At 49.4% G+C, this 57,671-nt stretch carries 46 protein-coding genes (1 of these 46 running past the window's edge); 13 read left to right on the forward strand and 33 right to left on the reverse strand.

What is annotated here, in order from left to right; translation table 11 throughout:
* Positions 1 to 63: 63 nt before the first annotated feature.
* From H8S75_RS20565 to H8S75_RS20575, 3 genes are read right to left on the reverse strand one after another with little or no spacing between them, the layout of a single operon-like run.
* Positions 64 to 393, reverse strand: a complete 330-nt coding sequence (locus H8S75_RS20565) for a nitrogenase molybdenum-iron protein subunit beta (protein WP_243270376.1) — start codon at positions 391 to 393, stop codon at positions 64 to 66.
* The gene (locus H8S75_RS20570; RefSeq protein WP_055649942.1) at positions 390 to 605 is read right to left on the reverse strand and encodes a hypothetical protein; all 216 of its coding nucleotides are present in this window, start codon (positions 603 to 605) and stop codon (positions 390 to 392) included. The genes H8S75_RS20565 and H8S75_RS20570 overlap by 4 nt, the downstream gene beginning before the upstream one ends.
* Before the next feature lie 14 nt (positions 606 to 619).
* On the reverse strand, positions 620 to 775 hold the full coding sequence (locus H8S75_RS20575; RefSeq protein WP_187023189.1) for a hypothetical protein: 156 nt from the start codon (positions 773 to 775) through the stop codon (positions 620 to 622).
* Positions 776 to 1,181: 406 nt separating this feature from the next.
* Between H8S75_RS20575 and H8S75_RS20580 the strand changes: the two genes are divergently transcribed.
* Positions 1,182 to 1,703, forward strand: coding sequence for a hypothetical protein (locus tag H8S75_RS20580; RefSeq protein WP_187023190.1), 522 nt, complete (start codon positions 1,182 to 1,184; stop codon positions 1,701 to 1,703).
* Positions 1,704 to 1,721: 18 nt separating this feature from the next.
* A complete protein-coding gene (locus tag H8S75_RS20585; RefSeq protein WP_187023191.1) occupies positions 1,722 to 2,108 on the forward strand; it encodes a hypothetical protein in 387 nt (128 codons plus the stop codon).
* Here the strand turns inward: H8S75_RS20585 and H8S75_RS20590 are convergent.
* Together H8S75_RS20590 and H8S75_RS20595 are read right to left on the reverse strand one after the other, a co-directional pair.
* Complete coding sequence (locus H8S75_RS20590) at positions 2,105 to 2,257, reverse strand: hypothetical protein (RefSeq protein ID WP_187023192.1); 153 nt, start codon at positions 2,255 to 2,257, stop codon at positions 2,105 to 2,107. The genes H8S75_RS20585 and H8S75_RS20590 overlap by 4 nt on opposite strands.
* 77 nt (positions 2,258 to 2,334) lie before the next feature.
* A complete protein-coding gene (locus H8S75_RS20595) occupies positions 2,335 to 2,550 on the reverse strand; it encodes a hypothetical protein (protein WP_002602953.1) in 216 nt (71 codons plus the stop codon).
* Between the two features lie 196 nt (positions 2,551 to 2,746).
* On the opposite strand from H8S75_RS20595, the gene H8S75_RS20600 reads away from it, so the two are divergent.
* The 4 genes from H8S75_RS20600 to H8S75_RS20615 all read left to right on the forward strand — a co-directional run bounded on the left by H8S75_RS20600 (position 2,747) and on the right by H8S75_RS20615 (position 5,987).
* On the forward strand, positions 2,747 to 3,076 hold the full coding sequence (locus tag H8S75_RS20600; RefSeq protein WP_002602952.1) for a helix-turn-helix domain-containing protein: 330 nt from the start codon (positions 2,747 to 2,749) through the stop codon (positions 3,074 to 3,076).
* Between the two features lie 14 nt (positions 3,077 to 3,090).
* Positions 3,091 to 3,777, forward strand: coding sequence for an ImmA/IrrE family metallo-endopeptidase (locus H8S75_RS20605; protein ID WP_187023193.1), 687 nt, complete (start codon positions 3,091 to 3,093; stop codon positions 3,775 to 3,777).
* 39 nt (positions 3,778 to 3,816) lie between these two features.
* Positions 3,817 to 4,371 carry a hypothetical protein gene (locus H8S75_RS20610; protein ID WP_156832500.1) on the forward strand — a complete coding sequence of 185 codons (555 nt, stop codon included), beginning with the start codon at positions 3,817 to 3,819 and terminating at the stop codon, positions 4,369 to 4,371.
* Between the two features lie 215 nt (positions 4,372 to 4,586).
* A complete protein-coding gene (locus H8S75_RS20615) occupies positions 4,587 to 5,987 on the forward strand; it encodes a recombinase family protein (RefSeq protein ID WP_187023194.1) in 1,401 nt (466 codons plus the stop codon).
* A 1-nt stretch (position 5,988) separates the two neighbouring features.
* Here H8S75_RS20615 and H8S75_RS20620 read toward each other — a convergent pair whose 3' ends face one another.
* A complete protein-coding gene (locus H8S75_RS20620; RefSeq protein ID WP_243270378.1) occupies positions 5,989 to 7,704 on the reverse strand; it encodes a FeoB small GTPase domain-containing protein in 1,716 nt (571 codons plus the stop codon).
* Positions 7,695 to 8,051, reverse strand: coding sequence for a FeoA family protein (locus H8S75_RS20625; RefSeq protein WP_110323873.1), 357 nt, complete (start codon positions 8,049 to 8,051; stop codon positions 7,695 to 7,697). Before H8S75_RS20625 ends, H8S75_RS20620 begins: the two co-directional genes overlap by 10 nt.
* Before the next feature lie 367 nt (positions 8,052 to 8,418).
* On the opposite strand from H8S75_RS20625, the gene H8S75_RS20630 reads away from it, so the two are divergent.
* From H8S75_RS20630 to H8S75_RS20645, 4 genes are all read left to right on the forward strand, one after another.
* A complete protein-coding gene (locus H8S75_RS20630) occupies positions 8,419 to 8,838 on the forward strand; it encodes a metal-dependent transcriptional regulator (RefSeq protein WP_002601302.1) in 420 nt (139 codons plus the stop codon).
* A gap of 231 nt (positions 8,839 to 9,069) precedes the next feature.
* On the forward strand, positions 9,070 to 10,266 hold the full coding sequence (locus tag H8S75_RS20635) for an NADP-dependent isocitrate dehydrogenase (protein WP_187023195.1): 1,197 nt from the start codon (positions 9,070 to 9,072) through the stop codon (positions 10,264 to 10,266).
* Between the two features lie 168 nt (positions 10,267 to 10,434).
* Complete coding sequence (locus H8S75_RS20640) at positions 10,435 to 10,983, forward strand: GNAT family N-acetyltransferase (protein WP_187023196.1); 549 nt, start codon at positions 10,435 to 10,437, stop codon at positions 10,981 to 10,983.
* 174 nt (positions 10,984 to 11,157) lie between these two features.
* Complete coding sequence (locus H8S75_RS20645) at positions 11,158 to 12,036, forward strand: LysR family transcriptional regulator (protein WP_187023197.1); 879 nt, start codon at positions 11,158 to 11,160, stop codon at positions 12,034 to 12,036.
* Between the two features lie 54 nt (positions 12,037 to 12,090).
* Here H8S75_RS20645 and H8S75_RS20650 read toward each other — a convergent pair whose 3' ends face one another.
* From H8S75_RS20650 to H8S75_RS20670, 5 genes are read right to left on the reverse strand one after another with little or no spacing between them, the layout of a single operon-like run.
* On the reverse strand, positions 12,091 to 13,248 hold the full coding sequence (locus H8S75_RS20650; protein WP_187023198.1) for a glycoside hydrolase family 88 protein: 1,158 nt from the start codon (positions 13,246 to 13,248) through the stop codon (positions 12,091 to 12,093).
* Between the two features lie 16 nt (positions 13,249 to 13,264).
* Positions 13,265 to 14,158, reverse strand: a complete 894-nt coding sequence (locus tag H8S75_RS20655; protein WP_055658963.1) for a carbohydrate ABC transporter permease — start codon at positions 14,156 to 14,158, stop codon at positions 13,265 to 13,267.
* An 11-nt stretch (positions 14,159 to 14,169) separates the two neighbouring features.
* Positions 14,170 to 15,120, reverse strand: coding sequence for an ABC transporter permease (locus H8S75_RS20660; protein WP_187023199.1), 951 nt, complete (start codon positions 15,118 to 15,120; stop codon positions 14,170 to 14,172).
* Positions 15,121 to 15,143: 23 nt separating this feature from the next.
* Positions 15,144 to 16,859 (reverse strand): type 2 periplasmic-binding domain-containing protein, encoded by a 1,716-nt coding sequence (locus tag H8S75_RS20665; protein WP_187023200.1) that lies wholly within the window; start codon positions 16,857 to 16,859, stop codon positions 15,144 to 15,146.
* Complete coding sequence (locus tag H8S75_RS20670; RefSeq protein ID WP_187023201.1) at positions 16,856 to 18,934, reverse strand: alginate lyase family protein; 2,079 nt, start codon at positions 18,932 to 18,934, stop codon at positions 16,856 to 16,858. The genes H8S75_RS20665 and H8S75_RS20670 overlap by 4 nt, the downstream gene beginning before the upstream one ends.
* Positions 18,935 to 19,157: 223 nt before the next feature.
* Between H8S75_RS20670 and H8S75_RS20675 the strand changes: the two genes are divergently transcribed.
* Entirely contained in the window at positions 19,158 to 19,892 is a 735-nt protein-coding gene (locus tag H8S75_RS20675) for a Fic family protein (protein ID WP_187023202.1), read from the forward strand.
* 132 nt (positions 19,893 to 20,024) lie between these two features.
* On the opposite strand, the gene H8S75_RS20680 is transcribed toward H8S75_RS20675, so the two are convergent.
* The 6 genes from H8S75_RS20680 to aspS form a co-directional block, all read right to left on the reverse strand.
* On the reverse strand, positions 20,025 to 22,298 hold the full coding sequence (locus tag H8S75_RS20680; RefSeq protein WP_187023203.1) for a helix-turn-helix transcriptional regulator: 2,274 nt from the start codon (positions 22,296 to 22,298) through the stop codon (positions 20,025 to 20,027).
* A gap of 207 nt (positions 22,299 to 22,505) precedes the next feature.
* The gene (locus H8S75_RS20685; RefSeq protein WP_187023310.1) at positions 22,506 to 23,795 is read right to left on the reverse strand and encodes an aspartate aminotransferase type Ic; all 1,290 of its coding nucleotides are present in this window, start codon (positions 23,793 to 23,795) and stop codon (positions 22,506 to 22,508) included.
* A 77-nt stretch (positions 23,796 to 23,872) separates the two neighbouring features.
* Positions 23,873 to 25,303, reverse strand: coding sequence for an Asp-tRNA(Asn)/Glu-tRNA(Gln) amidotransferase subunit GatB (gatB, locus tag H8S75_RS20690; RefSeq protein WP_187023204.1), 1,431 nt, complete (start codon positions 25,301 to 25,303; stop codon positions 23,873 to 23,875).
* A complete protein-coding gene (gatA, locus tag H8S75_RS20695; RefSeq protein ID WP_187023205.1) occupies positions 25,300 to 26,769 on the reverse strand; it encodes an Asp-tRNA(Asn)/Glu-tRNA(Gln) amidotransferase subunit GatA in 1,470 nt (489 codons plus the stop codon). Before gatA ends, gatB begins: the two co-directional genes overlap by 4 nt.
* 12 nt (positions 26,770 to 26,781) lie before the next feature.
* On the reverse strand, positions 26,782 to 27,156 hold the full coding sequence (gatC, locus tag H8S75_RS20700) for an Asp-tRNA(Asn)/Glu-tRNA(Gln) amidotransferase subunit GatC (RefSeq protein ID WP_187023206.1): 375 nt from the start codon (positions 27,154 to 27,156) through the stop codon (positions 26,782 to 26,784).
* A 17-nt stretch (positions 27,157 to 27,173) separates the two neighbouring features.
* Positions 27,174 to 28,514, reverse strand: a complete 1,341-nt coding sequence (gene aspS / locus H8S75_RS20705; RefSeq protein ID WP_187023207.1) for an aspartate--tRNA(Asn) ligase — start codon at positions 28,512 to 28,514, stop codon at positions 27,174 to 27,176.
* A gap of 629 nt (positions 28,515 to 29,143) precedes the next feature.
* On the opposite strand from aspS, the gene H8S75_RS20710 reads away from it, so the two are divergent.
* Positions 29,144 to 30,514: an MATE family efflux transporter gene (locus H8S75_RS20710; RefSeq protein WP_187023208.1), complete on the forward strand. Its 1,371-nt coding sequence runs from the start codon at positions 29,144 to 29,146 to the stop codon at positions 30,512 to 30,514.
* Between the two features lie 36 nt (positions 30,515 to 30,550).
* Here H8S75_RS20710 and H8S75_RS20715 read toward each other — a convergent pair whose 3' ends face one another.
* On the reverse strand, positions 30,551 to 31,384 hold the full coding sequence (locus tag H8S75_RS20715) for a helix-turn-helix domain-containing protein (RefSeq protein WP_002601319.1): 834 nt from the start codon (positions 31,382 to 31,384) through the stop codon (positions 30,551 to 30,553).
* Positions 31,385 to 31,653: 269 nt separating this feature from the next.
* Here H8S75_RS20715 and H8S75_RS20720 point away from each other — a divergent pair, with 269 nt between their 5' ends.
* Positions 31,654 to 32,892 carry an MFS transporter gene (locus tag H8S75_RS20720; protein ID WP_243270379.1) on the forward strand — a complete coding sequence of 413 codons (1,239 nt, stop codon included), beginning with the start codon at positions 31,654 to 31,656 and terminating at the stop codon, positions 32,890 to 32,892.
* Between the two features lie 62 nt (positions 32,893 to 32,954).
* Here the strand turns inward: H8S75_RS20720 and H8S75_RS20725 are convergent, their stop codons facing one another.
* The 14 genes from H8S75_RS20725 to H8S75_RS20790 form a co-directional block, all read right to left on the reverse strand.
* Positions 32,955 to 33,989: a hypothetical protein gene (locus H8S75_RS20725; protein WP_243270380.1), complete on the reverse strand. Its 1,035-nt coding sequence runs from the start codon at positions 33,987 to 33,989 to the stop codon at positions 32,955 to 32,957.
* A gap of 84 nt (positions 33,990 to 34,073) precedes the next feature.
* Positions 34,074 to 40,139, reverse strand: a complete 6,066-nt coding sequence (locus tag H8S75_RS20730) for a polysaccharide lyase family 8 super-sandwich domain-containing protein (protein ID WP_187023211.1) — start codon at positions 40,137 to 40,139, stop codon at positions 34,074 to 34,076.
* A 12-nt stretch (positions 40,140 to 40,151) separates the two neighbouring features.
* Positions 40,152 to 44,867, reverse strand: a complete 4,716-nt coding sequence (locus H8S75_RS20735; protein WP_187023212.1) for an Ig-like domain-containing protein — start codon at positions 44,865 to 44,867, stop codon at positions 40,152 to 40,154.
* Positions 44,868 to 45,503: 636 nt separating this feature from the next.
* On the reverse strand, positions 45,504 to 46,679 hold the full coding sequence (locus H8S75_RS20740; RefSeq protein ID WP_187023213.1) for a GntR family transcriptional regulator: 1,176 nt from the start codon (positions 46,677 to 46,679) through the stop codon (positions 45,504 to 45,506).
* Positions 46,666 to 47,355 (reverse strand): L-ribulose-5-phosphate 4-epimerase, encoded by a 690-nt coding sequence (locus H8S75_RS20745; protein WP_187023214.1) that lies wholly within the window; start codon positions 47,353 to 47,355, stop codon positions 46,666 to 46,668. The genes H8S75_RS20740 and H8S75_RS20745 overlap by 14 nt, the downstream gene beginning before the upstream one ends.
* Positions 47,356 to 47,414: 59 nt before the next feature.
* Positions 47,415 to 48,977 (reverse strand): xylulokinase, encoded by a 1,563-nt coding sequence (locus H8S75_RS20750; RefSeq protein ID WP_187023311.1) that lies wholly within the window; start codon positions 48,975 to 48,977, stop codon positions 47,415 to 47,417.
* Positions 48,978 to 49,076: 99 nt separating this feature from the next.
* Positions 49,077 to 50,570 (reverse strand): L-arabinose isomerase, encoded by a 1,494-nt coding sequence (gene araA, locus H8S75_RS20755; protein WP_187023215.1) that lies wholly within the window; start codon positions 50,568 to 50,570, stop codon positions 49,077 to 49,079.
* Between the two features lie 248 nt (positions 50,571 to 50,818).
* Positions 50,819 to 51,889, reverse strand: coding sequence for a hypothetical protein (locus tag H8S75_RS20760; RefSeq protein ID WP_187023216.1), 1,071 nt, complete (start codon positions 51,887 to 51,889; stop codon positions 50,819 to 50,821).
* The gene (locus H8S75_RS20765; protein ID WP_187023217.1) at positions 51,879 to 52,742 is read right to left on the reverse strand and encodes an L-ribulose-5-phosphate 3-epimerase; all 864 of its coding nucleotides are present in this window, start codon (positions 52,740 to 52,742) and stop codon (positions 51,879 to 51,881) included. The genes H8S75_RS20760 and H8S75_RS20765 overlap by 11 nt, the downstream gene beginning before the upstream one ends.
* Positions 52,743 to 52,763: 21 nt before the next feature.
* Entirely contained in the window at positions 52,764 to 53,822 is a 1,059-nt protein-coding gene (gene ulaG / locus H8S75_RS20770) for an L-ascorbate 6-phosphate lactonase (protein ID WP_002601332.1), read from the reverse strand.
* A gap of 68 nt (positions 53,823 to 53,890) precedes the next feature.
* Positions 53,891 to 55,036: a glycoside hydrolase family 88 protein gene (locus H8S75_RS20775; RefSeq protein WP_187023218.1), complete on the reverse strand. Its 1,146-nt coding sequence runs from the start codon at positions 55,034 to 55,036 to the stop codon at positions 53,891 to 53,893.
* Between the two features lie 31 nt (positions 55,037 to 55,067).
* Positions 55,068 to 56,780 carry a glycoside hydrolase family 3 protein gene (locus H8S75_RS20780; protein ID WP_187023219.1) on the reverse strand — a complete coding sequence of 571 codons (1,713 nt, stop codon included), beginning with the start codon at positions 56,778 to 56,780 and terminating at the stop codon, positions 55,068 to 55,070.
* Between the two features lie 16 nt (positions 56,781 to 56,796).
* Complete coding sequence (locus H8S75_RS20785; protein WP_002601335.1) at positions 56,797 to 57,642, reverse strand: carbohydrate ABC transporter permease; 846 nt, start codon at positions 57,640 to 57,642, stop codon at positions 56,797 to 56,799.
* A gap of 12 nt (positions 57,643 to 57,654) precedes the next feature.
* Positions 57,655 to 57,671, reverse strand: the 3' portion of a protein-coding gene (locus H8S75_RS20790; RefSeq protein ID WP_002601336.1) for a carbohydrate ABC transporter permease. It continues 880 nt past the right edge of the window; 17 of the gene's 897 nt are visible here — the last part of the coding sequence; its start codon lies off the right edge, out of view; it ends in the stop codon at positions 57,655 to 57,657.

Genomic DNA, 57,671 nt, shown 5'->3' on the forward strand with positions numbered 1-57,671 from the left:
TTTTTTACCATCTTGCACTCCGTTTCTCCCCATGGTACAATGGGGCTGTAGAATAATTAGTAGTTACCTTGAATCCCTGGGAGTTGCAGCTCCTGGGGATTCTGCTTTTAGTGTATTTAGGCGGCGTACTACATCTGTAAGCCTTCCGAGACTGTATGTATCCGCATACATATTTACATCTGGATAATCTTCGGTACTCCAACCATCGGAATGTACCTGTATCTCTGCCCAGCCCGTATGTCCAGAAAAATAAAAAAATGCTGTCGGAAGGCTCCCTGTAATAGCCTGTTTTCTGGGTTCCAGTCCGTTGATATCCAGCGCCAAATCAAGCAATCTGTGGATCTGTTCACGCTTCCGCTTCTCCATCTTCTTCTCTAATCGTTTCTTCATCATCCTTCACCTTCTCCTTCCAGTTCCCTTGCATGGGTATTCATAAAATAGACAGTCATGTGGTTGATCTGTGCAAACTCCTCCCGCGTTATTGCTTCCAGCTGACGCGCCATACAAGCTTGTCCATATGTCTGATAAAGCAGGTCGCGCGACAGGGAGCGCTGCGCATACCGCGCTTGTTTTTCCAACTGTTTCATAATTGTTTCCTTCTGCATCTGATTCCCTCCTCTCAAATCAATCTCACCAACAGCAGATACCCTATGTACCCGCAGGCCCCTGCTCCGGCCAGATCAAAGATCCCAACCAGCAGCCATACCACCCAGTCGATCAGCGGCGGCCGACTGTCGTCCTCGAAGTCGTCGAGGTAGTCAATGTACTTCTGCATTCTGTATCACCTCCTGCTTGTCCATCAGTACCGGCATTAGCCGGTTTCCTCCTCTTGTATCTCGTTTTTTGGCTTGTAGCTTTCCAGAATGCGATAAAATTCCGGGAAATCATTTCTGGCTATTTTAACTTGCCTCGGATCCGTGTACACGTTTCCGTCCGGCGCGGTAATTATAACCGTAACAGCCATATCACCACCCCTCTCTGATAGATTGTATGTATGACTGGTTGTACTTGTTTCCGCCTTTTTAGGCGCATAGTCCTTACATGGATACCGCCTGCTCTGCTCCAAGCAGCGATTGCGGTATCGGCAGGTGTTACATGTTATCACTACCTTTGCAGATATCATATTCCTTACTTCGTCTTGTTTTATCTTGCCACCTATGGTAGAATTTAGGCGAAAGGTGGTGAAATTTGTTGTGAATATAAAAAATTATTTTAAAGATTATAGTAATATTTGTTCATTTGGAATAGGGTTAATTCCAGCCATTTTACTCTATATTTTTCCTTCAACAACAGCGGTACCATTTTTTGTATTCATAATATTACTTTTTTTACTTCTCCTTAGCTTATGGTTATGTATGAAATTATTTTTAGATTTAAAAGAACTAAAAATTATCAATAACCATCAAATATCATCACCTACTTTACCTATAATAGAATGTCATCATAATGTCTGCATTTGTAGGCCGAACAATTTAATAGCTAACAATTCATTAGTAACCTTTTATGAAAAAATACGAGGCTATGAACAACAAATTGGTTACGGATATGTTGAAAACATAAACAGCGCCGGATTAGCTCAAATAAAAGTTTATTCTACCTCCGAAGACATACCAGATTTAATAGCCCACATAAATGATAATATGGAAGCAATCATTCTTCGCCCAACTATTACCCTTGATACTATAAATAGTATCCAATTGTAAAATAAAGGAGTTAATTATATGTCAAAAAAAATTTGTGTTGTGTATATTCATGATGACTACAAACTATCTCTTAATGTAGGAAAAAACGATGGTATAAACTTGAATAATCGTTTTCTGATTTACACTCTTTCTGATCACGAGATTATCGATCCCGTAACCAAAGAATCCCTCGGTTACCTAGAATTGGTAAAAGGTACCGGAAAAGTAATACATGTACAAGATAACATGTGCACTATTGAATCTGATAAATATGAAAACTCGCTTCCCAGAAAAACCATACGAAAACATTCACCATCTTTTATAATTAATCCATTGAATGATGGGCCTGTTGAAGAAACTATTATAGAAAAAGAACACATACCTTTTGATAATCCCGAAGTAGGTGATCTTGCCAAGTTGTTTTAATCAAAGACATAAAATTTTAGAATCCAAATTATAAAAATAACTAAAGTTACAGCCCAACCCATAATTCCACTTATCACATACTGGTACATCCTCTCACTGTACCAGTATTTTTCTTTTAACCTCTGGGTTATCTTTTTTATTAATTTCACCGCTCTCACCTCCTTCATTTCCCATTGACACCCATATTCGATAGTGGTATATTTGTTTTATCGAACATGTGTTTGTGTCAGGCACTTAATTCTTCTTTTTCAAATAACCAGTCAATATCATACTCGGGGAAAAAGACCCGCTTAATTAATAACGCTTCAGTAACAGTGAACTCGCTTTGAACCACTCCCCTGCTTTTCTCTGACACCGTTCTTAGTTGGCAATGAAGAAGTTCTGAAATCTGCGTAAATGTAATTTTTTTATTAGACATAGTGTCTAAAAGGTTTTTATACATTTTATCACCTCCTTTTGTGCAATTGCGCTGACCATAGTTGTAATATACGCTCATTTGCATGTATTGTCAAGAACTTTTTCGCGCGATTGCGCGTATATTTTTTACTATTTTTAACTTCTTTGCACTTTTGCGCATATTTCTATTTACTTTTTACGTGATTGCGCGTATAATAAGGTTATAGAAGCGAGGTGGGATAATGGAGAAAGCTAGAATTTTAGAAAAACTGATTTCCGAAACTGGTATGAGTAAACGGGCATTTGCAGAGAAATGCGGTTTATCCGAAAGCACACTCTATTCGATATTAAAGAGAGGTGTTGGCGGTGCAAGCGTTAATATTGTAATTTCAATATGTAAAGAATTAGGAATTACAGTTGAAGAGCTTGATGAAATGGCAAGAGGATCATCACAAACCGTATATGAGCCAACCTATGAAGATATCCAAAGCCTTATTGCCCGAAATGGAAAAAAACTCACGATCGAACAAAAACAGGACATCATTAGAACTTTGTTATCCGATGATGATTAAAGGAGTGATTTTGTTTGGAGCATTGTGAGGTTTCACGTATTATTTTAGATGTCTACGAAACCTGTAATATCAAAAATTTTCCTATTAATTGCATTGATGTAATTAAAAAATTAAAGATACCTCTATATAAGTATTCTGAACTTTCAGAAATAAAAGAACGCGAATGTTACAAAGTAAGTGATGATGCATTTAAGCTAAGAGGAAAAATCTACTATAATGATTCTTTTCCATACATTCGCCGTCAGCGTTTTACTCTGATGCATGAAGTGGGCCACATTTTATTGAGTCATAATGGGGATACAAAAGAAAATGATGATGAGGCCAATGAGTTTGCCAGCCATATTCTGGCTCCCAGAATACTAATTCATAAATATGATTGTAGAACAGTCAGACATATATATGAGTTATTCGGTTTATCCTATAAGGCATCAAACAGAGCTTTGTCAGATTATAGAAAATGGTATGAGAATATCGCTCAAACTACACACAGAGCATCAGAATCGGAAAGGCAGTTGGAATTATTATTCTTTCCAGAGAAGAAAGCGTGCCAAAAGATCGAATATGAAGACTATGACGAGGAGTACACTCCTACGCCTCAAGAAATCTATGCTGATATCCGGCGAACGTTGAAAGCAGGATTACCTTTATCGTCAAAGTATGCATCATTATATCGAATGTACCGAAAAATGGGGTTAAAATAGCTATGGCTGCTTAATAAAATTAAGGAAGAAGGAAATGATATGAAAAAAGCAAGATTATTTTTAGCAACGCTATCAATGTCAGCAATAATGTGTATGACAGCTCTGGCCGGAGAATGGAAACAGGATCAGACAGGTTGGTGGTATCAGAATGATGACGGGTCTTATTCTCAAAACGTGCTTAAAAAAATTGATTCTTATTGGTATTATTTTGATAGTACTGGCTATATGAAAACTGGTTGGTTCCAATTTTCATATGGTTGGTTTGGCTTCCGCGAAGACGGCAGTTGCCTTAATCCCATAAGTGAAATAAATGGGGCTCCGGTAGGTGCACCTGAAAACGGCTGGATTTCTGTCGGCGCTAGCCTTCCAACTCTTGTTGATGGCGCTTCTGATGACCAGATACAATTTTATAATGATATCTGGTGGTGTTCTCCTCAATATTTTAACAACTTATCTGAACTTGCTGAGCAAGATCGTATTGTAAGAGAGCCGACAAACTCGCTAACTCCAGATACAGTTGTTGACTGGAGTAATGCTACTTATGATTACGATAATTATGATGACAGTGATGATTACGACGATTTTGATGATTAAATTGATGGCTTAAAATAGATAAGTAATATGTATAGAATTAAAAAAACCGCCCGGTGCAACCAACACCGAACGGCTTTACATAGATTTTCTCTTGCCGGACGCACCGGAATGAATAATCTACATCAACAATAGAATTATATCATTTCTGGTACGTCCTGGCAAGGGGCGTATTTTTTGTACTCAAATTTAATACACTTAACCAAGGAGATGATATTATGATAAAAGGCGCCTGCTATGTCCGCGTATCCACCGATAACCAGCTTGAGAACTACAGCATCGATGAACAGACAGAACGTCTGACTGCCTACTGCAAAGCAAAAGACATTACCATCGTAAAATTCTACATCGACGGAGGCTACTCCGGAGGCAATGTAAACCGTCCCGGCCTCCAGCAGATGCTCGGAGACATTGCGGCTGGAATCATCGACACCGTGATCGTCTACAAGCTGGACCGTCTGTCACGAAGCCAAAAGGACACTCTCATGCTCATTGAAGACAAATTCCTCGCGAACCACGTCGATTTTGTCTCCATCAACGAAAATTTTGATACCTCTACCCCCTTCGGCCGCGCCATGATCGGAATCCTCTCCGTCTTTGCCCAACTGGAAAAAGACCAGATCACCGAACGCTTTACCATGGGCCGCGTTGGCCGGGCAAGAAACGGTTATTTTCATGGCGGAGCTTATGCTCCCACAGGCTACGATTACACAGACGGGAACCTGGTTGTTAATGAATACGAAGCTCTGCAGGTCCGGGAGCTCTATGAGCGCTTTGCCACAGGTCACACCCTTCACAGCTGCTGGATCTACATGCAGGATAAATACACCACAAAATACGGCGGGTGGAAAAGCGAAACTCTGGTCCGGAACGTTCTGAAAAACGAAGTATATCTCGGAAAGGTCAAATTTAAGGGAAAACTCTATTCAGGCAACCACACGCCTATTATCTCTCAGGACCTCTATGACCGCGTACAGCAGATGTTCCTTAACTCCTCCAAAGCCGATGCTGCACAGACCGGCCGAACATACACCCGATCCCCGTTCAAAGCTAAAACGTTATTGTCTAACCTCATCTACTGCCAGAAATGCGGCGCACGTTTCCACGGCGAACACGGCAATTACTCCTGCTACAGCCGTACCAAAGGGGATAAACGATATGTCATTGATCCTGACTGCAAAAACAAAAAATGGAAGATCGAAGAGCTGGACGCCCTGGTAATCCATTACATAACCAATCTGGATTTCAATGAGCTGCAGCCGGATCCGGACGCGCAGCAAGAACTTCAGCCGCTTAAACCGGATTATAGTGCCAGAATAGCAGAAATAGACAAACAGGTAGAAAAGCTTATTGAATTATACCAGATCGGCGGTATCCCTATCAATGTAATCTCAGAACGGATCCAGTCTTTGGCCAAAGAAAAAAATACTCTGACTGAGATTTTAGAAGCTCCGCAGCCAGAAGCTCTGACACTGCAGGACTTACGCGCCGCGAAGGATCGCTTCGTAAACCTCCTGGAATCCGGAGACTTGCAGGAAAAGCGCTACTGTCTCACCATACTGATTGACAAAATATTGATAGACGACGATGCAATCAATATCATTTTGCGAAAAATATGATTTACAAGTTTACAAAGTCCATGCACATGGTCAGTGCCTGTTTTCCGCAGGCGGCACACCGCTTAAAGCACCGGTCCAGGTTAAATGCAACTCTTGGAAGGTAACCGAAGTCTTCCAGCAGCGTAAACAACGGGAAAAAGATTGCCATTGGAGGCAGCATAACCGATATTACCCATGCCAGAACCCGGTAAACGCCATGAACGAGGAGATCATTTAAAAGCACTGGCATACCGATGGCAAGAAACAGCTCGCTGATCCGGTCTTCCACCCAGAATAAGCCTGTGCTCAAAAGTTCGGACGGATAGTTGGCTCCCGTAATAGTCAGCCAGAAAACGCCTAAAAGAATCAGAAACATAATGGGAAATCCGGTTGCTTTGCTTGTAAACAGACGGTCCAGAAGACGATCCTTCTTATCATACTTCTGATTCTCGTACACCACTGCCCCCCGGCAGATAAACTCTGCTTTTCGTACAAAGACCGATGCCATGTCATCACTTACGCGCTTCTGCGTGATGCCCCGTTCCTTCCACTCTTCCCGAATTTCCGCCAGAAGGGAACTTACTTCCAGCGATTCTGCCACGGGAGTGAGATATTTGCGGACGGCTTCCATCAGGTTCTCGTTAGAATCCAGGAGCCGTGCGCAGAGCCAGCGGATATTGACGCCATCGCCAGCCGTCTTCCTTACCACAGGTGTGAGCCGGGCGATGGCCGCCTCGATGTATTCCGGATACCGGATAAGAATCCGCGGCGCCGGATTTTCATCGAATCGTCTGTCTGCCGCCTTCTCTGCTGTTTTTTGAACTTCGCTTTCTGAGTCTTTTACGTTTTCAGCTTCTGATTCCGCTGCTTCCATATCTCTTGCTTCTATATTTCTTGCTTCTATATTTCTTGCTGCTATGTTTTTTGCTTCCGCTTCTGCTTCCTTTACAGATTCTGCCGCTTCCGCTTCTGCTTCTGCTTCTTTTGATCCCGCTTCCTCTATTTTCATTTTCGCTTCCGCATTTTCTGTTTCTTCTGCTTTCGCTTCATCTTCAGCTTCCATTTCCACGTCTTCCGCTTCATCTTCGGCTTCCATTTCCAGGTCCGCAGCTTCCGTCTCAGCATATTCGCCCTCCACCACTTCCATGTTTCGGGCGCTCTCCAGCCTCTTGTTCAGCTCCAGCACGTGTTTCAGGCCTTCATAAATCTGTTCCAGTCCTTTTCCGCTCCTGGCCGCAGTTCCGATGACGGGCACCCCCAGGCGCTCCTCCAGGACATCGAACCGGATAGAGATCGATTTTTTCTTAGCCTCATCCATGAGATTGACGCAGACCACCGCCCGCCGGTTGGCCTCCAGAATCTGGAGCACCAGATTTAAATTTCGTTCCAGACATGTGGCATCGCAGACAACGATAACCGCGTCCGGATTTTCAAAACAGATAAAATCTCTTGCCACCTCTTCCTCTGAGGAATGAGCCATCAGAGAGTAACAGCCAGGGATATCCACCATAACATATCCCTGCTCTCCATCCTTTGCATAGCCCTGGGCGTTTGCCACCGTTTTTCCGGGCCAGTTTCCGGTATGCTGATTCATCCCTGTCATTTCATTAAATACGGTACTCTTTCCCACATTTGGGTTGCCGGCCAGGGCGATCACCTTATCGTCTTCCTGGCGCTTCCTGATTTCCAGCCCGCAGTCTACGGACTTGATTCCGACAGAATCTCTGCTTAACCCCATATTACGTCCTCCGTTTCCTCCTGTTCTGACTTGCCCTCACAGATCGAGGCAGTATCTGCGGCCGAAACCATGCCTGGATTCTTCTCCGCTTTTGCTTTCCGGTATCCCGGCTCCATCCTGCATACCATCACACGTCCGGAGTCTTCACTCCTCAGCGCAATAACGGCCCCGCGGATCACATAAGCGCAGGGGTCTCCCAGAGGGCTCTTCCCCACACACTCCACTACGGTTCCTTCAATCAGACCGATGTCCTGAAGACGTCGTCTCATATCATCAAAAACGGCCAGCTCGGATATAACTGCCTTCTGGCCCTTTTTTAAATCGGTTAACTGGATTACTTCTGTCATTAAAATTTACCTCCGAAAATGTTTCCATATCCTAACATATGCGAAGGCTGGTACAGTGGTTCCGCAGGATTTTTGCATTTTTTCAGACAGCAGGCTAATACAGCGTTGCATAAGTTCCGGTGAATTCTGCACTCGCTATTCACGCCAGGATCACGTCCACGAAGCTAGACATAGGGTCCACTACGCCGTCGCTTCGCGGACGCGCCCCTGACGCAAATATCAAGCACACAATTCACCGAAACTTACGCCGGGCGGCACTAGTTTCCCTGACCGCAATGATTAAGAAGCGCTTCCCCAGGCCTGTCATAGAACATTCTCCGCCGGAATATACTAAACTGATATGCGGATACCGACAAGGAGGTAACAAATGGACCAGGAAGATAATTTTTATACATTAAAAGGCTATTCCCTGCTGGAACACGTTCAGATCACCTACTCCATGGAGGACTATTTGGAAATGATCTGCCGCCTCAGCCAGGACGGCACTCCGGTCCGGATCGGAGACCTCGCCAAATGCCTTCATGTCCGGCCTTCATCCGCCTCAAAAATGGCCGGAAACTTACGCAGCAGCGGGCTTGTGAGGTTCGAAAAATACGGTACGGTCACACTGACCGAGGCGGGTCTTCAGCTTGGACGCTATCTCCTGTTCCGCCATACGGTGCTGCAGAATTTCTTCTGCTATATTAATCAAACCACCGATGAACTGGAACAGGCCGAGAAAGTAGAGCATTTCATCGATCCGAAAACCGTGTATAATTTAAAAAAATGGCTGGATAAATTTACATAGACAGTCTTGTGCGAATCCGTAATTCGTCGTATACTATAGGTTACACGATGAAATTGTAACAGTTCAGACGGCACATCTTCTTGACCGAAAAAGCCGGTCAAGAAGCATCGGACATTCATCCGATGTAAAAATTGGCGCATAAAGCCGCTTACAAGCTAGCTTGACGCTACTTCCTGCGCCAATTTTCCCGCCATCTGAACTGTTACATGAAATTCAAGGAGGAACAGACACATGGATAAGATTAAGATGACAACCCCCATCGTCGAGATGGACGGCGACGAGATGACCAGGATTCTCTGGAAGATGATCAAAGATCATTTACTGCTTCCCTACATTGACTTAAAAACAGAATACTATGATCTCGGCCTGGAATACCGCGACGAAACAAACGATCAGGTCACCGTCGATTCCGCCAACGCCACTAAAAAATATAAGGTTGCAGTCAAATGTGCCACCATCACCCCCAATGCCGCCCGTGTAAAAGAGTACAGCTTGAAAGAGATGTGGAAGAGCCCCAACGGCACGATCCGCGCGATCCTGGATGGCACCGTATTCCGTGCTCCGATTGTGGTTAAGGGAATCGAACCGTGTGTAAAGAACTGGAAAAAGCCGATCACCATTGCAAGGCATGCTTACGGCGACGTATATAAGGGTTCCGAGATGAAGATTCCGGGAGCCGGTAAAGTCGAATTAGTCTATACGGCAGAAGACGGAAGCGAGACCCGTGAACTGGTACATAATTTCGCAGGTGCCGGTATTGTACAGGGCATGCACAACATAAATAATTCCATAGAAAGCTTTGCCAGAAGCTGTTTCAACTACGCTCTGGACACGAAACAGGATTTATGGTTTGCCACCAAGGACACCATTTCCAAAAAATATGATCACACCTTCAAGGATATTTTCCAGGATATTTTCGACGCAGAGTATACTGCAAAGTTCGAGGAAGCCGGAATTACTTACTTCTATACTCTGATCGACGATGCGGTCGCCCGTGTCATGAAGTCCGAAGGCGGCTATATCTGGGCCTGCAAGAATTATGACGGTGACGTTATGAGCGACATGGTTTCTTCCGCATTTGGCTCTCTTGCCATGATGACCTCTGTTCTCGTATCTCCGGATGGCGATTACGAATATGAGGCAGCCCATGGAACCGTACAGCGCCACTATTACAAGCACTTAAAAGGAGAAGAGACCTCCACCAACTCGGTGGCCACCATTTTCGCCTGGACCGGTGCTTTGAGAAAGCGCGGAGAGTTAGACGGCAACAACGACCTGATGGATTTCGCAGACAGACTGGAGAAAGCCACCATCGATACCATCGAAAGCGGTGAGATGACAAAGGATCTGGCACTCATCACCACCATACCGAATCCTACTGTGTTAAACAGTGAGGATTTCATCAAAGCAATCGCTGCCCGTCTCTAAGGGAGAGCTTCACTCAACGGCCTTCAGCGGAACGTAATCTGACTGCTGCTATTGCAATCCCTCCGAACCGCGAGTCTTCTCACGGTACCGGGGGGGATTTTCATAAACCAGCACTGGTATTTGCGCAATACAGTACTGGCTATTCATTATTATCAGGAGGCTCTGTCCATGAGATACAAACCCAAAGACCACACACTGAAAAACGGTGTTCTCTGCCACTTAAGAAGCCCTCTTCCCGCCGACGCGGCTGCCATCCTTCATCTGATGAAGGCCACCTCAGACGAGACAGACTTCCTGGCCCGGTACTCCGACGAAATTACCATGCCCACCCTGCAGGAAGAAAAATTTCTGGAGTCCACGCTGAGCAGTCCCACCGACTTAATGATCTGTGCCGTTGTGGACGGAACCATCATCGCCCACGCCGGCATAAGCCCTATCGCCCAGAGGGAACGGTACCGCCACCGCGCGACCTTCGGCATATCCATCCGGAAAGAGTACTGGGGCCTGGGAATCGGCTCCCTGCTTCTGTCGGCCATCATTACATGTGCCGGAGAAATGGGGCTGGAGATGATCGAGCTGGAGGTTGTCTGCGAAAATAAGCGTGCGATCGCCCTTTATGAAAAACATGGCTTCCGCATTTACGGCACCCGCCCCCATTCCTTTAAATACCGGGATGGCAGCTACGCCGATGAGCATCTCATGCTGCTGGATCTCTGATTGTCCGGACTTCGAAGTACGGTTCACAGACTGTCTCCCATGACTCTTCTGTGAACCGTTCTGATTTTCGACATTAATTTTAAAAAAAGGACAAAAATCCCTGTTCAATTCATTATCAGAATGATATAATATTTATTATCATATGTTGTATTGGTAATGGAAGGGATCCTGATCATGAATTTAAGACATCTTACTATCTTCAAAACCGTCTGTGAAGAGGGCAGTATTACCGGAGCGGCGAAAACGCTGTCCATGACGCAGCCGGCTATTTCTCACGCGATCAATGAACTGGAGGAATCCGTAGGCGCCTCTCTCTTCGACCGGGTTTCCAGGAAAATTGTCATCAATGAGAACGGCAAATTCTATCTCTCTAAAGTGATACCGCTTCTGGAGCTTTATCACGATCTTGAAACCTGCTCCGGCTCCTTAAACCGCCAGACTCCTCTTCGGATCGGCTCCTGTGTGACTCTGGCCAGCTTCCTGCTGCCCGGAGTTATTTCCCGTTTTATGAAAAGCAATCCGGAGTCCGTCGTCAAGGTCACGGTAAATAATTCCAAAGAGATTGCACAGCTGCTGCTGAAAAATGAGCTGGATATCGGCCTGATCGAGGGCGTCGTGCCGGGCGAACAGCTGGAGAAAATTCCATTTTCCTCCTATCCGCTGGCCGTCATCTGCGCGCCCGACCATCCATTTGCCCGCCTGGCCAGCCAGCCCGTATCCCTGGAACGCCTCGTGGAAGAGCCTCTCATCCTGCGCGAGGAGGGCTGCACGATCAGAGACGCCTTCGACTGCGCCCTGACTCTGCACAACTTAACCGCCGCGCCGCTGTGGTCCAGCACCAATTCCGACGTAATCGTCCAGGCCGCCCGTGAGAACCTGGGAGTTGGCGTTGTTCCCCGAATCTTTGCAGACCCCTACATTCAGCGCGGGGAGATTGTGGAGATAGACGTAAAGGATTTTGATGTCAGCTGTATGAACCATGTGGTATTTAATAAAGATAAATTTCAGAGCGAGAGTTTCCAGGCATTTATTAATCTGGTGCTATTCGATTAATCTTGTTATCCAAAAAGTACGGCAGTGAAACAGGCTATTTACAAATCCACTACACTACCACAGAAAAACCTCTTTCCCCGCAAGCTTCATCAACGCCTCCAGAAAGTAGTAATCTCCATATATAATCGAAAATTCGTGTTCCGTGTCGTGGTAGGCCGCCGTACATTTCTCCAGCAGCTGATCTTCTTCCTCATTCCAATTGCACCGCTCCGAAGCAAGCGTTCTCAAAAGGCGCAGCGCCGCCTGCAAATAGACACGGCTTTCCCGGCCCTTTACCTGCTTTGCAATCTCAATAAGCCCGCAGGCGCCGATGGCGGCGGCGGTGGAGTCTTCCAGCCCGCAGTCCTCCGGCTGCCGGAAATCCACCGGAATCAGATTGCTCTCCGGAATATTGGCGATAAAGTAGTTGGCGATTCTCTTGGCGGCGTCGAGATACTTTCTGTCATTCGTGTGTAAGTAGCTCAGGACAAATCCGTATAAGCCCCACGTCTGGCCTCTGGTCCAGGAAGAGCCTTCGCCGTATCCCTGGCCTCCGTAGTCTCTGACCATCTCCCCCGTCTCAGGATTGAATTCCACGATATGACGGACAGACCCGTCAGGCCTGACAAATGCATTCATCGCTGTATCCGCGTGATCCACGGCGATCTCATAGAATCTCGGGTCCTTCGTCTCCTCAAAAGCCCAGTAAAGCAGCGGAAGGTTCATCATGCAGTCGATGATGGCCCAGCCGCGGTTGTCTTCCTGCCGATACCCCATCCCGTCGTTCCAGGCCCGTAAGAACCTGCCCCGCGGATTGTAGCGGCCCGCCAGGTTACAGGCGGCCAGCATACTGCGGTTTTTCGACTTCCTGTCACCGGTCAGCCGGTAATCGGCAACGGAGGTCAGAAGCCACTTAAATCCATTGTCATGGGTCAGCCCTTCCGCGCACATCAAGTTTCTGTCCATCTTCTCTTCCGTTTCCACGGCGATTTTCTTATATTCCTCATCATGGGTCAGAGCGTACAGCTGCCACATCATGCCTCCCCAGAATCCATTAGTCCACCAGTCTATCTGGTCATCCCCCGACCGGTCGTCATGAACGCCGTCAACGGTCGTATACGGGATCTTGTGGGCGGAGCGTCCGCTCACCTTCTTAAGTTTCATTTCTGCCCTCTTCAGAGTTTCACCGGCCCATGCCAGCTCCTCTTCCTTTAATAGTAATTGTTCTGTCATATTTTCGTCTCCTCCGTCAACCTTTCACCGATCCAATCATAACGCCCTTTACAAAGTATTTTTGAATAAACGGATAAATCACAAGTACGGGAACCATGCTCACCACGATCAGCGCGTACTTGATTACGCCCGCCGCCTGGGCGAGCTGTGCCTGCAGCTCCGGATCCGTCACAGTGGATGGATCGATCTGATCCGCCATTAATATCTCCCGCAAAAACAGGGTCAGCGGGTACAGTGCCTTGTCATGAAGATAGATCATGGCATTGAAGTAGGCATTCCAGTGGCCCACGCCGTAGAACAGCACCAGCACCGCCACAATTGCCTTCGAGAGCGGCAGGACGATCCGGATAAAATACATGAAATCCGAGCAGCCGTCTATCCTGGCTGCCTCCAGCAGTTCTCCGGGAATCGAATTCTGGATAAATGTCTTCGCTATAATCAGGTTGTAGACCCCGATCGCCCCCGGAAGCAGCAGCGACCACACCGTATTCAGCAAATGCAGCTTCTGCACGAGTATGTACGACGTAATCATACCGCCATTAAAGAACATGGTAAATGTAAAGACCAGCATGATCGCGTTCCGCCCAGGAAGATCGTCCCTGGACAAGCAGTAAGCCGCAGTCAGCGTCATGATAATATTGACTGCCGTCCCCACAAACGTATAAAACAGGGAGTTACGGAATCCCGTCCACACTGTCTTCGTATGAAACACGGTCTTATACCCCTCGAGACTGAAATCCACCGGGAACAGGACCACCTTGCCGCTCTGCACCGCGGTGCCGGACGAAAATGACGCGCTGATCACATAGACACAGGGATACAGCACAAGGACAAAGAAAATCGTCAGGAGAGCCGTAATCACAACGTAAAACACTTTGTCATTCAGACTGTAATTCTTAAATTTCCGCATTTTTTCCCTCCTTAAAAGATCCCATTGCCGCTCAGTTTCTTGCTCCCCCAGTTTGCTATCATCAGAAGGATAAAGTTGATTACCGAGTTAAACATACTGATGGCCGTCGATAGCGAGAAATCATTGATTCCGCTGGCGAGTCCCACCTTGTATACATAGGTCGATATAATTTCACTGTAATTCAGATTCAGATTATTCTGCATCAGCAGGACTTTCTCAAATCCCACATTCATGATGTTGCCAACCGCCAGAATCAGCATAATGCTGGCGGTTGGGAGTATGGTTGGAACGTCGATGTAGAGCAGCCGCTGGAACCTGCTTGCCCCGTCAATCTCAGCCGCCTCATGAAGGGACTGATCCACACCGGCCAGCGCAGCAATATAAATAATCGCGCTGTAGCCTGTGCCCTGCCATACCCCCGACCAGACGTAGATGTGCTTAAACAGCTTCCCGTCCGCCAGAATATTCGGCGCCGTCCGGTTAGTAAACATCGTATAAAGACTCCCATAGATTCCGCTCCGGTTGTTCAGTACCTGGAAAATCAGCCCCACCATGACTACGGTCGATATAAAATACGGCACGTACGTGATCGTCTGGATCGCCTTCTTATACCGTTTTCCCAGCATTGCATTCAGCAGCAGCGCGAAGATAATGGGAATTGGAAATGACACCGCGAGGCTGTATAAGGAGATCATCAGTGTATTTTTCATGATGATCGGGAATTTGTATGAGGTGAAGAACTTGACAAAGTTGTCAAGTCCCACCCATGCGCTGCCCCAGATTCCCTGCCTCACATTATATTTCTTAAATGCAATCACCAGCCCGCCCATGGGGACGTATGCAAACACCGCTATGTAGATGAGCGGCAGCAGCAACAGCAGATACAGCTGCCATCTGGCGAGAATCTGTCTCTTCAAATCTCTTTTGCCCGCAACCGGGCTGTCTTTTCTGTTTCCTGCCACAATAAATTCCTCCGGGTTCCTCTCTATTCCACAGAACGGTCATAGGCCGCCTGCGCGCACTTTTGCCACTCATCGAGGCCCATTCCCTTTAGTTCTGACATATAAGCATCCCATCCGCTCTCAATATCTCTAGCCCCGGTGATAAACTCTGCCATCGTCTGGTTTACATAAGTTGGTATATTAGAAAGGGCTTCCTGAATCTGCCCTGCCTCATCCTCGGTATAGTGAAGAAGCGGGAGAACCTTCTCCGGATGCTTGTCAAAATAATACTCATAACTCTTGGCATTTAGCTGTGTCTTGTCTTCCGGGTTGTACGTTACCATGCCGTTTGCAACGGTGTTCATCTCCGAAAGGCTCGCATATCTCGGTGATACGCCGTGCCATGTCTTTGCTGCCGGCTCCAACCAGTAGTTGGAGATATAAGCCAGCGTCACCTTGTCGTAGAGGCCGGCCGCCACATAGGCATTGTTCATCTTCTCCAGTTCCGCCGGGTCGTCGGTATAATCAACACCCTTTTCACCGAATCTGGCTACCGTGGATGCCTCATGGTCATAGAACGCGTCCGCCAGTTTCACAGCCAGATCTACATTTTTACAACCATTAAAAATAAAGAATTCCTGGTTTGGCGAGTATTCTGTATATGGTGTATAGTTGGTTCCGTCCGGCCCCTTAACCGGATTTAAAATCTCCATTTCCAGGTAATTGCTGTTGTTTGCCGCATCCGGATAGTTGGAGAGGGAACCGAAGGACACCAGCCCTACCACATTGGTTTCCTCGTTTAAAGTAGCCTTAAACTGCGTATCGTCATCGGTAAAGATGGCCGGTGAGAGCAGGCCCTCATTGTAAAGATCGTTCATGTAAGTCAATCCGGCCTTCCAGCCCTCCGTCGTAAACGGAGCGATAACAGTCTTTCCGTCCTTGTCAAGGGCGAGGCCGCCGTTTAAATTGCCGCCGTTCCAGAATTCAAAGGAGTTCATGAGTGCGGCCGTGATATTCTGGCCGTAGCCGCCTGCCTGATAGCCGTAAGCGCCGATCTCATCCTGCACGCCGTTTCCGTTGGGATCCTGATCATGGAACGCCTTCAATACGGTTTTCAGTTCATCCGTTGTCGTCGGCATGGTCAGTCCCAGTTTGTCGATCCAGGCTTTATTGATAAACATACGATTGGGCGTTACATTCCAGGTCTCCGGTTCATATTTGGATAAGCTGTACATGTTACCGTCCGCCATTGTCTGGGCCGCTTCCATCACCTTCTTGTCTTCTTCCGGGATTGCGTTGTAATTCGGCATCCTGGAAGCATCCTCTGTATATTCATTTAAAGGCAGGAACACTCCGCTGCTGCCGTATTCCAATATTGTCTCCGGTGTCAGTGCATTATCCACAATCAGCACATCCGGCAGATTGTCATTGGAGGTGGCCATCAGGGACACCTTTGTCCTGACCTCATCCGTAGCCGCCGGAAGCTGATAAAACTCAATCTCAATCCCCAGCTTATCTTCCAGATATTTCGTGAAGTAGTTGTTATCGTAATCCGTCACATAGCTGTTTGTCTGGATCGCAACCACCAGCTTGTTGTCTCCGCTGCCCTGTGCCTCCGTCACAGCCGCCGTTGTATCGCCTTCTGCGCGGTCTGTCCCGCCGGCCGGCCCGCCGTTTCCTTTCTGGCAGCCCGATAATGCGGCTGCGGCCATCACTGCGGCCATTCCCAGCGCCGCTGCTCTCTTCCCATTTTTTCTCATGATACTTCTCCTCCTTTAAGATCGTTTCTCATTACTGCTTCCTGGTAGGAATACGTACGGCCATCGGAAAAAGCCACTTCCATATCCCCATCCTCTATGTTTTCACCCCCGTAAACGCGGCAGGCCGTGACCTCCCCTGCGCCGTGCGGGTATAAAACCGTTACCATTCTAATAGTGTCAGACTCTGCACGGGCGACGATACAGTTGATCTCCCGGTACATTCCCTGCTCGGTCCCTGTGGCCGCATACCCCTGCCACTCCGGCTCTTCTCTCCCGCGGATTATTTCCATGGTTTTCCCGTTCCCGGAAACGCAGACGGCCATCTCCTCCAAGTCCACCCCCGCCTCCGTGATCACTGGATTTTCACTGTCTACATGCCAAAGGAAATCGTACACATGAGTATTCCTGGACTCCAGCCGGTCCACCACAAGGAAAAACGGGTTCAGCCCCTCCGGCGCTTTTTTGATAAAATAGACCGATCTTGTATGACGCACGCCGGTCTCCTTGGGCGGAACATCGTCTTTTGCATTCTCCTCATTCTTTCCGGGTTTTCCCCAGTTCCAGCATTCCATACCGCCGTACGCCCCGTCATAGCAGCCTTCCGCCCAATCACAGGAGTCTCCGATTCCCCACTTCATCCCGGAAAGCTTTTCGATATCGCTGTCTTCCCAGACATACGAAGCTCTTCGATTCTGCCCCTTGTGGTCCACGAGGACCGTATTGTGTGCCCTGGAGGACAGACAGTAGCGTCTCATCTCGGAATCGTCGTAGGCATAATTTCCGCCTTCGGTCAGCAGGTACTTCCCCTGTGCGTAAATGAGTAAATTCAGCTTATCCTCATGCTGATGGCCGCGACCAAATGGCGCGGCGTCCAAAAGTCCCCAGACGCTGCCGTTCTCCCATCCATTTCTCATAATGAAGAAACCCGAATAGGGAAGTGCGGTTGACAAGTAATCAGGACGGGTTCCCCGTGTTCCGCCGCTGGCCGCCCAAAGGATGGTTTCCGCCTTCTCTTCTCTTATGAAGGAAAGCTTTTGCTCCAGCAGTTTCCGGCTCGCCTCCCTCCTTCCATCATTGATATCCGGCAGACATCCATCAGGCATCATAAGCTTCACATCGATCTCACAGGCGGTTGTCAGCCGCTCCGTCATTCGTTCCGGGACCGGCACACCGAACGCCCTGGCCACCAGAATCAGCCGCTCGTAGTTATTGATTACAACATCGTGATATCCCGTGGACAGTTCATACTGGAAGCCATCCGGATATATCTGACGCCCCAGCTCCTCCTCCAGCGCGGCAAACGCAGACTGAAGCCACTCTTCCCGCTGTTTAAACTGAGGATAGAGAATTCCAATCTGAGCCAGCCCGTTCATCTCCATAATCAGCCAGTTTCCATGCGTCCTGTTTCTGTAAAGCCTCTGCCCGTGTTCCCAGACCGATTGATACCAGTCCACCAGAAGATCGTCGGTAAACGCCTCCGTATCAAAGAATGTGAAAAGCACGTACGGCCAGTTCGCTCCCATCCGGATCCCGCATTCGATCGTTCTCCAGCACTCGGTATCGTACCCGGATACTGACTGCTCCGGGCGTACTGCCTGGCGAACCCAGGAACGGAAAAATTCCGCAGCCTGATAAGCGTATGCCTCCTTCTTTGTCCGGTTGTACTCGTGAGCCAGCATCTTCCATTCATGATGGCGGTTCAACTGCCACGTCCACTCCCTGTACTGATTATAGGTAGGATTGGCTTTCCAGTTTATCTCCCCCGCTGCCCCAAAATCACAGGGGACCCCTACCGAGATCAGGACGTGCTTTTGCAGACGCTCACATGCCTCCTCATCCGTCTCGCCCGGATATTTATAGACGTTCTCCGGTTCCTCATACGGAATTGCCAAAAAGCGTTCCCTCCTCGCGGCAAGACCGGACCGCAGCGAAGCTGCCAAAGCTTTTCTCGCCTGACCGTAATCATGGTTCTCTGCAAAATGGCGCACTTCGTTCATTTCCGGCCGGTCCAAATCGAGACAGCTATGGAAAAATGTCTCATCCGTAAGAAGAGGGCCTTTTTCTGTTTCCGGCATCTTTATGCCTCCTCTCCAATATGAAATTTTTTGTATGGCCGTATCGTACCATACCTCTCTGTCTTTTGGATACTGTCATTGAATAAAAAGAATACCGGAGGGTAAGAAAATGGTATCTCATATTTTTCCTGCCCTCTCATATGGTAAGAATTCAAATTCTGCTTTCATTTTATAAGGTTTTGTTGCATAATAAACGTATTGATTAAAATAGGAGATTGAATATATGGATAAGAAAAAAGAATTTCTTGATTACCTCCTGGAAAGATTTCAAATCGAAAGAAAAAAGTTTGACCGATCAGGAATCTATGGTTATACCCAACGGTTATTAGCCTACAACTCTAATAAGATTGAAGGAAGTACATTAACAGAAGAACAGACTGCATCTCTGTTTGACACAGGTATTTTGCCGGGAACAGATGATTACTATAGAGCAAAAGATGTGGAAGAGATGAATGGACATTTTCTTATGTTTAATAAAATGCTGGAAACATTAGAGGAAGACTTAACACAAGACCTGATCAAACAATTTCATTATGAGCTTAAAAGTGGTGTATTTGAAGACCGGGCAAATGGGTATGCAATTGGAGATTATAAAAAAAGGCCCAATATGATTGGCACATACCAGACTGCACGGCCGGAAGACGTAAAAAATGAGATCATTTCTTTATTACACTGGTATCGCAAACAGGAGGTTAATCTGTCTGTTCTGGCCGAATTTCATGCCAGTTATGAATGCATCCATCCGTTTCAGGATGGAAATGGCAGAACCGGCAGACTGATCATCTTTAGAGAATGCCTGAAAAATGGACATGTACCGGTTATCATTGAAGATTCGAACAGATATCGATATTGGGAAGCGTTAAAACAATATAGGGAAGAAAAAATTGTAAAAAATCTTGTTAAATTATTTGAGGAAGAGCAGCAAGTCTATTATGATAAAGCGATTTATTTTATGTAAACAATACGATTTGGCTTTTGATTCCTGGCTAAGATTTCTGCCGTCACAGAATGTACCGTCAAAACAACATAAGGGACAGCGCTGATAAAATTCTTTCAGGCTGTCCCTTGTATGATCTGACATAAGAGTCCCTTACCGGGCCTCACAGTTCTCCTTATACACCTTCGGTGTGACGCCCACCTGTTTACTGAAATTCCGATAAAATGTATTGACCGCACCGAAACCGGTCATCTGGGCGATCTTATCGTTGCTGTAGTCCGTCGTCGCCAAAAGTTCCTTCGCCTTCTCAATCCGCAGCCGCAGAAGGTACGAGGAGAAGGTCTCACCGGTCTGTTCCTTCAGGAACTGTGATAAATACTTTTCGGAAATTCCGATCTCGCTGCTGGCCCGGTAGGCCGAGAGACCGGCCTCCTCGTAGTGGCTGTTTAAGTACTGGGTAATCTTCTCCTTCAGCCCCTCGTTCTTGCTTTTCTTCGTCTGGCTGATGAAGTCACAGAGTTCGGCAGAACTTCTCCGCAGCATCTCCATCATTTCCCCGCACTTTAAATTCTTCTGGAAGACCGGAAAATTCTCCCTGGAATCCGTCTCTCCGTCCAGATGGAGCCAGGCCGAATACAGGATATTCCGGATCGAATAGAAAATCTGTTCCTTCTGTGCCTCATATAAATAAGGCATCCTGCTGTAATAGCTCTCCACCTTATCCAGCTGGGTGCAGATTTCCTCCTGCTGCCCGCATATGAGAAGAGTATAAAAATGATTCAAAAAATCCATATTGACCGGATTTGCGTAGAGAGCGTTAGCAGAGATATCGTACGTCTTTACCACATTTTCATTGCTGCAGGCATACTGTGCCCGCACGACCTGGCGGGCCTGCTCATAACATTTGTTCACATTGGCAAGGTCTGTTCCGATAGCGCTGATTCCGACATGAAGAATCACGTCGTACGCGGCGGTAACCATGACGGCCACCTCCTCAAAGAGCTTCTTGATGCCGGAAACATTGGCCTCCTGTTCCGGTTTCAGTTCAAAAAGGAACAGCTCGTCGGTCAGACCGCTGTATACATTCGTAAATTTCCCGGGATAATGCTTTTTTAAGTACTCCACCATGGCAAGTGTTATGATATCTGAATTTCCGTATTCCTTCTGCTGAAGGCGCACCACTGCCACGCAAAAGAATTCCGGCACCTTCTCAAAGCATTTCTCAAATACCCGCCGTTCCTCGGGAAGCCAGATTCCCATAACGATCAGATGCTCCAGCATCATGGCTTCATTCTGCTTCGCCAGCTCCTCCATCTTCGCGCGGTACTCATTGCCGTTCTTCTTCAGGGCCAGTATATTGTCTGTCAGAATCCCGTACTCGTCAAACCTCTTTTTGCTGCTCTCCACTCCGTTTTCCGCAGGGAGGGCAAATAAAACCCGTTTCATGCCGGAATACTGCTGGTAACTGTAAAATGCAGTCAGCCCGATTACCAGCAGCAGACCGATGCAGAGATAGATGATCAGGAGTCTGCTCACCGGCCAGATCTGGCTATCAATAAATGTCATGGGAATCCCGGTAACGATCTTCCACTGCAGGTCATCCTGCTGCTTCACAATCAGGCGGTAACTGCCCCCGTCCCCGACGATCTGTCCATTCTCATACGCGCCGATCCCCTCCGGGACATTCCCATACTCCAGCAAGACATCCCCTGTCCTGGAATCCTGAATATAGAGGAATCCATCCTTCTCCAGCTCTGGCATCATAATGCTTTTAATCAGATAGTCTCTGTCGATGACAAAGCACGACAGGTACTGCGGGTTCAGCCGCGTAAATTCACTGCTCGTTAAGTAGAGGATCGCGTCATGAAGCTTACGTTCCTTCTCATTATAGATAAACTTTATCTGATCCAGACGGACGAACTGGCTATGCTTCGCATACCGGCCAAACAGTTCGTCACGCACGGCATCCGAGTCAGAAAAGTCCACGCCTTCCCGCTGGATCCGGAGAAATTTATTGTAGTAGTCCTGGAAATTGAAGCTGCACTGACTGGTGGATAAGTACAGGTCATTCTTTTTGAACAACATAAATACGTAGGGGGTGTAATCCGCCACAAAGCCAATCTCACTGAACATTTTATTGGCCTCCTTAAGCTTTAGCACATCCTCCTTTGGAATCTTCCCCTGCTGGTAGACAATGGTGCTGAAGGTCTGATTCTTCGCCATCATTTCATTGATCAGCTCCATTTTATTTACCATCTCATAAATACCGTTGATTCCCTCCTGGTTCTTCATCTCCCCTTTTTCAATTATGTAGTCCTCAATACTGCGGCTGGCTACGAAGGCCACCAGAATACTGCTCAGGAAAACAATCAGAAAACCCAGAAAGTATTTTGTTATGTAGTGCATCAGCATTTTTGTAAATTTCATAAATTTCGGCTCCATTTTTACTTCGACTGTTTTAATCATCGTGTGTTGAGGCTGTGATTCATGACTTTGCCGGCAGCATACACCGACAAAAATAAAGTCATATATCGTATTATAGAATGCAAACCAGGTATCAAAAAAATAAGGCACAGAATACTTATATTTCTGCCCCTTACTTTTCTGTTTCTATCTATTTATAAAATTCGATCCTCAGTTCATCTCAGCCAGCAGCTTATCAATGCTCACAATCTTCACACAAAGTGCGAATAATTCCATCGCCAGAATCAGGTCAGATAACGGCGGATAGGAAGGAGCGATACGGATGTTGCTGTCGTGCGGGTCCTTTCCATATGGATAGGTGGCGCCGGCGCCGGTCATGATGAGACCTGCTTTTTTACATCTGCCAACGATGGACTTCGCACATCCGTCCAGAGAATCGAAGGAAATGAAGTATCCGCCCTTCGGACTGGTCCAGGAACCGATTCCAAGGCCGCCCAGTTCTCTCTCCAGAATCTCGATTACGGCTTCGAACTTCGGTCTCATGATGTCTGCATGCTTTCTCATGTGCTCCACCATGCCGTGGATATCTCCGAAGAAACGCACGTGACGCAGCTGGTTTACCTTGTCATGGCCGATGGTCTGGATCTTTAACTGTTTCTTGATGTCTACCAAGTTGTTCTGGCTGCAGGCGATGGCCGCGATACCGGAACCCGGGAAGCTTACTTTGGAGGTAGAAGCGAACTTGTAAACCAGGTCCGGATTTCCCGCTCTCTTGCATTCTGCCAGGATTTCGATTAAGTGATCCTGGTCGTGGTCGTATAAATGATGGATCGTATAAGCATTATCCCAGTAGATTCTGAAATCCGGAGCAGCCGGTTTTAATCTTGCAAAACGGCGTACAGTCTCGTCGGAGTAGGATATCCCCTGTGGATTGGAGTACTTCGGCACACACCAGATTCCCTTGATGGAGTCGTCATTTTTAATCAGTTCTTCCACAATATCCATATCAGGGCCTGTTGGCGTCATGGGTACATTAATCATCTCGATACCAAAATATTCCGTAATGGCAAAGTGTCTGTCATATCCCGGAACCGGGCAGAGGAATTTTACTTTGTCTAACTTACACCATGGAGTATTTCCCATCACACCATGGGTCATAGAACGGGAAACCGTGTCATACATGACGTTTAAGCTGGAGTTGCCATAGATAATAATCGTATCCGGGTTAACCTCCATCATGTCGCCAAGCAGTTCTTTCGCTTCCTTGATGCCGTCGAGCACGCCGTAGTTGCGGCAGTCTGTACCGTCTTCACACGTTAAATCGTCGTCGCTGCTTAAGACATCCATCATTCCCATGGATAAGTCCAGCTGATCCACACTTGGCTTTCCTCTGGACATATCGAGGCGTAAATCCTTGCCCTGATACTCCCTGTACTTGGTGGAAAGCTGTTTTCTAAGTTCCTGTAACTCTTCCTTCGTCATCTCTGCATACGGTTTCATCGCTTTCTTCTTCCTCCTCATATGATCTCCTTCATTCAGTTCCGGGTTTTTGCCTCCCATGGCGGCATCTGCCCGGGTTACAGCAGTTCCTCTAATACCTTATTTACCATGGCGGGGTCAGCTTTCCCTTTCATCGCCCGCATCGTCTGTCCTACCAGAAAGCCTCTGGCTCTCTCTTTCCCATTATGGTAATCTGCCACAGACTGTGGATTTGCTGCTATAACCTCCCGGATCACGGCGCGGAGCGCTCCCTCGTCACTAACTACCTTAAGCCCGTTTTCTTCTACGTAGGCCTCGGGATCGATATCTTCAGCGAATATTTTTTCAAATACTTCCTTCGCTACCGTGCGGCTAATAGTACCATTATCCACCAAAACAATTAATTTTGCAAGATTTTCCGGTGAAAATCTTATGGCCTCCGGTTCCAGGGCCTCTTCCTTCAACAGCCTCATGGTCTCGACCATCAGCCAGTTGGCCGATTCTTTCGGCTTTCCACACAGGGAAACAGTGGCTTCGTAAATATCCGCCATGTGCTTCGCCTCCGTGATGATATCCGCGTCATACGCGGAAAGGCCGTACTCTTCCTGGTATCTCGCCATCTTTTCGGTCTTCAGCTCCGGCTGGCGGTCCTTTATCTCCTGAATCCAGGCATCGCTTATGGTCACCGGCGGCAGATCGGGATCCGGGAAATAGCGGTAATCTTTGGCGTCCTCTTTGGAACGCATGGCACGGGAGCTTTCCTTATTATCATCCCAGCGCCGCGTCTCCTGAACCACCTTCTTCCCAGCCTCCAGAAGCTCGATCTGGCGCTTCCTCTCGCCCTCGATCGCTCTGGCAATGGCCTTGAAGGAGTTTAAGTTCTTCATCTCTGTCCTGGTACCAAACTCCAATGCTCCCGCTTCCCGGACGGACAGGTTCACATCCGCCCGCATAGAGCCTTCTTGAAGCTTGCAGTCCGACGCTCCGAGATACTGGATGATCAGCCGCAGCTTCTCCAGGTACGCGATCACTTCATCGGCGCTTCGCATATCCGGCTCCGAGACGATCTCGATGAGCGGTACGCCGCTTCTGTTATAATCCACCAGGGAACAGTCTTCCCATTCATCATGGATCAGCTTTCCCGCGTCCTCCTCCATGTGAATCTCGTGAATCCCCACCTTCTTTTTACCGCCCGCTGTCTCGATTTCCACGAAACCGTCGTGGCAGATGGGGAGGTAGAGCTGGGAGATCTGGTAGTTCTGAGGATTGTCGGGGTAAAAATAGTTTTTCCGGTCAAACCGGCAGTACTGGTTGATTTCACAGTTCACTGCCAGCCCCACCGCCAGGGCGTATTCCACCACCTGTCTGTTGAGGACGGGAAGCGAACCTGGCATTCCGGTGCAGACCGGACAGGTGTGGGTATTGGGCGCTCCGCCAAACTCCGTGGAGCAGGAACAGAAAATCTTCGTTTTCGTGGCAAGCTCCACATGGACCTCCAGTCCGATGACTGTCTCATACTGTCTGCTCATTTGCTCTGCCTCCTTTCCTGCTGACGGCTCCTCTCAAACGCATACCCCGCGCGGATAATCAGTCTCTCCTTAAAACAGTCCCCGATTAGCTGCAGGCCAATCGGAAGGCCTTTGGAATCTGTCCCGCAGGGAACGGAAAGCCCCGGAAGCCCTGCCAGGTTGATGGAGATCGTATAGATGTCGCCGAGGTACATTTTAAGTGGATCGCTTAAGCTCTCTCCCAGTTTCGGCGCCGTAACCGGCGACGCGGGTCCCAGTATCACATCGTAGCTCCCAAACGCACGGTCAAATGCTTCTTTGATCAGCGCCTTCGCCCGGAGAGCCTTCAGATAGTAGGCATCGTAGTAGCCGGAGCTCAAGACGAAGGATCCCAGCATGATACGGCGTTTCACCTCCGGCCCGAAGCCCTGGGAACGGCTCTTTTTATACATATCGTGAAGCCCTTCATACTCCTTTGCCCGAAAGCCGTATTTTACGCCGTCAAAACGCGATAAGTTGGAGCTGGCTTCCGCGGATGCAATCACATAATAGGCAGGAATGGCGTATTCCACCATGCCAAGATCGAATTCCTCCACGACGGCGCCCTTTTCTTTCAATACCGCCGCGGCTTTTAAGATGGCCTCCTTTACCTCCGGATCGAGGCCGTCTCCCATATAATCCCTCGGAATTCCGATTCTCATTCCTTTCACGTCGTCCACCAGGGCCGACGTGAAACGGGTACTCTCCTGCACCTCCATGGAGGTGCTGTCTTTTGAATCATGGCCTGCCAGCGTTTCAAGGATCACCGCACAGTCCGTCACATCCTTCGCCACCGGACCGATCTGATCCAGAGATGATCCGTAGGCAATGAGACCGTACCGGGAAACGGTTCCGTAGGTTGGCTTTAAACCGGTCACCCCGCAGAATGAGCTGGGCTGCCGTATGGACCCGCCCGTATCGGAACCAAGCGCATAAAAGCATTCATTTGCCGCAACCGCGGCGCAGGAACCGCCTGAAGAACCGCCTGGCACATGATCCGGGTTCCAGGGGTTTCTCGTGACTCCGAAGGCGGACGTCTCCGTCGTACTGCCCATGGCAAATTCGTCCATGTTCGTCTTACCGATAATTACGGCCCCCGCCTTCCTTAAGCGCTCTACCGCCTCCGCCGTATAGGAAGGCACAAAGTTTTCAAGAATCTTCGAGCTGCAGGTGGTGCGCATGCCTTCGATGCACATATTGTCTTTTACCGCGACCGGCACCCCGGCCAGCGGTCCGGTAAGGGTGCCTTCGTCGATCCCCCTCTGTACCTCCTCGGCCTGCTTAAACGCCTTTTCCTCTTCCAGCGTTACGTAGCAGTTAAGCTCTGGCTCCCGCCTTCTTATCTGGGCAAAGACGGCCTCCAGCGCCTCTCTGCACGTTACTTCTCTCTCTTTTATCTTCTTCCCCAGCTGAACCGCAGTCAGTGATAATATCTCTTTTTCTTTCATGGGATCTCCTCCTTATTCCACTGTTTTAGGAACCTTAAACGCACCGTTTTTCTGCTCTGGTGCATTTTTCAGGATGGATTCCCTGTTGATGAGCTGGCGCTCCGCCAAACCAGGATGAGGAAGGCTTTCTTCTCCCGGTATATCCTCCCGGAATACATTGGTCAGGGGGAATCGGTGAGTCATGGGTTCTACGCCCTCTGTATCCAGCTCGTTCAGCTTGTCGATATAGGCAAGCATGCGCTCCATGTCCCTTTTGGCTTCCTCTTTTTCGGCCCCGGACAGCTCAAGCTTTGCCAGAATTCCCACGTATTCGATCATCTCATCACTAACCGCTGGACGAACGTGAATGGGGCCGGCTTTTGAAGTCTTTTCTGTTATATCTGCCATGGTTCTTTCCTCCGTTTCTATGGCTCCAGTCTGGTCACGTCGCGCGGAAACATGGTCGTCTCACGGACATTCTGCTCGTTTAACAACCGCATGGTCAGTCTCTCCAGACCGATTCCGAGACCTCCGTGAGGCGGCATACCGTATTTGAATATCATCAGGTAGGATGCCAGCTCCTCCGGGTCCATGCCCCTCGCTTCCATCTTCTTTATGATGGCATCGTAATCGTGGATTCTCTGGCCTCCTGTGGTGATCTCCAGACCACGGAACAGCAGGTCGAAGCTCAGCGTATACTTCGGATCCTGGGGATCGTCCATGGCGTAAAACGGCCGCTTCTTTGACGGGTAATGTGTGACGAATACAAAATCGCTGCCGAACTCCTCTTTAAAATACCGGCCGATCAGATTCTCTTCCTCCGGCTCTAAATCGTAGGGGTTGCGGATCGGACGGCTGTATTTCTCTGAAACGAGTTCCTTGGCCCGTTTAAAGGTTACAGCGGGAATCTTTGATACGTCCGGAAGTGTAACATTTAACATCAGGAGCTCCTTCTCATATTCCTCAGAAAGAAGCTTCATTACGTATTGAAGCATGGCAGTTTCCATGGCCATCACATCTTCAAAGCCGTCGATATACCCCATCTCAAAATCTAAACTGGTGTACTCGTTTAAATGACGGGTGGTGTTGTGCTTCTCGGCTCGGAACACCGGAGCCGCCTCGAATACCCGGTCATAGACACCGACCATGGTCTGCTTGTAAAACTGCGGGCTCTGTCCCAGCTCTGCCTTCTTGTTAAAGTAATCCAGCCGGAACACATTGGAGCCGCCTTCTGCGCCGCGGGCCACGATCTTCGGCGTGCGGATTTCCGTAAAATGCTGGGAATGAAGGAAATCCCGGAAGCCTCTGACGATGCCTTCCTGAATGCGGAATTTCGCCCGTTCCATGGGGTTTCTCAGCGTGATGGGGCGAAGGGCAAGCTTCGTCTCCAGGGAAGTGTTCAGCTTCCACTTGCTGACGGCGATGGGAAGAACCTCGGCCGGAACCGAGAGAACCCGAATCTCCGACACGCGGATTTCCAGGCCGTGGGGAGCACGCGGCTCCGGCGACACGGCGCCGGTGACGATGACGGTAGATTCTTCTTTTAAGTCATCGGCGGACGGCGGCTCCGCGCCCTCCGGGGACCGCTCGCGGACACACTGGATTAAGCCTTCTGCTTTTCTCAAAATGATAAAGCTCAATTCTCCCATGTCGCGTATGGTGTGGACCGCCCCGCTTACGGATACGGTCTTTCCGGTGTAAGCACCGGTGAGTAAATCGGCCAGTTCTGTTGTTTCTTTCTTTTGGATACCTTTGATAAATTCCATGTCTGCACTCTCCTTACCATAGTTGCTAATGGTTGGATTCCGGGAGAGGGGTTTTTTCAACCTGGCTGACGAGTACGCAGGAACCTTTCAAATGCTTCGCATTCGAAGGTCGCGGGCATTGTTCCAATACCTGCGGCCGCCAGCTCCGTGCTGTAACTATTTGCCTTCGCGAAAAGAAAGAGCCCCGCCCCGGAATACAGTTACATATTCCGGGACGGGGCTCTCTATGATAAGATCCCGCGGTACCACCCGCATTGAGATACTTTGCTTGCTATCTCCACTCTTTCACTTAACGCGTGTCACGGACATACCTACTCCTGACACCGGAATGCTTCCGGCCGCTTCGGGATGTCGGCTCCGGAGTGTTCCCTTAACTCAGTCCCTCATGACGGCGCTCTCAGTCGGTGACGCCCTCTTCCTGTCAAGTTTCTTAAGTCAGAGTCTCTTTCTCAGCCTTTGGTCTTATAAACAATTCACCACTTCACTACGATGAATTTCATTTATGATAGCACACCGGTTTTCTCTTTGCAATACCTATTTTTCACAAAAGAATCGGGGCTTGTTGACTTTTATTGTCGAAAAGGTTACAATTATCTGCACGTTTACTACGTAAGATAGGGGGGTTTTACATGTCAAATATTACCATCTCTGAGGCGCCGGCTGAAAACAAAATGGGTGTCATGCCCGTCAACCGCCTGCTGTTCTCCATGTCTCTGCCCATGATACTTTCCATGCTTGTTCAGGCCTTATACAACATCGTCGACAGCATCTTTGTGGCTCAGATCGGAGAGACCGCGCTGGCGGCCGTATCGCTGGCATTTCCGGTGCAGAACTTAATTATCGCGGTGTCCGTCGGCACCGGAGTCGGCGTCAATGCGCTTCTGTCCCGCTCTCTGGGAGAAAAGAACCAGGAAACCGCCAACCTGGCGGCCGTTAATGGGATCTTTGTGTTCTTTTTAAGCTATCTGCTGTTCGCTGTCTTCGGCCTCTTTTTTGCCAGGACGTATTTTACGGTTCAGACCTCGAACCCGGAGATCATTGAACAGGGGACCATTTACTTATCCGTCTGCTCCATCTTTTCCTTTGGGATCTTTTTAGAGATTGCGCTGGAGCGGATCATGCAGTCCACCGGGCGGACAATCTATAATATGATTACGCAGGGACTTGGAGCCATCATCAACATCATTCTGGACCCGATTCTCATCTTCGGGCTGTTCGGATTTCCCCGAATGGGGATTCTGGGCGCCGCGGTAGCTACGGTAATCGGCCAGATTATCGCCATGCTCCTGCTGCTCTATTTCAACATCAGGAAAAACAGCGACGTGAATCTGAATATGCGCCGTTTCCGTCCGGACACAGCGATTATCGCTGAAATCTACAGGGTTGGGCTGCCTTCCATCATCATGCAGTCCATAAGCTCGGTCATGACCTTCGGTGTCAATAAGATCCTGCTGCTCTTCTCTGAGACAGCGGTATCCGTATTCGGAATCTATTTCAAGCTTCAGAGCTTCATCTTCATGCCTGTATTCGGCTTAAATAACGCGATGGTGCCGATCGTCGCCTACAACTACGGCGCCGCGCGGAAAGACCGTATCATGAAGACCATCCGCTCCAGCGTGACTGCGGCGGTCGCCATCATGCTGGCCGGGCTTGCCATATTCCAGATTTTCCCGGAGCAGCTTCTGTATCTGTTTGACGCTTCGGAGCATATGATGGGAATCGGCGTTCCGGCTCTCCGCATCATCAGCTTAAGCTTCCTGTTCGCAGGGTACTGCATCGTGATCGGCTCCGTATTCCAGGCACTCGGCAACGGCGTCTACAGCCTGATCACCTCAGCCGCCAGGCAGCTGGTATGCATACTTCCCGCCGCCTGGCTCTTCGCTTCGGTGTTCGGCCTTCACGCGGTCTGGTACGCATTCCCGCTGGCGGAAATCATATCCGTCGTACTTACGACCCTTTTATTCCGCAGGATCTATCAGAAGAAGATTCAGTTGTTGTAAAGATACAGCAAAAGGCTGGCGCATCTGCCAGCCTTTTTATTTCCCCTCACGATCCTCCGGCAGCACCAGGCAGTACGCCTGCCGGTACTCTTTGGCCGTGATTCCCATGTATTTTTTGAACAGCCGGCGGAAATAATCGACATCCGTGTATCCGCACTCGTAGGCGATCTCACTGCCCGTCAAACTCGTTTCAATCAACAGGCGGCAGGCTCGGTTGATTCTGGCCTCGTGGATGGCATCGGTTAAGTTTCTGCCGTACACGGCGTGATAGACCCGGCCCAGATGATCCGGGCTGCATTCCAGCCTGTCGGCGAGAAACGAGGCGGACAGCGGCTCTTTCCAGTGCTCCCTGATATACCGCGCCGCCTGGTTGGCCAGATAAACCTTCTGCCCGCTGACCTCCAGCGGAGAGAGGGAGTCGGAAAGCTCACACAGCAGCTCCAGAAGCACCAGATTCAAAAATGTCTTATCATCGCGGCATACGTTCTGCCTCCGGATAAACCGCCGGAACAGCTCCTCAAAAGCCTCCGGCTTCGCCAGACGTATCAGCTGCGGAAGGGCCATAATATCGCTGCCCATGCGGAGAGCCTCTTCCTCTATGGTAAAATGGAGCCAGTAAAAAGTAAGGTCCTCGTCAAAATCCCTGGTTCCCCCATGATGGCGTCCCGGAAACAGGATGAGCGCCTCCCCTTTTTCCACATCGTACTCCACGTCCTCCTCGAATATCCCCAGAGTCCCCGAATTGACGTAAATAATCTCAAATGTATCCATGGTACGCTCCACATGGCGTCCCCGTCCCTTTGTCACCAGATAGCCGGCATTTAACGCCTGTACCGGCAAAAGTGCCTTTAAATGCAGAAAATGTTCCATCCTTCTCTTTTCCGATAGTCGGAATCCTCCAGTTATTCTCTCCTTTCTCCTCTTGTATAATGCCACGGAAACTGGCAAGATAGAGAAAGATAAGAATTCTTATAAACGCGGAAAAAACCGGTCAATTTCCCGCCTTACCAACACAAGAATACCAGAAAATTTTATAAATGAAAAGAGGATAGCGGCATTTCAGCCGCAAATATTGGCTTATGGTTACAGTTCTACAAATTAAGCAGATGGTGTCCCAGGCCTATTTCGGGGATGCTGTCATGACGGAAACGGATTATTCCAGGGGCCGGAAGCTGTTTATTGCCGAAGGCTGCTGCGCCAACGGCGTCGTCACCCTGACAACGGGAGCGTTTCTGTCCGGCTACGCAGGCTATCTCGGCGCTGACGATTCTTTAAACGGAATCATCGGTTCTATTCCGGTGCTCTTATGCACCCTGCAGATGTTTTCTTCCGTCGTCCTGGAAAATTTAAGACAGAAGAAATTTTTAATCGCCTGCTTCGCGCTGATCCACAGGCTTCTGCTCTCCTCTGTCTTTTTTGTGCCTCTGTTGGTCGAAGATAATGCGGGCCGCCTGGCGGCGGTCGTGGCCATCTATGTAGTCGCCCATTTCTTCGGCGCGTTTATCGGCACCGGTACGGGCAGCTGGCTTCTCTCCCTGGTTCCGGAAAACATCCGCGGAACCTATCTGGGGCGGAAGGACGCGTTCGCCTTTGCATTTACCACGGTACTCAGCCTGCTCTGCGGCCGTATTCTGGACTGGATGAGAGGCGCGCATCAGGACCTGCTGGGGTATTATATCATCGGACTTATTGTACTTTCCACCGCCTTCACGGATTTCTGGTGCCTTTCCTCAATCCGGGAACCGGTGCAGGAGACTCACCGGCGCAGCTTAAAGGCCGCTGTCATCGACCCGCTCCTCGACAGGGAGTACCGGAAGGTCATCGGCCTTTACATGTTCTGGAACCTGGCCCTGCAGGTAGCCGGACCATTTTTCAGCGTGTACATGGTTACCGGCCTCTCGCTGGATTATACCTATATCACCTTCCTGGGGCTGATCGCTTCCTCCGTCCGTGTCGTGGCGGCCTGTTTCTGGGGACGTCTGGCAGACGCCACCTCCTGGCTTCACGCGGCGCGCTGCTCCATGCTCCTGCTGGGCCTTGTACATACGTCGTGGCTGTTTATGACACCGGCCACCTGCCTGATTTTACAGCCCATACTCCAGGCTCTCTCCGGGGCCGCGTGGGGCGGAATCGCCATCGCGGTTTTCAGCCTTCAGTACCAGTACGCCCCGGCCGACAAGCGGGTCACGTACGTCAGCGCCAACTCCTCCTACGCGGGCTTATGCGGATTCTTCGCCACGCTGCTTGGCGCGTCCCTGTTAAAGATCCTTCCGGAGTTTTCAGTCGGGGGATTTAAAGTGTCCGGGATGCAGATGATTTTCGCATTGTCCGGAGTGTTGATTATGCTGTGCGTGAGATACATGAGACGGTTAAAATAAACATTTGCCCGCTGCAGAAAAAGGCAGCCGCTTCAGAATATTCTTTAGCGGCTGCCTTTTTCCTATCGGTATGCATCCATGCACTGATCCAGATATCTCGGATAATTTTCATTGATCCACAGATTGGTGAGAAGAGTCTCGGCCTCCTCAAAGCTGGCTTTTCCATAGTCTGTTTTATCCAGCACCTTCAAAATTCCCTGGGAAGCTCCGTAATCCAGACAATCGCTGTACTGTCCCGCTGACATGCCGCGGGTCTGCTCCGCAAGCCAGGCCAGCTCTTCATTATCGCGCGGCAGCTGGTTCGAATCATATTCCACCTCTTCATATTCAATCGGTGTCGAAAATCTTTGGCCGGCCGCCTCTGTAATCAGCTCCGGGGGCGTCCCATTCTCCAGTTCCTCCTTCACAAAGGCCCATACTGACTGTAATTCTTCAGGATACTCCCCGACCTTCATGCCATAATACATATAGATACCAACCCTGGCTTTACAGCCCTTATCCAAATAAGCGGCGTCCGCCTGCTCATATAACTCCTGAAGCTGTTCTTTCGTTGGCTTCAGCCTGGTCTCCAGGAGTTTTTCCTTCAGGGCATCCCTTACTTCCATCTGCGTCCTGGATATGTATTCCATCAGACCGTATGTTTCCGGCCCATAGGCAGTCTGTCCAGGTTCCGCTCTCCTCTTATTTTCTCTGTCCAGGGATTTTTTTATGTCATCCAGAGTGATGTCCACTTCGATTTCGTACCTGGCTGCCTCAATCCGCTCCACCGTATCCGTAAACAGCGCATTGACCGCCTCTGTCCGCAGAACCTGGGAAGGTGTCTCCCCCCCAATCGTGCTGTCCCAGAATCCCTTTTCGTTGGGGTCCTGCTGATAGGTCTGGTAGAAATAGGAGCTGACCTTTGCCCGGAGATCATCCTGGTACAGCGCCAGATGTTCCCGGGTGATCGCATAGTTTCCAATCCGCATAACAGGCTTATCCGCCTTTTTATACAGCCAGATTCCCGATGCCACCATTCCCGTCATCAAAAGCCCCAATAAAATGCACATCAACGCATTGGGGTAGGAAAGCTTCTCAAGTTTTAATCGAAACGCCATTCGCCTCATGATCTCCTCCGCTCCTCATTTCTGCCGTCACATTCGGGTATGAGCTGTTTTCAGCCCATACCCGCCATAACTCTCTTAATTCTTTCTGTATTTTACCATTTCCTGTGTCAAAAGTCTCTCTATTTCGTGAATTTCTTCCATAGAAGCATCTGCATCGGCAAGTATGCGCTCTGCGTCAGCGATAAGCTGTTTTAATCTGGCTTCATCTACATGACTGAACTCGCTTGTTTGAATCTCCTTTGCCAGATTCACGATGAAGCTGAGATTCTTTTTCACTATTTTTTCCGGCTCATACTCTGATTTCCACGTTAATGCCGGTTTTACCGCCCCCTCCTTTGCAGTTCTGGAGGAGTGGATTCCTACATAATTGTTTGAAGCAGCTGTCGGTATACTGATCTCAAAGGATATTTCCCGTTCCCCTTCACGGATCGCATCACGCACAGCTTTGGTCACATCAAGCTGTTGGACCAGACTTTCCGACGCCATGCTTTTTGTCATAACTGCAGCAGGTTCTGCATCGACTCTTTCCGGGAAGCTGTTAAAGGTTACTGTCGCTCCCTCCCAGTCATTCTCCACCCGGTAGATATGAAGCAGCTCGAAATCAACGCTTGGCATGCCAGTTAATTCATATGACAAATAAATATGTTCCGCGTCCCCGGGCACATGTTCCAGATCAAACTTCATTAAGGACTTTCTCGTATAACTCTGAGCGCCCGTATCGTATTTTACAATCAGGCTGGAGGAGCCGCTGAAATTCTTATCTCCATCGGTTCCGCCCTGAACGTAGACGTCATCCATCGCGGCCGCCGCTTCATCTCCCACCTGTACCTCTACCGATGCGGTAATTCCTGCGGTGTTAAAAAGCCCCTCTGTCAGCTGTAAGATTCCGGTCAGTGCATACACACCGTAAACGTCCTTTTGATAATCGCCTCTCTCCCAGGTAATTCCCAGCATATGGGTATTTCCCGCGTTGTCATAGGCCTTAACGGTCTCCGGAAGCGCTATCCCGGCAAATTTTGTTCCAGGCGCCACCTTAATTCTGTCAAACTCTTCGGCAAGCCCGACAAGCTCAGGCTTATCCGATTCAGCGATTTTTAAAGTCACTTCGCTCGTCTTTCCCGTCGTTCCTGCGGTTTTTACGGACATCTTAATAAATGGTGTCTTCTGAATCACCTCTACGTTAGCGGCCTTTTCTACAATCTCTCCTCCGGCGTATGGGATTGAGACTTCGATGGTTCCGTTATTTTCCTGTGTCGGGTCTGACACGCCTACCGACACCACTCCATCGCTTACCTGCATGGTCACAGAAGCGGCCTTGCTTGAGGTGATCCCTTCCACCGTCTTTCCCTTGCTGTTCCAGAAATTCACAGCGGTCAATCCCAGTGAGTTTTCTCTTACTGCATGAGCGTCCCCGCTGCATTCCAGGACTTCAATATCAGGATTGGCAGCATAATTTTCCGTTTCTTGCGCATCCTTGCCCGGCAGAATGACATAAGAGTAATCCGCATCGGTTGGTTTCTTTCCGTGCTCAAACCAAAATGCCGCAAACTGGTTTGTCTCTTCGCCTTCCGTGGTTCCCTGGGTGTTCCAGTTGCCGGTTCTCTTCTCTTTTAAAGCCATGATATCGGCTTTTCCAGGGAAGTAATAACCAATGTCGGAATGATCGGTATTTCCTTCCAGATAGATCCACGATGCCTCCGGTATTTTTGTTCCTTTTCCTGCGCTTTCAGCACCGTCGTCTCTGATCGATCGTTCTTCACCGTCGATTAAGACCTGGTTGCTTCCATCTTCCTTTAATTTCCTGTTTTCAATCACTGTTTCCACATAATTTCCTGTGGAAGAGGTAATTCCGCTTCCGACTGCAACGATCTCATCGTCAAACAGGAACCAGGACTTTTTCGCATCCGTACCGTTTCTTGTGCTTCCACTGTTTCCCAGTGTTTTATAATGCATTCCGGCCGTTCCGTAATCTCCCAGGCTGGAGCCGCCAACCCAGCTGTAGATATTCCTGGTGCGGTCTCCTGCTCCGTCTGGACGCGTGACGTACTCTGTCGTTGTTCCTGCCAGACGCTTCGGATCCACCGTAGCCCAGTAACCGGTTCCGTATTGATCCTGATCCCCGTTATAAAGGTAGGTCATGCCGTCTGAAATGTTCCAGGTGCGTTTTCCTTCATCATTGATCAGTTCATGTCCATATGTTCTGTCTGAGTGCATCGACAGTGCAAAACCGTAATCCGGCCTTATATGCACCAGCTTATCCATGCTGGCAAACAGCTTATGAAGCACGTATTCGCTTCTCGGCTCAATGGAACCGTCATTCATGATCTGATTCGCCTTCATCAAGGACGCGATATGGCTGCTCTGGCTATAATAATACGCCTCGTCAATGCCGACATAATATTTGATCATGCTGTTAAAGCGCTCCTGCTGCTCTTTTGGCATCGCATCCCCGATCAGCATCATTGCATCCAGGATTTTAGCCCCTCTCAGCCTGTCATTGGACGTATTTCTCGTTATATCTCTTCCGGAAATCATGTCCATACACAATCCATTGTAAATAAACGGTTCAATTCCATCAAATACCATATCGAAGATGAGCTGCTCCGCTTCGTCGTCATAAGTCAGCTCGTACTCCGATCCGGCAAATACGCTGAAAAGGATACTCAGCTTTTCATACAGCTGCGAACCGTATCCGCCCATATAGGCCAGCGCCTGATGTTGAATAAAGGAACCGTCTTTGTAGAAGCCGTCTCCCGAAGTCACATACTCAAACACGGTCTTGTACGCATTCTTTACATGCTCCAGTTTGCTTCCGTTATCCGTCAGAAGCCCTGCCTGAGCCACTACCATACCTTTATCGATCAGGTTGGCCCCCGTCATCGCCGGTGATCCGGGATATCCCGACGGCTTGTCACATACATTGGTAAACCGGTTGACTGCCGCCGCATAGCCCGTGATCTGCTTCAGGGTAAGATCATCGTAAAGAATCAACGCCGTATCCATAAAGGCAATCGGCCCGCCAATCTCCCAGTGCCACCAGTTTCCAAAGAACGGGGTCTTATCGTCACTGCTGCTGTAATGGTTTTCATTCATAAAGTCGAGAGCCCGGATCAGCTCTTCTTTCAGTTCATCGTTTTGATACAGCGCGCAGCCTTCCGTCGCCCACGCGATCGCCATGTCCTTCAGGCGATAGAATGTCTGAGCCACATTTCCGGAATGCACCTTTGCTTTTGCGCCCGTCCCTGCTATATAGCTCATATCGAGGTCGCTCCAGAGATTGGTTCTGGAAGCGTCATCGCTCTTAATCATGGAGCTCCAGTACTCTCCGGCCTTCTCATCCAGACCTGTTATGTACGTCACCACAGCCTGATTTCCAGTATCCAGGGTGCCGCCTAACAGGTTATTCAGCCATTTTTCTCTCAATTCCACAAACTCCGGATCTACTGGCTTGTCCGTTTTTGAGGTGCGTGTGACAAGCCTTGGCGCCTGCTTTCCTTCTGCTCTCGTAGAGTAGAAATCAATCATGTTGTCATTGGCCTCTGTCGGGCAGCTGATCTCAAAGGATATTTCCGTTTCTCCCTTTGCCAGAGCGTCTGTCACCGCTTCACTGACATCAACCGTCACCAGTTCACCGGATATATTCGCTTTTGCAATAACGCCTGCCGCTTTTTCCGCTGTTTTTTCCGGAATTGTATTCCATGTGACGGCGGCTCCGGTCCACTGGCTGCCGATTTGTTGTACGAGAGCCTCCGTAAAGTCTTTCGCAGGATTGGAATTGCTGATGCCTCCGGTCAGCTGGAGGACCAGCTCTGCCTCCTTTGTGTCACCGGCAGCCGATGACAAATCAAATTTCAGCAGTGTTTTCCGGGTATAGCTCTGATTGCCGTCCGAATACTTTACCCGCAGCTTCGCCGCATCGTAGTTGCTGAATGACGTACTCACTTTACCGGCATCTGTTCCGCCCTGCAGATACACATCCTGAATCGCCGTTACGGCTGATTCACTGGATTCCAGTTCTGCGATCGCAGTGGCCATCTCCGCAGCCAGTTCGTTGATTCGCTTTCTGACCGGCTCCGTAAATAGGCTCTCAGAGGGCGGCCCCACCTTTTCATACGTCAAATCACTCTGATCATACTGTATTGCAAAAAGGGCTTCCGCTTCTTTCATAAGGGTTTCCAGTTTTTGATAAGAAGCCGCCGTATAATCAGCCGCATTCCGCTCTTTTGCATTTTTATACACTGCCGGAAGATTCGGCAGGGTTACCGTGATATCATATTCCGGCATCCAGGCTGAGGTCTTAAAGTTTCTTGCCTTGAACACAATACTGTCATCGTATATCTTCACGTGATAGCCGGTTCCGGTTTCCTTCACCCCATTCTCAGAATCATTATACGAGGGGAGATCAATCATGGTACCGAATCCGCGGTCAATGGCTTCCACGACTCCAAACCCGTTATGTATATGGCCTGACAGATAGATTACCTGAGGGTATTTCGAGAATATCTCCTTTACCCTTTTATCCTGATTGCCGAAGTCATTTAAAATATTGCTTCTCCAATGAGTATCCTTTAATGCATTATGCCCCAGCACAAAAATCGGTTTGTCAGGACTGGCGTTTTCCGCCAGCGTTTTTTCCAGCCATTCCAGCTGATCGTCAGATAAATACATCGCATCCTTGATGCCGTTTTCTGTATTAATGGCGATAAAATGATATCCGCTCAGCCAGCGGTCAAAATACACCTTTCCGTCCGTATCCGGCATATATCTGGAATTTCGCTCCAGGTAAAGTGCCTTTGCCGTCGGCCAGTACTTGCTGATCACGGTCTCGTCCTTATTCCAGTCTGCGGAGCTGGTCCCTCTCACATCGTGATTTCCCAATGTGATCATGATCTTATCGTCCGAAACAGGAGAATACTGATCCATTATCCTGTACATCGCGTCATACTGGGCCTTCGTGCCGCTCTGGGTAAAGTCTCCCAGATTCATGATGCCAAGCGTGTCCGGATCCATGGTCCTGATATCCTTCAGCCCCGCAATCATATTGACTGCGTTTGTTTCCGTGAGGTCATCTGATTTTATATGGACATCCGACACGACCTGAAAGCTGGCCAGAGGCTTGCTGCCTTCCAGAAACTGATTGTACCTCTCTTTCAGTGCTCTGACTGCAGCCATAGCTGCAGCCGTTGTCATTCCCTCCAGAGCACTCTTCGTTTGCCTTATCTCTTCTGCCATAGAATCAATTCTATCCTGTGGGTATTCAGAGCCGGGTTTTATCACAGACAGCTGCTCCGCCATCTGGTCAACGATGGCCGAAGCCCCTTCTGCCTCATAGATGGTTTTTACGGTTGTATCCGCAAGCACCTTGTTATAAACCCGAAGCTCATCCACCAGGCAGCCGCTCATGCCATAACAGCCTCTGCCGTCACCTCCCAGGATAAAATCAAGCTCCGTATCCACAGTTTTTCCACTGTGTTCCGCCATGGAGCTGGAGGAATACTTCTCCCCATCCATGTAAACAGTCATGCTTCCATCACGGTCAAACGTACCGACTACGTGATGCCACTGGTCATCATTCGCGGATATCTTCTTGATCTCGATCCGCTTTCCGGATATTCCGGAAAAGTTCATGCGCACATCCGTATCGCTGCTGTTATTGTAATTTCCAAATGCCCAGCCTACGTTGCTGCCGCTTAAGTAATTTTTATTGGAAAGTATGGTTCCGTTGTTCTGTCCATGGTTCTCTGTCTTCATCCAGAAGGACAGGGAATAATCAGAGGTACCGAACATCAAGTCCTTCGCACGGCCGTAATTTACGTACTGTTCGGCCTTCGTATTCCCCTTTCCCGCAGATTCTCCATTGTTCAATGAGATAGCATTTCCGCGAATTCCCTTCACATATGCGGGTGCTCCGATCACGGTTCCATTGTTTCCGTTTCCTGTAACATCCGTGATCTGACCTGCTGTAACGCTGCCCTCATCGAAGGTGGAGTGCATGACAAGGCCGTCTTTCAGCAGCTCCTCTGTCCCGCTCTCATCCATAGAGGCTCTTCCATTCGCCAATGGGGCCCCATATGTCAAATTCCCCATAGCCATGGTCACTGCCAGCGCCGCTGCGCACAGTTTTTTCCATTTTAATTTCATATAGATTTCCCCCTACTGAATCCAGGCTCCGTTTTCGTCTACCTGGCAGCCATCAGGTGTTGTAGTTCCGGTATAGAGAGCTCCCATGGAACGGCTTCCGCTTTCCGCACTGCCGCGATTCCACTTCCCGTCTTCTGTATTCTGCCATCCGGTATTGCCCTGCGTAACCGGATTTAAGTAATACCACGTACCGTTTACCATGGTCCAGCCAGTCATCATCACTCCGGATTCATTTAAATAGTACCACTGGCCATCGGCTTCCTCTTTTACCCATCCCGTGTGCATGGAACCATCACTGCCTAATTTATACCACTTGTCTCCATCCAGAATCCAGCCCGTCTGCATATAGCCGCTGCCGTCAAAATGGTACCATTTGTCGTTTATTCTGGCCCACTCGTTCTTCGCGTAGCTACCATCACTCTTCTGGAATCTCCAGGTATTATTTTCTGCTGCCTGCCACTCACCGCTCACATTGACAGCCGTCCGGTTCACTCTCACAGAGCTGGAACCACCTCCTGAGCTGCTTCCCGAGCTGCCTCCTGAGGACGATCTCTTCACCACCGTGATCTGGAAAGTATCTGTGAATACTTTAATCGCATCGTTGACTGCGATTCGATAGGTAACCACGACATCCTTCGTTCCGGCTGTTCCGGTATTCACATCTCCGATCTCATATCCGCTTACCGTCTTCGTACTTCCGTCACTGTACACGGCCGCTACGATCAGGCCAGATGAGCTGAAACGTTCTCCCACTTTATATTCTGTTTTCGATGGAAGCGCCGTAATCTTAATTCCAGTCATCACCTTTGTAACCGGATCTGTTTTTCCGCTTAATACAAGAGCGTCAACGGCCTCCTTCAGGTTCTCATATGCCTGATCTACGATCGGCTGGTCTGCCTTTGTCAGCGTCTTATCCCTTAAGACTGCTTTTGCCTCAGATAATGCCTCTCTCATTGCATCGTACGTTTCCTCGGTATAATCTTTCTTCTTTTTCGACTCCGCAATGAGGACGAGATCACGAAGTGCATCTGTATCCGCCTTCTGGTTCTCTTCCGAGTCCATATTCCAGATTGCTTCCATCAGCTCTGTATATGCCGTATGTACTTCCAATTCCGTGGCCTTTGTATTTACCAGAACTTCAGCTGCTTTATTAAATGCCTTCATAAAGCGGTTCTTTGCTGTTTCTGTCAGCTGTCCCACCTCACCGCTGTTAATCAGTCCAGCCGCTTCCGTATAGAGGACGAGAAGTGCATTCTTATCTTCCGGCTCAATGATGCTGACTGATACGGCTGCAAACTTCTGTTCCGGATTCTCGATGGAATCATGATTTGCCAGATCCAGATAACCGATACAGGTATAAGAAAATTCCTTTTCCGGATCGTAGGCATTGTCCGGGAACCAGTACTGGATACCGACCTCCGCCTCCTGTCCGTTATCCAGCAGCACGGTTGCCATTTCCGGAAGTCCCAGTTCCTCCCACGGTGTTCCCACCAGCTGAATAATTCCTGGAATATCCTTTACAGCCACCACCTTGTGCAGCGCTTCCATAACATTGACGGTACACGTAATGGGCAGATTGATGCCTTCTGCTTTTCCGTATACGACAAAGGTTCCTTCTGTCTGATAATTTGCAGGGTTGATTGAATTCCATTCTACGGACACGCTCTTTGTTTCCTCATTGGAATATGTAACGGTAACCGTCTCCGGAAGGACCGGCTTCTTTCCTGCAGATGTCGATACGGATACAGCATCTACCTTCATCTCATATACATTGCTCAAAACAATCGTCGGCTCCATCATTCCGGACGCTTCCCTGGAAGCAAAGTCAATCCCTCCGTTGTCGCCATTTGCATACTCTCCGAAATAATCGGTCAGCATGAGGAAGGAAAATTTTGTCTGGCCATTTTCAGCGTAGGCTTTCTTCACCCAATCCGTCACATCCAGCTCTACTATATTTTCGTGATTGTCCCTGATGTCTTTATAAACGATTTTTTTGTCTTTTATCACCAGATTATCAGCGGAAAATGCAGGAGTCGTATTCCATGTCACAGTCTCTTCCTGCCACTCGTCCCCGATTTCATAGACCTTCAAATAAAAATGGTTGTTGATATTTTTATAGTCGCTGTCGCTGACCGGTCTGGTCATCTGAAGCTTTATGGTGATGTTTGTTGCTGACTTCAACATCTCACTTTCATTTGTCAAGTCAAATCCGAGCAGACCTCTTCGCGTATACGCCGGATCACTGCTGGCCGTCTTAACCTTTATCACATTCGGAGTAAGCTTTCCGTAAGCTGCGTCGCCATCCTTTTCCTGCGTAAATGCGTCCTTGGCCGCCCCGGTTTCTTTTACGGTCTTTCCGTCACCAAGATCACCAATTACCCTGACTGTCGCCGCACACTTTTCCTTTAATCCGGACACACGGCCTTCTACGGTAAATTCCCCTTCGCGCGAATACTGCTCCAGAGTTAATTTATCCCATACAACCTCCAGCTCCATGGTAAGTCCGCCGGCGAATACAGCATTCACCTTGTCCGGGAGTTCCGGATAAATGCCTGCAAATGTCGTAACGTCCACGCTTTCATAGCTTTCCGGTGCATCTGCCACGACAATAGTCGCTGTCACCTGGTTCGACAGTCCGGGAAGTACGCCTGGAAGTTCGATGACGCCCGCCTCCATACAGTCTTCTTTTGTCAGCTCCTCCCATTCTACCGGATACTGATACGCGGTTCCGTCCAGAACAACTTTTAACGTCCCGGGCAGTTCCGGCACAACGCCCAGTGTTGTGACCAGATTGACTTCCTCTACCTCTTCCGCTTCTTCATCCTGGCTTGAGTATTCCAGCGCTCCGATGTCTACGCGGCCGGCAATGGTATTGCCCATGATATCCTCTGTCGGCATACCTTCTATTCTCTGGCCTGCTAAAATACAGGGAGAACCATCTGTCAGCTGGTACGGCTCTGCCAGCCCCTGAATTCTCTCTTTCGTAAAGTCAGAATCGATCAGGTCTTCCAGATCCTCTAAAGGATACTGATACGAGGAATACGTTTCTCCCGCCTTATAGTCTTTCAACATCGGATCCGCGAAAATATTGCCTTTTGCGATCAGGCTGTCTTTGTCCAGGACGCTGCCCGCGTTTGTGTTGGCAATGGTATCCGGATAGAAGCAGTTGTTTTCAATCACACTGTCTTCATGAATTGCAGATCCCTGTTCCAAAACCGCAAAGTCAATAGCAGCGCCGTCTTTTGCCAGCACGATGTTGTTCCTAAAGTCCACAAAGCAGGTTCTCTTGCTCTTACCGCCAAACAGAGAGGTCTGTTTTCCTTCTCCGAATAGAACAATTGTGTTATTGTAGATTTTCCCCACATTCGGCCCTGCCGAGCTGGTGTTGTCATAATGGAAGGTCTGCTGCTGCATCCTGCTTCCGTTCGGATACGTACCAGTTCCGTCATTGATGCTGACATTATAACGGAAAATGGTGTTTTTCTGGCTGGACATGAACAGCATGGCGCCGCCGCCGCAGTCGTGGCTTAAGTTATACTGGAATATGTTGTCCACGTTCATCATGTCGGAATCAAAGGCTTCTCCGTCATCGTAGCCATACTTATTGCCGTATGCCTCGTTGTACTGCACGATTACGTCGTCCGCAAACATGGTCCAGCACTGAGCATAGTTTACAGTTCCCCGATCCAGGCCGCAGGAGGAATTAATCATGTTTCCTTCCACCAGACCGCCTTTCGTCTCCGTCAGTACAATACCGTCGCCGACCACATCTTCCAGATAGTTGTTTCGTATGGTCACGTTGGAATAGTTTTTGAGGAATTCATTCTTTCCCCAGCCGCTGCTTCCGATATCCGTGTTGCACTTGTTCCGGATACCTTCAATTGCCACATTTTTCACATAGTTGCCTTCAATCAGGACATCCTCGAAGGCCGCGCGTCCCATAGCCTTCGGGGTCAGATTGCCGTTGTCGTCAATAGTAACCCGGTTACCGTCCTTATCGAGATAGTGTCCCATGACGATAATACCGCCGGAGGTTTTTCCTCCCTTAAAATTTGAGTTTACATCGTGGACATAACAATTCTTAACCACAATGTGCTTATAAATCTCTTTCTGATTGGAGGAATAGATCAGGATACCGGCGCGTTCGCTGGTACCGCTGTCCATGGCCTCCCCCATCTCATCGGTACTCTCCAGGTTCGTTACTTCCAGATTGTAGATTTCCCAGTACTCTTCGTTATAAATGGTGACGGCTCCGGTAATCGACGGGCCAGAGGTGCCGTTTCCATTAATTACAGGGCGGCTTCCTTCGCCGTACCTGTCAATGGTGATGGGAGCGCCTTCCTGGCCGCTTCCTTTTGGATTCAGCGGCTGGTTCCAGATACAATCTGACTTCAGGAGAATTTTATCTCCAGGAAGAAAGGTTTTGGAATTTACCCGGTCAAAGGATTTCCAGGCGGTATCCTCTGTCTTTCCGTCTGCCGTGTCGTTACCGTCTCTGGCATCCACGTAATAGGTCGTCCCCTCCGTCTGCATCTTTAACGCATTGGATGCGGTAGAAAGGCTGGCATTGGAATCTGTCGCGGTACGGTCATTTGCAGCATATCTGTCCCGGCTGTTCACTGAGGTATCAGCAAATCCAACCATATTAACAGGCAGCGCGCTCATCATCATGACTGCCGCCATCATGCCCGCGGCTTTTCGTTTGAAACGTTTACTTGTTTTTTGCATAACAATATTTCCCCCTTGCTTTTTTTTCGCCTCTTTTTCGAATCAATCAAACTCCGTTTATCTTCTTTTTTTCATTTTTTAACCTCCTTACGCTTGAATTATCTTATACTGGTCATACCAGTTTTTGATTTTGAAAGTATAATACTAATTATGGTGGACTTAATTTTTCAGTATTGGGGAATAGCGGCTTCCGCACGCATAGAAGAAAAAATTTCTTTTGATAAAAGAGGCTGAATAGTCAGAACGCCAATAGACAGATGCGATATTTCAACACAAAAATACCGATAATACTTGACATAATTAGTATTATCGGCAGTAACGAAACCTGCTTCTGCATTCCAGAAGGCAGTAAATGATAGGATATATGGAAAGTATAGCATTGGGAAAAACTGGCAAAAATAAATAATTTGCTGAATTATATTAAAATTTTAATATTCTGCCTTTTTAAAAATGTAATATTACCATATTCTTGTACTTTTTTTATTTTTTTGCCCCTTTTTCGCATAGAAATCACCGTCACCCGGATATGAACAGTCAAAATAACCGGGAGCGCCGATCACATGCATTCTGTGTTCGACACTCCCGGTCATCTTCGTGGTGAGCAGAAAGCCCGACGGACGCGGGATACCATCGGAACTACTCTCCTTTTCCTCTCTCCATGCAGGACTCTCTCACGATCAGCTCCGGCTTCAGGATCCGTTCCACCCGGCTTTCCTCATCCGGCACGCCCTTTATCTTTTCCAGCAGCAGCTCTGCCGCCATAGCGCCCAGCTTTTCCTGCGGATGGGCGATGGTTGTAAGCTTCACCGCCCCGTTTTCTGCAATAAATGAATTGTCGTATCCCGTTACGGAGATGTCCTCCGGAACACGTATTTTCTTCTTTTGAAGCGCCTTTAAAACCTCCAGCGCAATCTGATCGTTATAGCAGACGATGCCGTCCATGGCGGCTCCGCTCTCCAGCATCAGTTCCAGCACCTTCGCCGCCTTCACCGCCCGGTCCTCCGTATGGAACCAGATCACCATATCGGGATCGTAGGGATAACCGGCCTCAAAAAGCGCCTTCACATACCCCTTGTGGCGCTCCCTTCCCTGGCTGTCGTCCGCCTTGAAGATCCCCAGAATCCGCCGGTGTCCCAATTCGATCAGATAGTTTGTCACCAGATAACCGCCCATACAGTCATCCATCAGGATGTGCGGCTTATTTTTCATCTGCGCATAGTATCCCTGTATGAAGACATAGGGAATCTGGTAAAAATCAAGTTTTTCATACAATGCCATATTGGCGCAGAGAATCTCGCTCTTGCTGGGTTCCACGATCAGACCGTCGATATCTTTCTCCAGGATTTCCTCGAGACAGCGGCTTTCCTTCACGCGGCTGTTGCCGGTATTTTTCAGGATAATGCTGTATCCCTCCGCCGTCAGTACGCTGTCGATGCCCTGGATCAGCCTGGGGAAAATATAGTCCGACAGGTACGTGGTGATAACCGCAATATTCCCCGAACCCCTGTTATCCATTCCGCCGAACGAAAGCGAGGGGGACTTCCCTCTTCTAATTTTTCTGGAGACAAAGGTCCCTCTGCCGTGCTCCGCTTCTATAAATCCCTCCTGCGCCAGGATGGACAGCGCCTTTCGCACCGTATGGCGGCTCACATGGCGGGAGGCGGAAAGTTCATTTTCCGAAGGAAGCTTATCCCCCGGCCTCAGCCGGCCGGCAATGATATCACTCTTCAGTTCCTCCATCAGCACGTAGTATTTCGTCTTCCCGCTCTCGCCCTCTTCCCGGCCTGACGGGCTGCCGTTACTTCTGTCCATAATACGCGTTTGGTCCATGCTTGCGCATAAAATGCTTATCCTGCATGGACTGCGGCGCGGGTTCCACACCGCGGTTTAACATCTCAGTCACAAAATTCATCTTTGCAATCTCTTCCAGCACCACGGCATTATGGACCGCGGTCGCGGCGTCTTTTCCCCAGGTAAAGGGTCCGTGGTTCTTGCACAGAACCGCCGGCACGTGAACCGGATTTCTGTCGCGGAAGGTCTCGATAATCACCATACCGGTGTTCTTCTCATATCCTTCTTGGATCTCCTCCGGCGTTAAATTCCTGGCACAGGGAATCTCCCCGTAGAAATAGTCCGCATGAGTCGTCCCATAACACGGCAGCGCGCGGCCCGCCTGCGCCCAGGCCGTAGCCATGGGAGAATGGGTATGGACGATCCCGCCGATTTCCTTAAACGCCTTATACAGCTCTAAGTGAGTGGCTGTATCGGAGGAGGGATTTAAGTCCCCCTCCACCTTATTTCCATTTAAATCCATGACCACCATGTCTTCCGGCTTTAACTTATCGTAATCCACACCGCTGGGTTTGATAACAAACAGTCCCTTTTCCCTGTCAATTCCGCTGACATTTCCCCATGTATAGGTGATAAGCCCTCTTCTTGGCAGTTCCATGTTGGCCTCATAGACCTCTTTTTTTAATTCTTCCAGCATCGTGTCATTTCCTCTTTTCTATTTTTTGTTTTAGAGCGTATTTGAACTGTTACGATTTTTCAGACACGCCCCGGCAGACACTCGACTGCGGCGCGCTCAATCGGCAGGCCGCTTATGTACCGTTCCATAAATACCTCGAAGCCGCGCTCATCCGCTTCCTGCGGCTCCATTACCACGCCTTCTTCGCCGGCAAATACGCTCTCTGCCAGGTACTTGTCGAGAGAGGCGCTGCCTCCGTCTTTTCTGTAACGCATATAGGAAGCCAGGATTGCCGCGCCCCATGCGCCGCCTTCTCCGGCAGTTTCCATGACGGTCACCGGTACGCCGGCCGCCGCCGCCATAATCCGCTGTCCCACGCCCTTCGTCTTGAATAATCCGCCGTGGCCCAGCAGACTGTCCAGCTTCACGCCTTCTTCCTTAAACAGGATATCCATGCCCACACGGAGCGCTCCTAATGCCGTATATAAGTGAACGCGCATGAAGTTCGCCAGATTGAACCGGCTGTCCGGCAGACGCACGAACACCGGACGTCCCTCTTCAAAATGAGTGATGTGCTCTCCCGAGAAATAGTTGTAAGCCAGAAGACCGCCGCAGTCCGGGTCGCCTTCCAATGCCAGGTTATATAAGGTTTCAAACAGCTGGTTTCTGTCCGCCTTCATCCCCATGGCCGCAGAAAACTCTTCAAACAAATTCACCCATGCGTTTAAATCAGAAGTACAGTTGTTGCAGTGCACCATAGCAACCAGATCACCGGCCGGCGTTGTCACCAGATCCAGCTCCTCGTGAACCTTTTTCAGTTCCTTTTCCAGAACTACCATGGCAAACACGCTGGTGCCTGCAGACACATTACCGGTGCGCTTCGCCACGCTGCCCGTAGCCACCATACCGGTTCCTGCGTCCCCCTCCGGCGGACAAAGCGGAATACCGGGTCTTAAGGCGCCGGTCGGGTCAAGAAGCTTCGCGCCCTCTTTTGTCAGTTCTCCGGCTTCCTCTCCCGCGGTCAGCGCCTGAGGAAGAATGTCACGGAGCTTCCACGGCAGATTCTCTCCGGCCGTCAGCTCGTCAAACTGAGCGATCATTCTCTCATGAAAATCCTTCTTATCGGTATCGATCGGGAACATACCGGCGCAGTCGCCGATTCCCAGCACCTTACGTCCGGTCAGTTTCCAGTGTACATACCCCTCCAGTGTGATCAGGTAATCAATCTCCGGCACATGCGCCTCTTTCTTCAGGATCGCCTGGTACAGATGGGCAATGCTCCATCTCTGCGGGATATGGTACTGGAACAGCTCCGTCAGCTTTTCCGAAGCCTCCTCCGTCATGGTATTTCTCCAGGTACGGAACGGCACCAGGATTTCTCCGGCCTTATCGAAAGCCATGTAGCCGTGCATCATGGCGGAAATGCCAATGGATCCGACGGTCGTAAGCGTCACACCGTAGCGTGCTTTTACATCCTCCGCCAGCTTTGCAAAGCTGTCCTGAACGCCTTCCCAGATGTCCTCTAACGTGTATGTCCAGATATTGTCCACGTACCGGTTTTCCCAGTCATGGCTTCCGGAAGCAATCGGTTTCTGGTGCTCATCGACCAGAACCGCCTTGATTCGTGTAGACCCCAGCTCCATACCCAGAGCCGTTCTTCCGTCTAAAATGCTTTGATATACGTCCCCCGTGAGAGCGTCCCTTTTATCATTTAAACCATCAGTCATAGTCTTTCCCCCTCTTTAACGATAAGCAGCAGAATTCCATCTCAATTCATTCTTAAGGCTGCGGATTGTAGTGTCCTCGTCGATGTAGACGGCTTCAATTCCCATGGAAGCGGCCCAGTCGCCCATCTGCTCTGCAGTCAGATCGTAGGAAAATGCCGTATGGTGTGCGCCGCCGGCCAGAATCCAGGCTTCGGCCCCGGTCTTTAAGTTCGGTTCCGGAGTCCAGAATGCGGTGGCAACCGGAAGCTTCGGCATCGGTTTCTCCACCTTTTTGCAGTTCACGGTATTGATGATGAGGCGGAACCGGCTGCCTAAGTCCACCAGAGATGTGGCCACTGCCTTTCCTTCCTTTGCGGTAAATACAAGGCGGGCCGGATCCTCCCTGTCTCCCATGGACAGCGGACATACCTTGATGGCGATCCTGCTGTCCGCGATTGACGGGCATACCTCCAGCATATGTGCCTGCAGTATGCCTTCTTTTCCCGGAACCAGGTTATACGTGTAGTCTTCCATAAAGGAAGTTCCCTTCGCGCCTTTCATACCGGCTGTCATGATCTTCATCAAACGCACCATGGCGGCAGTCTTCCAGTCGCCCTCGCCTCCGAAGCCGTATCCTTTTTCCATCAGACGCTGAATCGCCAGACCCGGAAGCTGCTTTAAGGAACCTAGGTCTCCGAAATGAGTCACGATCGCCTGATAATCCTTTTCCACCAGGAATTTCTCAAATCCCAGCTCGATCTGTGCCTGTACGGCCACGTGATTCTTAAACTCTCCGGCATCTCTTCCCTCTAACAGAATATCGTACTTATCGTAGTACTCTTCCACCAGAGCGCTTACATCGCCTGCTGCCACGTCGTTTACATAATCTGCAATCTCGTTCACCGGATAGGCGTCGATCTCCCAGCCGAACTTCATCTGGGCCTCCACCTTATCGCCCTCGGTTACTGCTACATTTCTCATATTGTCAGCCACGCGGACGACACGGATATGGCTGCTCTCCATGATGCCCACCGCGGTTCTCATCCAGGAGCCGATCGCCGCCTGCACCGAACTCTCATCCCAGAAACCGACGATAACCTTTCTCTCAATGCCCATTCTCGTCACCATGTGGCCGAATTCCCGGTCTCCGTGAGCGGACTGGTTCTCATTCATGAAATCCATGTCAATGGTGTCATAGGGAATCTCCTGATTAAACTGCGTATGTAAATGAAGCAGAGGCTTTCTGTACTCCTGAAGGCCGAGAATCCAGGACTTGGCCGGTGAAAACGTATGCATCCACGTGATGACACCCGCGCATTCCCCGTCACTGTTGGCCTCATGAAACAATGCGCGGATCGATGTATTGTCGATCAGAGTCGGTTTCCAGATCACTTCATAAGGCAGAAGTCCCGACCGGTTAAGCCCCTCTACAATGATTCTGGAATGCTCTGCCACCTTTCTCAGACACTCATCTCCATAAAGATCCTGTGACCCCGTTGCGAACCAGAACTTGTATGCTTTCCTCTCCATAAAAAAATCCTCCTTATCACTGATATTATTATACTACAACAGTACCACTTGTACCATAGTGTGAACAAGTTGTTTTTTTATAATAATTGCACTGGTGAAATCGGAGTTCTGTCCCAATGATATTATTTTTCATGGGAAACGAGCACCCCGCCTGAGCAATAGCTGTACGGCAAAATACCCATTTCCCTTTCAATATATTTTTATGTGAAATATGGATTTGTCAATAGAAAAAGGAGGAGAAGCAATTTTCAGACACGCTCCAGTTCGTCAGAAGACGGCGTCACCGTATACATGGCGATTTCGTCGGTTTCCCGGTTGGCGGATATGATCACATCGTTCTGATTCACCATGTAATGACAGACATTGGCCGGACCACAGTCCCTGTCAATGATTTCGCGCTCATACGTCCCGCTCTCCCTGCAATAAGAAAATGATACGAGATTTCGTTCGCCCTTCCGGAAACCGATTACGACCCGGGGAATCCGGCACAGCGGGCCGCCATAAACGGCATGTAAGAATTCCATTTTATCCGGGCATTCATATACCTTAAAAAAGCCTTCTCCCCGGTCCTGATAGATCGAAAACGTATCTCCATGAAACGGCGACAGCACCGCCAGTTCCTTTCTGCCGTCCCCGTCCAGATCCAGCAGCACCGCATCGGAAGCCGGTATATCGAGGAGTTCCCGGATCTCCCACTCCCCGTTCCTCTGTTCCGGCGGAAGGAACTGAAATATACCGTTTTCACAGGAGATCACCGCCGTATCCATGCCGCCGTCTTCTGTCCTGGCGTAGCCATGGTTTTTCGTCAGCCCTTCCTTTAAGACCGTAAGCGGCAGCGGATGGGCCTCGTCAAAAGTGCTCAAATCATCCGGAAGCACGGCGCAGTAAACCTTTCCGGGGCAGCTCCAGTCATCCTTATATGTATGGCCGGACTTCAGCGTACAGGCGATCAAGTACTTTACACCGTTTCTGATGAGAATATCGAACCGGTGCACAAACGGAAGCTCCGCCAGGGTTTTCACCTCCCAGACTCCGTCTGCAGGCGTTACGGTTACAAGCTTTGCTTCTTTGGAATCATTGGGGGAATAGAACTTATGGGTCGCCAGAAACTGGCCGTCACTTCCCGGCACCTGGACCATCGTCATGACTCCGCCCGGCCCCTCCCATACGGTGTCCACCTCCTTTCCCGTCTCATCGAACAGGATACAGCGGTCTGTCTTCTCTGCTGCCACCAGAAAATGAAACCTTCCCTGATACGTCAGGGGGGCGATGGAATAGCACTTTGTTAAATTGGCCAGCACCTTTTTTTCAACTTGCATGTTCATCCTCCTTCGCCTGTCTGCCAAGTATGTCGGTCATCATCCGATTCGCCTTCCGGAGTTCATCCTTCCAGTCGCCGCCTCCTGTATACCAGAATTCCGTCACATATCTTCGGATACCCAGCCGCCACGCCTCTCTGATCGCCTCTTCAAAATTCACGTGGCCGCTTCCGTACGGAATCTCCCGGTATTTCCCCGGCACCGTCTCTTTTAAATGCATGGCCAGCAAACGGCCGCTCCCCGACTTTAAATCCTCAATCACATCAGTCTTATACTGCTTCGCCGCATTGGTGATATTGCCGATGTCGGGATATACTCCCAGATAATCCGATCCCATCAGCTGCACATATTTCATGGCCTTTCCAACCGTATTCATAAACTCGGTTTCCATGGTCTCGAAGCCCAGCAGTATGCTCCTGCTGGCGGCCATATCCACCGCTTTTCTCAAATTCATTTCAAACATCTTTTTTGTAAATTCGCTGGACTCCTCATAATACACGTCATATCCCGCCAGCATGATAATTCTGATTCCCAGGTCATCCGCCAGATTGATGGCCTTTTCCATGATTTCCATGCCGCGGATCCGAACGGATTCCTCGCTGCTTCCCAACGGGTATTTCCGGTGGCCGCTTAAACACATGGTCCGGATCGGAAGCCCCGCCTCGTACATATCCTGTACGAGAGAGGCCCGCTTTTCCACGCTCCAGTCCAGCCGCGCCAGTTTTTCTTCGGTTTCATCGATACTCATTTCCAGGAAATCATACCCCGCCTCTCTGGCATACGTGAGCTTTTCCCGAAAGCTTAACTCATTTGGCATGGATTTCTCATAAAGTCCCAAGGTATATAATTTCATCGTTACTCCTTTGCCCCGGTCTTACAGCAGGGAACGGAACGGTACGTTAGGCTCATCCGTAAAGCAGTCTTCAAAGCCGCGTCTGTAATGGTACTGGATCTTATCCCGGTCCACCGGCCAGACGTATTTGCCGCCCACGTCCCAGATAAACGGATGGAACTGGTACTGTAAAACGTCTTTCTTATAGTTGTAAAGCATGAGAATCTCAAGGGGATCTGCCTTAAAGTTGGTCCATACGTCGTAATGGATCGGAATCACCACCCTGCACTTTAATGCCTCCGCCATACGAAGAATATCCACGGATGTCATCTTATCCTGATTGCCCGCCGGATTCTCTCCGTAGGAACCAAAGGCAATATCAATGTCGAAATCCTTTCCGTGTTTGGCATAGTATGTACTGTAATGGGAATCCCCGGAATGGTACACGGTTCCGGCCGGTGTCTTAATCACATAGTTCACAGCCTTGTCGTCCATATCGTCCGGCAGCACGCCCCGGATGTCCTCATCCGCCGTGACGAGACACGTTCTGTCAAAGGAATCCGTGACCATGATTTCCACGTCCTTTATTTTAATCGTATCTCCCGGTTTGACCACTCTGCATCTCGATTCCGGAACGCCGTAGCTCAGCCACTTTTCCACGCTCTTCAGCGGACCGATAAAGGGCACCTCGCCGCCGCAGTTCTGCATCACAGCCGCCGCAAAGAACGGATCAATATGGTCATTGTGGTAATGGGTGGACAGTACCGCGTCAACGGCTGTAACAGCAAACGGGTCGTAGACGATGGGCGCAGCCCGGAGATTCGGCTGTGTCGCACGGCCGCCGGTCATATTCCGCATCTGATGAAACGGGTCCATCTCCTTCGTTTTCTGAGACCGTTTTCCATTGCCAAACCACAGATCGATGGCAATATTCGTTTTATTTTCTGTTTTGATCCAGAGTCCGGTACAGCCGATCCACCACATCGCAAAGGTTCCCGGCTTTACCTCCTCCTGGTCGATCTCTTCATTCAGCCATGTCCCCCATTCCGGAAACGCGCCTAAAATCCATTTTTCTCTCGTCAGTTCTGTTACTTTGCTCATATTTGCTTCCTCCATTTTCTACCGAGTGCCCTCGGAAACGCTTTCTGTCCGGTTTCTGTGAGTGCCCGTTACCACATTTGATAAGTTTCACCCCGAAGCTTAAAGATTGCTTCTATAAAATAGTAATCTCCATAAATGATGTGAAACTCATGATTTTTATGGTGATATGCCGCTGTACACTTTTCCAGGATACAGTCGCTGCCTTTTGAGAAATTGCACCGTTTCTCGTACAGTGCCTTCAATAGCTTTTCTGCTGCGCGCCGATAGACCTCCGATTCACACGCTGCGGTCAGCCGCGCAAGCTCCAGAAGCGCGCTGGCTGCTGCCGCTGCCGCCGAGGAATCCTCATAATACGGCTGCTTCGGCGCCCGGAAATCAACCGGGATCAGGCCGTTTTCCGGTATATTGGCTATAAAGTAATGCGCCGTCCGTTTGGCGGTGTCTAAATAGCGTTCATCCTTCGTATGGATATAGCTCGACGCAAATCCATACATGGCCCAGGCCTGGCCTCTGGTCCAGCTGGAGCCCTCCGCATATCCCTGGCCGCCCAGAGCCCCTGTGAGCTCCCCGGTCACCGGATCGAACCTCATGATATGATTGGAGGAGCCATCCGGCCTGATATAGTATTTCATCACCTGGTCGGCATACATCACCGCCTGTTCCCGGAATCTGGGATCACCGGTTTCATCGGAGGCCCAGTAGAGCAGATTGATGTTCATCATGCAGTCAATAATGGCCCATCCCGCCGTGTCCTCATCCGGCGCGCCGCTCCACTGATCCCATGCCCGGAATATCCGGGCCGCCGGGTTGAAGCGGCCGGAAAGGATGGTGGCTGCCATCAGGCCGCGTTTTCTCGACTCCGGATTTCCCGTGATCCTGTAATCGGCCACCGCAGACGGAAGCCATACAAAGCCCATATCGTGATGCAGCCCATAGAAATCGGCAAATGCCTGATCCAGCTTTTTTTCCGCATACCGGGCGATATCCACATACTTTTGGTCCCCGGTGCGCAGATAGAGAAGCCACATGATTCCCGGCCAGAAGCCGTTGGTCCACCAGGAAACGCCGTCATCCCAGCCAAACTGCCGGTCCTCGTCAATCTTGTTGTCATGAGTTCCCGAAACCGTCGTATACGGGATTTTAAATCTGGATTTTTCTGAAACCCAGTCCATTTTTTCAATAATTTTTCGTTCTGCCTCGCAGGTCCAGTCCATCTTATTCTCACTTTCTGATGTCAAGCAGTCTTTAAAGCCGGGTATGGAACAGCCCGCAAAACGGATCCACCGGATTTTTTCCTGTAAACCGGCTTCTCCCCATTATTTTTTCGACTATGGCATCGATTACGTATCTGCTGGGTGTATAACCATTGATGTACGTCCTGACCTTTGGCACATCCAGGAGCATATAAGGGTTATCCACAGATATAAAGAGTGTCGGGATTTCATAAATGTATCTGGGTGTGTTGCATCCACCCGGCGCGGTCCAGGAAATTCTGGAAACATTGTCACTGCCGGAAGTTTTCACGCTGCAGTAATACAGAATCAGGTCAAACCGCTTCGTCATGCTCTCTATGCTGTTCCCAATTGGAAGCAGATCTTTTCTGGAAGCATCGTAGACAGTCACTTCAAACCCTTCTCTCTCCAGCAGCCCGGCCAGATACTCCGCCTGATTGCAGATGGGATCGTGGTAACCGCCCTTGTCGCCCAGGACATGGAGCAGGATCCGTCTCTGCGTTTTGGGGCTTATGGGGAGCAGGTTCTGGGTGTCCTTAACCAGGGTAACCGACCGGTCCGCGCACTCCCTGGCCAGATTGCGGTTATCCTCGCGTTCAAACACCTTCAGCGCCTCATCTCCCGGAAACAGGGTTCCCTCCTCCATCTTTTTATGAAGCTTTAGATGAGCCTTCAATGCCAGAATCCGTGCAACCGCTTCGTCCAGACGTTCCCTGCTGATGGTCCCATCTGCTGCCGCGTCCAGCACGTACTGGTAATCTTCTTTTAAATCCAGGGTAAACAGGATCATATCACAGCCTGCCGCCACCGCAAGGGGCAGGGCATCTCTTCTGGCCATGGTCTGCATGAATCCGGTCATCGTCGTGGCATCCGTCACCACCAGCCCGTTAAATCCCAGCTGCTCCCGCAGGAGCCTTGTGGTCAGATCGCAGGACAGGGAGCCGGGAAGAATCTCCTCATCCCGGATATCCGGATTCATCTTTCTGGAGTATGCCGGCAGCATGATATGGGCGGCCATGACGGTTTCCGCGCCGTCTTCTATCAATGCTTTATAAATCTTTCCATAGGAGGCATCCCACTCCCTGGCCGTGCAGTCGTTGATGGTGGTTACCATATGCTGGTCCCGTTCATCCCGCCCGTCTCCGGGCCAGTGCTTCAAGCATACGGCCATACCGTTTTCCATCTGTCCTCTGACAAACTCCCTGGACATCTGAAGGACCGTTTCCTGGTCGGAACTGAACACTCTCGTATTCGTAATGGGATTGTGATAATTCGTGTCAATATCCAGAATCGGCCCAAAGTTCCAATTGGCCCCGGTTGCCGCCGCCTCCTCCCCACAGACCCGCCCCAGTTCATACGCCCATCTCTTATCTCCGGCTGCCGCAACCTGCATCTGCGTTCCGAATAAAGTGCCTTCTTTGCAGATCCCATCCGCTCCCCGCTCGAGATTGGATGCGAACAGCAGAGGAATCCCGGTTCTGGCCTGAAGCTTTTTGAAATTTTCTTTTACTTTCCCCGCCGGAAAAACATCGGTCATATAGCCGCCCGGATAAAAGCCCAGGGCATCCATTTCCGCGGCCATCTCTTCCACCGGTTTATCCTTGATTAAAATACAGAACAGATGGCTGACCTTCTCTTCCACGGTCATTTTCTTCATACAGTCCTGTACCCATGCAATATCACTCTCATCCAGGAAGAATGGCTTTGCCTTAAAATCCACGTTCATACCGTACGCTCCTTTCTTATCCCTTGACACCGGAGGATGCCAGACTCTGCTCGAAGAAACTCTGGAAACACAGGAATACGATCAGGATCGGTATAATCGAGATGACCGATGCCGCCATGATCGGCCCGTACTCTGCCGTAAACTCGCTGATCATGTTGCGCAGTCCCAGCTGAATCGTATACAGTTCCCTGGAGTTAATGTAGATAAGCGGAGCCAGAAAATCGTTCCATACGGACACAGAGGTCAGGATCACCAGCGTTCCGATTACCGATTTGGAAAGAGGCATGATGATTTTGGAATAGATGCCGAACTCATTCAGGCCATCAATCCGCGCCGCCTCGCTCAATTCATTGGGAATTCCATCGAAGAACTGCTTCATCAGGAATACACCCATGGGGTTAAACGCCTGAATCAGGATCAGCGCCATATGGGTATTGGTGAGTCCGAATATCTTGATAACGGAAAACTGAGGAATCATAACCACCTGGTAGGGAAGCATCAGGGTTGCCAGGTACAGGATGAAGATCTTATCTCTCTCCGGAAATACCAGCTTGCTGAATGCGTAAGCCGCCAGGCTGCACGTCACGATCTGCAGAATGGTAATCACCACCGTCAGCTTCAGTGTGTTAAAAAACAGCTGCGGATAATTGGCCTTATTCCAGATATAGGAGTAATTTTCCAGTTTCAGATTCTGAGGGATCCACTGGATGGGGAAATTGAAGACTTCCAGACTGTCTTTAAAGGAAGAAGACAGCATCCAGAGGAACGGAAGAATCATAGTTAAAGACGATGCGATGACGACCGTATACTTGACAATCGATAAGAACAGCGCAAGTCCGGTTTTTTTCTTTTTTTCTGCCATGCTCTCTCCCTCCTAATCCTGTTTTTGAC

The organism is Hungatella hominis, from assembly GCF_014288005.1.
Lineage (GTDB): Bacteria > Bacillota > Clostridia > Lachnospirales > Lachnospiraceae > Hungatella > Hungatella effluvii.

Bases quoted from the DNA above. Each gene is read 5' to 3' on its own strand.
- H8S75_RS20610 (WP_156832500.1), top strand. From the start codon at position 3,817: ATGAAAAAAGCAAGATTATTTTTAGCAACGCTATCAATGTCAGCAATA.
- H8S75_RS20575 (WP_187023189.1), bottom strand. From the start codon at position 775: ATGCAGAAGTACATTGACTACCTCGACGACTTCGAGGACGACAGTCGG.
- H8S75_RS20645 (WP_187023197.1), top strand. From the start codon at position 11,158: ATGAATTTAAGACATCTTACTATCTTCAAAACCGTCTGTGAAGAGGGC.
- H8S75_RS20720 (WP_243270379.1), top strand. From the start codon at position 31,654: ATGACGGAAACGGATTATTCCAGGGGCCGGAAGCTGTTTATTGCCGAA.
- aspS (WP_187023207.1), bottom strand. From the start codon at position 28,514: ATGGAATTTATCAAAGGTATCCAAAAGAAAGAAACAACAGAACTGGCC.
- H8S75_RS20570 (WP_055649942.1), bottom strand. From the start codon at position 605: ATGCAGAAGGAAACAATTATGAAACAGTTGGAAAAACAAGCGCGGTAT.
- H8S75_RS20675 (WP_187023202.1), top strand. From the start codon at position 19,158: ATGGATAAGAAAAAAGAATTTCTTGATTACCTCCTGGAAAGATTTCAA.
- H8S75_RS20750 (WP_187023311.1), bottom strand. From the start codon at position 48,977: ATGGAGCTGGGGTCTACACGAATCAAGGCGGTTCTGGTCGATGAGCAC.
- H8S75_RS20655 (WP_055658963.1), bottom strand. From the start codon at position 14,158: ATGCGGAAATTTAAGAATTACAGTCTGAATGACAAAGTGTTTTACGTT.
- H8S75_RS20620 (WP_243270378.1), bottom strand. From the start codon at position 7,704: ATGGGGTTAAGCAGAGATTCTGTCGGAATCAAGTCCGTAGACTGCGGG.
- gatA (WP_187023205.1), bottom strand. From the start codon at position 26,769: ATGAAAGAAAAAGAGATATTATCACTGACTGCGGTTCAGCTGGGGAAG.
- H8S75_RS20600 (WP_002602952.1), top strand. From the start codon at position 2,747: ATGGAGAAAGCTAGAATTTTAGAAAAACTGATTTCCGAAACTGGTATG.
- araA (WP_187023215.1), bottom strand. From the start codon at position 50,570: ATGGAGAGGAAAGCATACAAGTTCTGGTTCGCAACGGGGTCACAGGAT.
- H8S75_RS20740 (WP_187023213.1), bottom strand. From the start codon at position 46,679: ATGGACAGAAGTAACGGCAGCCCGTCAGGCCGGGAAGAGGGCGAGAGC.
- gatB (WP_187023204.1), bottom strand. From the start codon at position 25,303: ATGAGCAGACAGTATGAGACAGTCATCGGACTGGAGGTCCATGTGGAG.
- H8S75_RS20585 (WP_187023191.1), top strand. From the start codon at position 1,722: ATGTCAAAAAAAATTTGTGTTGTGTATATTCATGATGACTACAAACTA.
- H8S75_RS20745 (WP_187023214.1), bottom strand. From the start codon at position 47,355: ATGCTGGAAGAATTAAAAAAAGAGGTCTATGAGGCCAACATGGAACTG.
- H8S75_RS20565 (WP_243270376.1), bottom strand. From the start codon at position 393: ATGATGAAGAAACGATTAGAGAAGAAGATGGAGAAGCGGAAGCGTGAA.
- H8S75_RS20725 (WP_243270380.1), bottom strand. From the start codon at position 33,989: ATGGCGTTTCGATTAAAACTTGAGAAGCTTTCCTACCCCAATGCGTTG.
- gatC (WP_187023206.1), bottom strand. From the start codon at position 27,156: ATGGCAGATATAACAGAAAAGACTTCAAAAGCCGGCCCCATTCACGTT.
- H8S75_RS20785 (WP_002601335.1), bottom strand. From the start codon at position 57,642: ATGGCAGAAAAAAAGAAAAAAACCGGACTTGCGCTGTTCTTATCGATT.
- H8S75_RS20670 (WP_187023201.1), bottom strand. From the start codon at position 18,934: ATGCCGGAAACAGAAAAAGGCCCTCTTCTTACGGATGAGACATTTTTC.
- H8S75_RS20735 (WP_187023212.1), bottom strand. From the start codon at position 44,867: ATGCAAAAAACAAGTAAACGTTTCAAACGAAAAGCCGCGGGCATGATG.
- H8S75_RS20615 (WP_187023194.1), top strand. From the start codon at position 4,587: ATGATAAAAGGCGCCTGCTATGTCCGCGTATCCACCGATAACCAGCTT.
- H8S75_RS20635 (WP_187023195.1), top strand. From the start codon at position 9,070: ATGGATAAGATTAAGATGACAACCCCCATCGTCGAGATGGACGGCGAC.
- H8S75_RS20665 (WP_187023200.1), bottom strand. From the start codon at position 16,859: ATGAGAAAAAATGGGAAGAGAGCAGCGGCGCTGGGAATGGCCGCAGTG.
- H8S75_RS20680 (WP_187023203.1), bottom strand. From the start codon at position 22,298: ATGAAATTTACAAAAATGCTGATGCACTACATAACAAAATACTTTCTG.
- H8S75_RS20730 (WP_187023211.1), bottom strand. From the start codon at position 40,139: ATGAAATTAAAATGGAAAAAACTGTGCGCAGCGGCGCTGGCAGTGACC.
- H8S75_RS20760 (WP_187023216.1), bottom strand. From the start codon at position 51,889: ATGCAAGTTGAAAAAAAGGTGCTGGCCAATTTAACAAAGTGCTATTCC.
- H8S75_RS20630 (WP_002601302.1), top strand. From the start codon at position 8,419: ATGGACCAGGAAGATAATTTTTATACATTAAAAGGCTATTCCCTGCTG.
- H8S75_RS20765 (WP_187023217.1), bottom strand. From the start codon at position 52,742: ATGAAATTATATACCTTGGGACTTTATGAGAAATCCATGCCAAATGAG.
- H8S75_RS20775 (WP_187023218.1), bottom strand. From the start codon at position 55,036: ATGGACTGGACCTGCGAGGCAGAACGAAAAATTATTGAAAAAATGGAC.
- H8S75_RS20715 (WP_002601319.1), bottom strand. From the start codon at position 31,384: ATGGAACATTTTCTGCATTTAAAGGCACTTTTGCCGGTACAGGCGTTA.
- H8S75_RS20595 (WP_002602953.1), bottom strand. From the start codon at position 2,550: ATGTATAAAAACCTTTTAGACACTATGTCTAATAAAAAAATTACATTT.
- H8S75_RS20650 (WP_187023198.1), bottom strand. From the start codon at position 13,248: ATGACAGAACAATTACTATTAAAGGAAGAGGAGCTGGCATGGGCCGGT.
- H8S75_RS20640 (WP_187023196.1), top strand. From the start codon at position 10,435: ATGAGATACAAACCCAAAGACCACACACTGAAAAACGGTGTTCTCTGC.
- H8S75_RS20685 (WP_187023310.1), bottom strand. From the start codon at position 23,795: ATGAAACCGTATGCAGAGATGACGAAGGAAGAGTTACAGGAACTTAGA.
- ulaG (WP_002601332.1), bottom strand. From the start codon at position 53,822: ATGAGCAAAGTAACAGAACTGACGAGAGAAAAATGGATTTTAGGCGCG.
- H8S75_RS20780 (WP_187023219.1), bottom strand. From the start codon at position 56,780: ATGAACGTGGATTTTAAGGCAAAGCCATTCTTCCTGGATGAGAGTGAT.
- H8S75_RS20625 (WP_110323873.1), bottom strand. From the start codon at position 8,051: ATGACAGAAGTAATCCAGTTAACCGATTTAAAAAAGGGCCAGAAGGCA.
- H8S75_RS20710 (WP_187023208.1), top strand. From the start codon at position 29,144: ATGTCAAATATTACCATCTCTGAGGCGCCGGCTGAAAACAAAATGGGT.